Origin of the sequence: Butyrivibrio sp. YAB3001 (genome assembly GCF_900112195.1) — a bacterium.
Taxonomy (GTDB): Bacteria; Bacillota; Clostridia; order Lachnospirales; family Lachnospiraceae; genus Butyrivibrio.
In genome coordinates, this window is sequence record NZ_FOKR01000024.1 from 1 (window position 1) to 54767 (window position 54767).

Here is a 54767-nt window from a genome sequence, read left to right on the forward strand (position 1 = left end):
GGTGGTGCCTTGGGTGCAGTAGCGCGATATGCAATAAGTCTGATTCCTGTTAAGACTTATTTTCCGATATTAACTCTGATTACAAATATCCTCGGTGCCATACTAATTGGATTCGTTGTTGGAATTACCAGTAACCGAGAAAGTGTATCTGATAATACCATTCTTTTCTGGAAGACAGGGGTGTGTGGAGGTTTTACCACATTCTCTACATTTTCCCTTGAAGCTTTTAATTTGTTTGAGAAGAAACAATATATGAATGGCGGATTATATGTGGCACTGAGTTGTTGTTGCTGCATATTTGGAATTCTATGCGGAAAGAAACTTGCGACGATAATAAAACTTTGAATTTCAGTATTACGCACAATAGAAAAACGGGATTGAATGGGGGATGATTATGAAAATACTTGTTGTTGGTGGAACGAGATATTTTGGGATACCTATGGTTAATACCTTGCTCAAAAAAGGGCATGAAATCACAATCGCAACAAGAGGCAATTCAAAGCCGGTATTTGATGGCCCTGTAGACTATGTTGTTATGGATAGGATGGATCCTGCCAATATTTCTTTTGTCAGATATCCAATAGTCATGGGTGAAAATGATTATACAGGTAGACTGGATTTCTATATTGAGCATATTAGAGATCAGAAACCGATGAATATTGATGATATTGATACTAAGATGGCATTCATATACGAGAAAGATGCTGGTGATTTTATTGCATATCTTGCGGAACACTTTGTTCCAGGACCAATAAATGGATGTTCAAAAGAAGCGGTCAAGATATCAGATATAATTGAGTACATAGAAAAACGTCTTGGGAAGAAAGCTGTGATTAGTCAGACGGGGAATAATGCCCCATATAATGGAATTGAAGATACACTCAGTTTTAGCACTGAAAAGGCTGAATCAATTGGTTATAGATTCCGTGAGCTTAAAGAATGGCTGTACCCGTTGATTGACTTCAGGACGGCAACATCAAATTAGTTTTATATTCCAGGATAACGCTCCACCTTCTAGGGACTTAGAGCGGAAAATCGGAAGATAAATTGCCCCGTAGGAGACAGAGTTTTAAAAGCTCTGTCTCCTTTTTGAAATAATACATTGACGAATATCTATGTATATGCTTTATCAACACATAGATAAACATCTATATAAGGAGAAGATTATGGCCAAATTAGACGAAGTGCTGATATGTAAGGCTCTTGGAGATCCCAACAGAATGGAAATAGTTAAGATGCTTTCTGATCAGGAGAAATGCGGATGTAAGCTTCTTGAAAAGTTTGATATTACACAGCCGACTCTTTCTCATCACATGAAGATACTGGTAGATTCGGGACTGGTTAACGACAGAAAAGAAGGCAAGTGGCACTACTATTCAATAAACACGGACATCATGAAAGAATTCTGTGGATTTATTAAAACTCTCTGTAATGAAACTACCGGCAAATGCTGTAAGGGGAAAGCATGATGTGGGACTTTATTCAGACACAGATCCTGGGAATGAAGTGGCTGAACAATTTGGTCGGGGAACTCCTGTCTGCATTAGGATTGGATATAGATAGCAGGATAGGCTCCGGCATACACTTTTTTATCTATGATGTTATAAAGATCACGATCCTTCTTTGTTTGCTGATCTTTGTGATCTCATATATCCAGAGTTTCTTTCCACCGGAGCGTAGCAGGAAGATAATGGGCAGATTTCACGGAATCGGAGCAAATATCGTAGGAGCCTTGCTTGGAACCGTGACACCATTCTGCTCGTGCTCATCCATCCCGATATTTATGGGATTTACGAGTGCCGGATTACCGATTGGAGTAACATTCTCTTTTTTGATCTCATCACCGATGGTGGATCTGGGGAGCCTCGTACTGCTTATGAGCATCTTTGGGGCAAGGATAGCTATCGTTTATGTTGTGATGGGACTTATGATCGCTGTTGCAGGTGGTACATTGATCGAGAGACTTCATATGGAAGATCAGGTCGCGGATTTTATCAGGAATGCAAACAGCAGCGTTGAAATAGAAACTCCGAGCCTCCCTGTTAAAGAGCGTTTAATATACGCAAAGGACCAAGTAGTATCTACATTTTAGAAAGTGTTTCCATACATTCTGATAGGAGTCGGGATTGGGGCTGTGATACATAACTGGATTCCGGAAAGCTGGATCAGGGCAGTGCTTGGGGGAAGAAATCCCTTTGGAGTGATACTTGCAACAATCCTGGGTATTCCGATGTATGCTGATATCTTTGGTGTGATCCCTATAGCCGAGGCACTCTTGTACAAAGGAGCTTTGCTCGGTACGATCTTAAGCTTTATGATGGCAGTGACTACACTCAGTCTTCCGTCGCTCATTATGCTGAAGAAAGCTATCAAGCCAAAACTGTTAGGAACATTTATAGCCATCTGTACAGTGGGCATCATCATTGTCGGGTATGGTTTCAACTTATTTCAATATTTATTCATCTGAAGGAGGATATGGTCATGAATATCAAGGTATTAGGCGGAGGATGCAAAAGCTGTGAGGCTCTCCTTGCATCTGCAAAAGAAGCAGTAGCGAAAAAAGGGATCGATGCGGAGATAGAGTATATCACGGATATGGAAAAGATCATGGGTTTCGGAGTGATGAGTATGCCGGCTCTTATGATCGACGGAAAAGTTGTTTCAGCCGGAAAGGTTCTTAAGGCTAAGGAAGTTGAAAAATTCTTATAGGAGATGTCAGGGATATGGAGGAGAATATTATGCTTTTTGAAACGAAAAAGTGTACTAATCCTGATATTGTGAAAGAGCTTTTTGTTGAGTATTCGCATATCAAAGGGGCAGAAAGCTGTTTTGTTTCCTTTGATAAGGAATTGAATGATTTGCCTGGGTATTATTCAGGTGGAGCGATAATAGTAGGATATGAAGAAGATAAAACCATTGCCTGTGTTGCCATAAAGAAAATAAGCGACGAAACCTGTGAAGGAAAGCGTCTGTTTATCAGACCGGAATACAGAGGAAAAGGATATGCAAGGATAATGCTCAAAGCAATGACGGATAAGGCTTTTGAACTTGGGTTTAAGGAATTGATTTTCACAACGAAACCGGAAGTTATGAGAATTGGATATAGCCTATATAAACGTTTGGGATACGAAGAATTATCAGAGGAAAATGGTATTGTATCAATGAGGATAGATCTTAGCAAGGAATATCCATATAGGTGATTACTAATTGTCTTTGGAGGTAATATGGAAAGAGAACTGTTTATAAGGGACGCTGATCCCGAAGATGCTAATAGACTGGTGGAGATATATTCATATTATGTTCTGAATACCGCTGTTTCTTTTGAATATGAAGTTCCGTCAGTTGCAGATTTTGAAAACAGGATCAAGACAACAAAAGAAAAATATCCATATATGGTGTGCTTATTAAAAGACAGGATCGTCGGCTATGCGTATGCGGGACCATATAGTTCTAGAGAAGCTTATAACTGGACAGCAACAACATCTATCTATGTTGATAAGGATTATCGCAGACAGGGTATCGGTTCGTTGTTGTACAAAGAGCTGGAAAAAGGCTTAAAGAAGCTCACATGAAGACTATAGGTAAGAAATTTGACAGATGGTATGATCTGTTATGGATGCAGAAAAAACTATAGTAAGAGGAGTCAAGATCTATGACACACAAAGAAAAAGCAATGAAGATATTTTATGAAAAATTCAATTGCTCGCAGGCAGTTCTTGGAGCATACGCGGATGATTATGGGCTGACGGTAGCTCAGGCTATGAAAGTGGCAGCATGTTTCAGCGGGGGCGTGAGAAAAGGTGAAGTGTGTGGTGCTGTATCCGGGGCAATCATGGTGATTGGGTTGAAATACGGAGACGGACCCGACTATAAAGCAACTGCTTATCCCAAGGCTGCTGAATTTATGGAAAGATTCAAAGAAAAGAATGCTTCATATATCTGCAAGGATATACTTGGCTGTGACATATCCTCCGAAGCGGGGATGCTCTATGCCCGGGAGAATGGACTTTTTAAGGATATTTGTCCGAGAATGGTAGAATCCGCGGTTGATATTCTGGAAGATATGGAAATATAAGCAATTGGTACAGAGGAGAAATACGGAATTTTGATGGAGGAAAAGCAAGGTGAATGAATTTAATGAATGTGTTCATGAAGTTTTTTCTGCAGCCGGTGATATTATCATAAAATCAATGATGGGCGGATATCTTGTATACCTCAATGGTAAACTGATAGGTGATATTTGCGCTAACGAACTGTTTTAAAGAGCTCCCTTTTTCATTGGTGTTGCTCATGATAGAATAATTCAAATCAAAATTTGGTAATGGGGTGGCAAAATGATCAGAGTTATGGAGAACATTGACTTAGCACAATGTGGCATGATTTATTCAAAAGCATTCCCTATGGAGCATTGGGGAATAGATTGGACAGCAGAAAATGCAACAGAATATCTTCAGGATTTTTTTGAGCAGAAAAGATTTGTTGGGTATGTATATGAAGAAAATAGCGAAGTATTAGGATGTATATTTGCACTTTGTAAGATTTCCGGGAGCAAAGAAGAGATTTACATTAATGAGATGGCCGTACTTCCCGAACGACAAGGTCATGGAATAGGTAAACAGCTATTAAATGCGGTTAAAGATTACAGTAAGGAAAAAGAACTTGCGGGAATTGTTCTTTATACAAGCGAGTATGCGCCAGCGGCTAAGTTTTACGAAAAGAATGGATTTAAGTTATCAAATGGAACTATATGTATGTATTGCGAATAATTGAAAGGTAGTTTACAGAACCACTTTTAGCTTGCCATAGCGACAAATTCCGGTTGAACAAAATCACTGCACACAGCCTAGGCAGGCCATCGCGCAGCGATTTTGTTCAATTCAAATTTGACAAGATAATTTATATTACACTTTATACTTGAAATAACTAACATTGTTAGTATAATATTAACTAACAATGTTAGTTGTTTTTTATTAGGAGATGTTATGCCAAGAACAGGATTATCTAAAGAAGAAATAGTAGAAAAAGCTGCAGAACTGGCCAACGAAAAGGGGCTGTCTTACTTGTCGGTTACTACACTGTCAGAATATTTAGGGATCAGGAAGCCGTCATTGTACAACCACATGAAGACCATAGAAGATATGCACAGAAGTCTTATGATATATGGGTGGCAAACTGTATCGGAAGATGTTGTCAGAGGAATTGATTCTTCAGATGAAAAAGCAAATCTATTTGAGTACGGAAAAAAGTTCTATAAGTTTGCAATGGAGAATCCTGGCGTATTTGAAGCGATGCTCTGGTATAACAAATACTCAGATGACACGCTGCTTTCTGCCACAGAAGGATTATATTCTTTTTTCTTCAAGCAGACAGATGGCTTAGGGATAGATCGTGAGATCGCTAATCACTTGCTTCGAACATACAGGGCTTTTCTTGAAGGTTTTATTATGCTTCAGATTCATAATTCCTTTGGAAATCCAATATCATTGAAAGAGAGCTTTGAGATATCACTGAATGTGATGATATCCGGGATGGATGGGTATAGAAATAAGAGGGGTAATAAAAAATGATTGAGTTCAGAAATGCTGACGTGTCTGATATGATGATAAAAGAAATATTTGGAAAAGTAAAAATATATAGGCTCCATTCGCGTGTTGATAACCGTGGATCTCTGGAATATGTTTTTGATGAAAACACTGCCTGTTTCAATGCCCGGGAGACAAGAATCTATAGCATGCCCAAAGAAGGAACTTTTTTTGGAATTCACTACAGAGAAGAGAGTAGCCCAATGACGAAGTTTGTGACAGTCATAAAAGGCAGAGGTATGGATTACGTTATTGATTTGAGAAAAGACTCCTCAACCTATTTTCAATGGGAGTCATTTGAACTGTCAGAAGAAAATGCACTGGCAGTACTGATTCCTGCAGGTTTTGGGCATGATTTTATTTCATTGCAAAATGATACGATACAGCTTTATTCTGTGGACAGAAGTGGCAACGATGCTTATTCAAAACATATTAATTACATGGATTCCAAAATCGGTCTTAAACTGCCTGTACCCATTTCCGAAATCTCGGATTATGATTTAAGCGCTCCTTTTGTTTCAGAAAGGGGAGTTGTAGGAGAGTGATATGTTAATAGAAACTGATAGATTGATAATCAGAGATATAGCACTGACGGACGGAGAGACGTTCATTCATATGGCTTCTGATGGGAGCCTTAATGATATAGGCTTTGACAAAGATTCTAGTTCCTGGATGGATGACTGGATTATAGAAGCGCAAAATCTGGCGCGAGAGGACAATCCTCGAAAATCTTATCTTGCTTATGTGATTGAAGATAAAAGAACAGGCTCGACTATCGGATCTGTCGGATGTTCATATTATGAGGATTTGCAGAAAGTGGGCATTACTTATTTTATCGGAGCAGATTTTCGAAATAATGGATACGCTTCAGAAGCAACAAAGGCGTATATTTCTTATTTCTTCGAGCATTATGATGAAAATGAGATAATTGCCACTATACGTGAGGATAATGTCCCATCTTGGAAAACGATAGAAAGTGTAGGCTTTTCATTTACAGAGAAAAAAATGTACAAAGATCTCAACGATGCGAACGAAGAACTATATCGATTTTATTTGGCGCAAAGAAACCAACAAATATAAATCCGGGAGAGTGACTAATGAAAATAGAGCATGTAGCCCTGTATGTAAATGATCTAGAAGAAGCCAGAGAATTCTTTATTAAATATTTAGATGGTAGTTCTAATGCCGGTTATCACAATAAGAATACAGGAATTATGGTATCGGTAAGCAGCTGATGAAGTTTTTTGAGGATAATGCTTCCGATTCTTCTTCAGCAAAATATTTCTTAACTGTAGATGATTTTAACCCGGGAGCGAAGATATTATATGAAAATCTGGGGTATAAGTGTGTTGGAGAACTACCTGATTTTTATAAAAATGGGATTAACTGCTATTTGATGATGAAAAGAAGAGGGTAAAGATATGAGCCTACAATTTGTAAAAGCAAGCACTTCTGATGCTTTGACACTTAATGGAATATCTAAAAGAGCCTTTGATAGCGATGTTCAGGTTGGAGCACCTTCAGCTGGTGGGCCACCTGGATATATGTCTGTTTCTTATCACACAAAGATGGCCAGAACAAATCATTTGTATAAGCTCACGGACAATGGACTAATTGTTGGTGGTGCGATTCTATTTTTGGAAAAAGACAAGTTGAACATCGGAAGGATCTTTGTAAGCCCGGAGCATTTTCGCAAAGGTTATGGAGTCTACATGATGCAGGAAATTGAGACAATGTTTTCAAATGTAAAGGAATTTGTATTAGATACACCCATTTGGAATGTCAGAACAAACGCCTTTTATACCAAGTTGGGATATGTGGAAGTGAGTCGGGATAATGAATTCATTTATTATATTAAGAAATGTGAGTGATGAAAGGGGAATTATCATTTGATAAAAATCGAATTATTATCAGAGACAAATTTCTGTTTAGAATCATTAGATTCATATAACAGAAAACAGAATGTAAATAAAGTATATCGAAGAATAGACGGAGAATATGCATTAGTAGAATGCAAATATACCGAAGATTGGGACTTAAGCCAAAAGCGTTCTGTGGCAAAGCAAATAAGCAGTGATGACTATATTACATACATCGCATTAGAAAATGATAAAGTTGTTGGCTTTATTGGGCTATTAAAGAAACTAAACGGTCCTTACATGATTCTTGATATGATGCAGGTATCTTCTGAACGCAGAGGCCAAGGTGTTGGCAGACGATTATTTGAATTTGGAAAAGCGGAAGCAATAAAAGCTGGTGCACAGGCTCTGTACATATCTGCCTGTTCTTCTGAGGAGACGATTGCATTTTACAGAGCAATGGGAAGTGGTCTGGCAAGCATTCCTATAAAAGAACTTGCTGAAAAGGAACCATATGACCTTCAGATGATATGTCCTGTAATAGACTGCGACAGATAATCGGAGATGAAACTGACAGAGAAGATGATCCGCTTTGCTGAATGCAAACTTGGCAGCACGGAGTATGCAGGCTGGTGTCTTGCGTTTATCGAGGATGCACTTGAAATCAGCAATCATATCGAAATATTTGGTGGAGATTCTGCAAAGGAATCCTGCGAGATGTACAAGGACGCGCTGCGAGGCGGAGTTCCGGAGCGAGGTGCTTTCGTATTCTATGACTGCCTGTGTCAAAGCGAAAACGGCCCAGTCAACTGGGGACATTGCGGCGTTAGTTTCGGGGACGGTCGTGTGAACCATGCGTGGGACGTGGTCCGAATTGACGACTATCTGGCAATAGAAAAGCTGACGGCGCTGACCGGAGATCATCCGAAATACCTGGTGATATTTCTTTTACATGCAGACTCAATATCACGACTTGAATAGATTCTGTTCATTGCTTAGTGCGACAGCCCCTTATTAAAATTAGCACTAAATGCGTAGATAACAGCCATATAAACTGATAAAATATTGAACTGTATTATAAAAAATTGTTACGGGGATGGGGTAGTGCATGAAAAATGAGAATTTAAGCAAGAAAAAGGTAGCTGTTATTTTCGTTATAGTTACACTTTTATTAACGTGGCTCTTTCAATTTACGCCAATAGTATTACAAATGAATGTAGAAGAGACTTCGGTATCTTCATTTGACTTTGCATCTATCTTTTTTGTTATCGGGGGTATGCTTCCATCACTTTTAGGAGGCATTTTTGTCGCTGTTTTATACAAAAAAGAGAATATTAAAGATTTCTTCAAAAGATGTCTTGTACCGGATAAAAGAAGTATTTTAGCTATATTTATCAGCTTGCTTCTCATATGTATTGAGTGCTTTGTCACACAGACAATATCCAAGATGAATGGAGGAGAAAATCTTGGATTTGAGGGGCTAAAACTTATTGCGGGAAATCCATTAATGTTTTTCTATTTCCTGTTTTGGGGGCTGATATCAGGACCGTTATCTGAAGAGTTTGGCTGGAGAGGCTTTCTCTCAGATATGGTAATCAATAAAAAGAATGTTGTAAAAGGTTCGATAATTATTGGATTAATCTGGGGAATATGGCATTTACCACTGTTCTTTTATCCTGCTCAGATTCAGTATGAATGGGCTCATTCAAACATGCTTTTAGCGGTATGCTTTGTACTTATGTGTGTAACAAATTCCCTTGTATATAGTTCAATATATGTTATTTCACACAGAAAAGTCTTTCCAATATTCTTTTTACATATGTTTGAAAATATCGTTCTTACAGGAGCAATGATCTATCCATTCAGTGATGTTTACAAAACACTGGTTAATCCGGTTTCAATTGTACTTGATATAGTATTTTTTGTAATCATTACCAGAACAAGATTATATAAAGATAGTCTTGAAGCCATGAATTAAATTACAATAAATGCGCCCTCGCAGTAATGCGGGGGCGTACCTGTGTATTCCAGCGGTTCGTAGAGACTAGGAAGGCTACAAAGAGTTACAATGCAACTTTTATTTATATTTGATTTATCTCGAAAGTTATTGCAATTGAGCATACCAATGACAAATTCAATTCAGTAAGAGACGAGTATTCCGGTGTTATCTTTGAACAGATGCAGGCAGGTAATAACGGCCTATATAAGGTAAAGTACCTGACTTTCGGAATCCATTCGGACTCCCTTAAGACAGCAAGACCAAGACTTATCCACCTTGAGATGGATATCCTCAATAACTTTAAGAGAATAGGCGTAGTTGCCAGAACTCTTAATGGAAAAGAGAGACTTGGTATCATGCACAGCATCTTCCACATCGGCGAGGATGAGAGATTCCACTTTGATTGGAACTGGCTCACATCATCAGGACTTTCGGTAAAAGACTTTATCGCTCACAGTTCATTTTATTTCAAGAATGGAAGGACATTTAAGATTGGTAACACTTACGGAGCAATGTCGCTTCTGGCTATCACTGCTTCTGACATCAGCGATCAGCTCCTGTCAGATATCCTCAAGATGGAATCCAGCCAGATTGTAACAATGCATATTCAGACCATTGATCAGAATGAGGCTATCTACAGCGTAGGCTGGATGAAATATGGGAGCTCATGAAAGAAATGTTGGACAAGCTTTCAAAAATTCAGTAGTATTTGACATGTATATTGGTGAAGTGGTTGATATTATTAAGTGATTAAGGTAAGGGGAACGAGAATGGTTAAGAAGATAGTCAGAGACCAGTTCTTTTTACAACAGAAGTCAGAGCCTGCAACAGAGGCAGACAGGCAGGTTGTAGAAGATCTTTTGGATACATTAAGAGCAAATCAGGACAGATGTGTGGGCATGGCTGCGAATATGCGCGAGTAGCGATGAAAATGCCGAGCTTGCTCGAGCATTTGAGGAGCACCGCGGTCAACGAGGCGACAGCCGAGTGGATCGGTGTAAAGAAGCAGATTATTGTTGTGGCTATGGGACCATTCATTTTTCCTATGATCAATCCTGTTATTACAAAGAAGACCGGAGAGTATCAGACGGAAGAAAGCTGCCTTTCTCTGGATGGGGTAAGGCCCTGCACAAGATATAAAGAGATTGAGGTTGATTACCTAGATCAGGACTTCTAGCCAAAGCATGGGAAATACAGTGGTTTTACGGCTCAAATAATCTGCCATGAGTGCGATCACCTAGCCGGACGATTGATATGATGAGGGTTAAAGAAAATGGAACTGTTTGATGGAAGACCAGTAAGCTGTGAAGGCCGTTTGCCCAGAGAGGTCAAGGTATATGACTATTTGGATAAGATTGGGATAGAGTATAAACGAGTTGATCATGATCCTGCTACAACTATGGAAGCCTGTGAAGAGGTGGATAAGGCACTGGGCACATTGATGTGCAAGAATCTTTTTCTTTGTAACAGACAGAAGACCAGGTTTTATCTGCTGCTCATGCCGGGGGATAAGAAATTTAAGACAAAAGAGCTCTCGAATCAGATAAACTCAGCCAGGCTTTCTTTTGCCGAAGCAGAGGACATGCTGAAATATCTGGATATCGAGCCCGGAGCAGTAAGCGTGATGGGGCTTATGAATGATAAGAACCATGAAGTGCAGCTCCTTGTGGATGAGGATCTTAAAACATCAGAGTTTTTTGGTTGTCATCCATGTGTATGTACATCAAGCTTGAAAATCATGACGGCTGATATTTTTGAGAAGTTTTTGCCAGCTGTGGGACATGAACCACAGACAGTGCATCTTGTGGGAGAGGATTGATTATGAGATTTCTTGGTAATTTGATTTGGATTTTGTGCGGAGGGCTGCTTAGTGCCCTGGGATGGTGGATTGTAGGACTTCTCTGGTGCTGCACAGTTGTAGGCATTCCTGTAGGGCTCCAGTGCTTTAAGCTTTCTTCAATTTCACTGAATCCTTTTGGAAAAGAGATTGTGGATGAAGGCGGGGCTGTATCCTTGCTTCTTAACATCCTTTGGATTTGTCTTTCCGGGATTGAACTTGCGATCGCAAACGCAGTGATTGGCTGCATTTTTTGCATCACCATTATAGGAATACCTTTCGGTAAGCAGTTCTTCAAGATTGCAAGAGTGGCTCTTTTACCATTTGGAGCAAGGGTTGTGAGATTACATTACTAAGAATGGAGCGAAGAAGTAGATGTTTTTTATCATGGGAATTACAGATGGCAGGAAGGATTTTGAGTTCAATCAGCTGATAACCTGCGCAATCTGCGGAAAATATGGGCGCTTTAACGTGTTCATGACATATACGGTGCTGTCTCTTTTCTTTATACCGACTTTTAAGTGGAACAGGCATTACTACGTGCAGACCAGTTGCTGCGGAACTGTTTATGAGCTTGATCCGGAGATTGGTAAGATGATAGCCAGAGGCGAAGAAGTTGAGATCCTGCCAAGTCATCTGAAACAGGTAAGCGGCGGAAGAGGATTCACGACCGGTTATAAGAGATGCAGACAGTGTGGATACGAGACAACAGAGGACTTTGATTTTTGTCCTAAGTGCGGAACGAGGTTTTGAGGAGCTGGGATTATGCTGAGGCTTAGACCATATAAGAGCTGCGATGCTGAAAAGATAAGTGAATGGATAAAAGACGAGGATGTATTTGTTAAGTGGGGCGGAGATCATTTTGGAGAGTTCCCGATTACCGCAGGCATTATTGATGACAAGTACAGACAGAGTAATGGCGACTACAAAGAGTTAGACAACTTTTATCCCTGGATCGCAATAGATGATGAGAACAGAGTGGTAGGGCATTTCATTATCCGCTACATCCATGACGATAACAGGATCCTTAGATTCGGCTGGGTAATTGTAGATAGTACCATCAGAGGAAAGGGCTACGGGGCAGAAATGCTTCGCCTGGGCCTTAAGTACGCTTTTGAACTTATGGATGCTAAGGTTGTTACCATAGGTGTGTTTGAGAACAATGACATTGCTCATGAATGCTACAAGAAGATTGGATTCAAGGATAAAGAGATAACGGAAAAAGAGCCTTTTAATATTATTGAGATGGAACTGAAGAGGGAAGATTATATCGCGTGAGGTTTTGATTATTGAATAAGCAGGATATTATCAGCAGATTAAAAGATTTTCCATATAGTTGTGAAGAATACTGGGTAATAACCGGAAGTGCGATGGTTCTATATGGGATACGAGAGCAGACCCACGATATTGATAAGGGCTGCACTTCTGCTATGGCAGATCCTCGCTTTGTGGATATATTCCGTATGGTTGATTATAGTATCTGCAGTATAGAAGTGGATAATGACAGGCCTTATGGCAAGTCGTTAATAATAAGAAAAGATGCAAATGGGAATGAAATCCGTAGGGAACTTCAGCAGGATTCAACCGGTGTAAGGGAGTTCTTTGCTTGGGCTGTGCAAATATTCAGAGTGGTATACGAGAACAGGGTTGTATTTGCGGATGAGATGGACAGAGTTCTCAATCCTATTTTGTCAGACAGAGTTGTAGCGTTTGTTAACGGTGAGGAACATAAGGGACAGTTCATCTTCTCTACACACAACGTGCTTCATTTGAATCTTAAGACCTATATGAAAGAACAGATTTATTTCGTAACAAAGAGTAAGGACAGTCTTACTTCTGAGTTGTATTCGCTTGCAGATTTCCCTGAGGTAAGGTACGAGACGGCCAAGGTCTATGAGTTTTACATGAAGGGCATTTTGGGAGGTACAGCTTTTGAGTAGAAAAGAGAGGATAAGCTGGTCTCCAACAAGTATGAGATCAAGAAAAAGACTTTTGATATCATCATCAAACAGACTGATTATGATCAGAATGCATTGGATAAGAAAAACACCAATATTGAAGAGTTCTTCGATGTTATTGATTGGTAAAACAAGGCGCTGTTTAGCAGTATTAATTGCTGTTAAGCGGCGTCTCTTTTTGATATATTAGAAATAGTTTGTTGGAAATAGTTAAGGGGAATAATTGGATATGAGTAAAGACATGACAGTGCAGTGCGACAATGGATTTATTAACATCAGAGTAGGTGCAATAATTCTGAAGGATGGAAAGTTCCTTATGGTTGGGAACCATATCAGACCAGAGTATTTATATTCTGTAGGGGGTAGGATCAAGTTCGGAGAGACTGCCGAGGAAGCAGTAATACGTGAGGTGTATGAAGAGACTGGCATAAGAATGGAAGTAGACAGGCTGGGGTTCGTTCATGAGAATTATTTTTATGGGGATGCGGAGTCTAACCTTGCTCACAATAAAGAACTGCATGATACTGGTCAAAAGTTTATGTCTGGTAAACGGAACGGAAATAAGGGTTTATGGAGATGTTATTAATGAAGATGCATATATATGCCTGACTGATATAGCCAAAAAGAAGAATCCTACAGAAGCTGCTCTTGTTATCAGCCATTGGCTAAGAAATCGGTCTACTATAGATTTTTTGGGATTATGGGAGCAGTTGCATAATCCAAATTTTAAACCTACCGAATTCGGTAGGTTTAAATATGAGTCGGGAGAAGCTGCATTTACGCTTACCACCAAACAGTGGGTAGAAGCAACAAATGCTATAGGAATAATATCAAAGGCAGGCAAGAATGGTGGAACCTATGCACATTCTGATATTGCCTTTGAGTTTGCGTCGTGGATATCACCAGAGTTCAAGCTCTACATTATTACCGACTATCAGCGGCTTAAAAAAGATGAATCAGAGCGTTTGTCCATCGGATGGGACGTAAAAAGAGAGTTGGACCGTATAAAGAGCTTTCTATAATTGATAAAAGAGCCGTTTGCGCACAATTTGCATTATCATTTATGTTGGATAATTCAGATATTGTGCAGCTTAGAAGGCACCACGATAGAATAGTACAGCTAGATTTTGCAGATGCATTCGAAATGAACGGCATGTTTCTGAATATGTTCTATGCAACAGGACATGTCGATGAAGCTAAGAAGATGATTGATAACTATAGCACTGCATTCGCTAGACATCTTGATGAGCTGGACTTCGGGATTTCTATTCTTTCAAAGGAGCTTGATATGGAACTAGCTGATGTGAGTGATGTAATGCTTAAAACAGCGAAGAAGGTTCTGGAAATCACAGAAGAAGATATTGATTACGTGAGAAAAGAACTGCTTAATATCTATCCTGAAGAGATTGCAGAGTACTATATCAATTCAATAAGGCTTCTACAGAAAAAGGTTGCAAGTATGTAAAAGAGATTGCGGGGGCAATAGCGTGGTTAAGACAGTTAAAGATTACAGAGTTGGTATAAACAAGATATTTTCAAGATATACGAGACACGGCTTTGTTGAGTACAGGGATTGCAACGGCCTTGAATGTGATATGGTCGACCTTATGCTTGAAGCGACAGAAGAGCTTGGCGGACGCGGAGAGTATAAAGAACTGTTTGAGATTGCCTGCAAGGGCTTTCTTAAATGGGGCAATACTGATAAGGACGATGATGGGCAGACTCAGTATTTTGCTAGCATTATTGAGGATACCTGGGATGTAGTCTATAAGGCTAATGATCCTAAGATGCCCCACAAGAAGATGTACGAGTGGTTTGTTGGGCATATAGATGGCTCTGTCATCGACTATATGGAAGACTACTTATATGATTATTTGCTTGAGCATTTTAAAGAACCTGAGCTCTTGCAGAAGAAGATTGATTTTTACAATGCAAAGATAGAAGAGGGCGAGGCGAAGAAGGACGATTCCTATCGTGATTTTCAGGCTGAGCGTTGTGGTTTATATGTTCTGAGGACCATGGCGGATATGAAAAGACCTATCGAAGAGATCCGCCAATACTCCAAGGGCGTTAAAATGTACAGCCTTAAGGAGACTATGGCTCAGATTGAGCGCATTGAAGGAATCCCGGTTCTTTCACTTGATGGACTGATTGAAATGAAACAGGAACTTGGCCGGGAGAAAGATATTAGAGATAAAGCCTTGATTAAGGCATTCAAAGAAAAACTATAGTGAGGTGAGTTATGCCTTTTCAGATTATCAGGAATGATATTACAAAAGTAAAAGCAGATGCTATTGTTAATACAGCCAACCCAAAGGTGACTGTTGGAAGTGGCGTGGACACTGCTATATACAATGCTGCAGGATGGGATAAGCTTTTTGCGGAGCGTGAGAAGATTGGTCCGATAGAGCGAGGAGATGTGGCTATTACTCCAGCTTTTGATCTTGATGCAAAATACATTATTCATGCAGTTGGCTGCTGGTGGGAAGGTGGAGATCAGGGCGAATCAGAACTTCTTCGTCAGTGCTATGACAAAGCTCTTGCTTTGGCCGCCAAGAAAAAGTGTAAATCCATAGCTTTTCCTGTTATGGCTACCGGATGCTACGGCTTCCCGGCAGATGTGGGAATGGAAATAGCTGTTGATGCTTTTACCGAATTCCTTGAAGAGCATGACATGGAAATATATCTGGTAGTATTCGATCAGGGAACAGTAAAGGTATCAGGTGAGCTTGGAGAAGAAGTACGCTGCTTCATCGATGATGAGTATGTTTCCGGTGCCTTTGATAATGAGTACTTTGCAAAAGGAGTTCCTGAAGGACTGCTGAATTCAACCGTTTCCGCAGTTATGCTCCCAGACGAGGATTTTGATGAGGACTCAAGGTCCAAACAGGACAACTCTATACTGAGGCGCATACTGCATCCCGGACTATTATGGCAAACCATCCCTGTTGAATTCCCCTGGTGTTGGACTGTACATCAAAAACATCTATAGTTATAAACTCCGGATACTTTTTTTCTAAAGGCGTACGATTATCTTCAAAAAAAGGCAGTCTGCAGCTACATAAAGTGCAGACCACCATTATAAATGACAAAATAACAGTTGTTTTTCTTTTTATTCTCCCCATTACTTCTTCCCCCATCAAAAAAAATTTATAGGAGAAACATAATAATGGCAAGTTTAAAACTAACAGAATAATGAAAAAATATTGCTCTGATATTATTTATATCTTTGTGAAGATAGCTGTTTCGTCATCAAGCTCACTTACAATTCGCTGATTCTCATCCATTCTCTTTGTAATATTGTCCATATCACTTACCAAAGTCTGAGTACTTTCAGCTGCTGAGGAAACTCCCTTTACACCTTCATCGATAGCATTTGTTATGCTTCCTATTGACTCTGCAATTTCGTCAAAGGTTTCCTTGAAGCCATCTGTCTTTTCTGTAAAGTCAGCCATTACAGATTCAATATAGTTAGCATTATCTCTATATTTTTCGCCATCCTCTACAAACTTGGAAAATTCTGGAAGAATGGAATTCTGCATATATGCAACAAGGTCATTTGCACTGTCCGAAAGATTATGAACAGCACTTACTACAACAGAGTTTATTTTCTGGATATTTCCTGCTGTCTGGCGGCTATTTTCTGCAAGACTACCTATTTCTCCGGCTACAACTGCAAAGCCCTTTCCTGCTTCTCCTGCCCTCGCAGCTTCTATAGAGGCATTAAGAGAAAGAAGGTTAGTCTGACTTGCAATACTCATAATCTCATCCGTCAGAGAATTAACCTGGTCTACACTCTGGCTATCGGCAATGGCCTGATTCAGAGCTAACAGGATTTCATTAACCTTAGCATTGGTCTCATCCATATTCGCTTTGGCATTATGCTCCATCTCGTCCGCATGCTCTTTCATCGTCTTGGAATATTCATTGATCTTGCGGCTCTTTTCTGCCATTTCATCGACCTCTGCCCTGACAGCCTCTGTATTACTGTTGATCGTCGAAGCGTTATTGGCAACTTCTTGCATTGTCGCAGAGAGTTCTTCTGTTAAAGCAGAAAGATCTGAAGCACTGCTATTTGAAGTCTGTACACTTCCAAGAACATCACTGACCACTTTATCCATTGATTCTGAATTACTGGTAATAGTAGTAAATATATTCTGAAGAAGTTCTATAAAGGAATTGATTCCCTGCGTTAATGTTCCTATCTCATCGTGAGAGCTTATAGATACTCGCTTTGTAAGATCTCCTTCACGATTGTTTATTCCGTCTATAATTTCTCTAAGCTCTGCTTCCGCCTTTATTACAGGTCTGATAACATGTTTGGCTACCATGTATATAGCTATTGCAAGTGCTATCACACTAATTATCATGACTGCTAATCCTGATACAATAGCCATATTAAATCCCATTGTCAAAAGATGTCTTTCGCTGGAAGCATATTCTTTATATGAAGTAATGATCGTGTTAATATCATCATTTAACTTCTTTGAACTGTCTGCAACCAGTCCATTGGCAGTGCTATAAGCATCTTTTGTTTTCTGATTTGCGCTCTGCGCAAGAAGAATCATTACCGACTCTTTAAAGCTTTGGTAATCTGTTATCATATTCTGATAAGCATCAGCTGTATTTGTATCTATATACTTCTGATAACTCTTAATGTACTCATCAAGAGCCTCCTCCTGCTCATCAATCTGAGCTACAACACCAGTCATAGTCTCAAAGTCCGTTGCAACTATGTGCGAAAGAGCAAGGGTGTGGATATTCTTGGTAGTCTGCCCTATAGTATCTAACTCCGTTATTGCTCCAAGATAATTATCTGCGATCACAGAAGCCATATCATTAACTTTTCTAAGGTTATTGATAGCAAGAACGTTTGACATTACCGAGATCACAAAAAGAAGTAGAACCGGAACCAATATTTTTACTCTTATACTCGTTTTTTTCATTGCTTCAACCTCCTGCTTAATTCACACTTGAACCTGAATTGGCTTCTGATGCAGCCTCAGAGGTTTCTTCAGATGCAGCATCCGTAGTGATGTCTTCTGATGAAGCATCTGTAGCAATGTCTTCTGATGAAGCATCTGTAACAGCATCTTCTCCTGATGAAGCTTCTGTAGAAGCCTCAACTACTTCTTCAACGGCTTCACTCTCATCAAGGCTGCCGTTTGATTCCTCGCCTGTAATTTCTGTAACCATTTCATTTAGAAGTACCTGAAGACTCTTACCGGAAGGGTTTCCTGCAATCATAGCTTCTCCAAAAGTAGTTGCCGCGCCCCAATAGGTTCCACCAACACGCTGAAGACTTGAATACGGAGCCTGCTCCTGAAGCGCCTTGATTGCTTTTGACTCTCCCACTTCTCCTGAGGAAGAGGCATTAGTATTGGAAGGTCCCTGGCCTCTCATTGTAAATCTCAGTGTCTGATTCTGTTCATTTGTCATCCAGTCTGCAAATTTAGCTGCCCAGGCTGCATTTTCCGAATAAGAGTTAACGCCAACAAGCTTGTACCCGGCATAGCTGGACATCTGTAACTGCTGGCCCTTTACAGTATAAGTCGGAAGCTTGGTAGCAGCATAATCATCGCCCCAGGCCTCTTTAATAGCGTTTTCATCCCACACGCCGCTTACTCCGGCCACAAAAGTCCCATTCGCAGCTCCGGCAGTAAAGCCATCATTACTGGTCGCTGCAAATGCCGGATTCGTGCCTATCTTTATCATTGCTTCGGCAACATCAACACCGGTAATGTCTGTATAGGTTGCATTCCAGTTACAGTAAGTAGAGATTCCATCGTCATTAAGACCTATTTCCATATCAGTATTGCCGAAGAATGAATACATATACCATCCGGAAGTCATCTCCATGAAAACCTGTTTTCCTGCCTTATTTGCTGCCGCCAACAGGCTATCCATGGTCTGAACGTCCTCTTCACTTAGATATTTTTTATTATAAAAAAGGAAATAACCATTATCTGCAGTTAGTGGATAAGCATATAAACTTCCATTAATGGAAGCGGCTTCACTTGCTGCAGTAAGATTTCTTGAAGAAATCTCGGAGTCGTTCGACACCTTTTTTAGCACACCTGATGCCACAAACGCCATCAGCTGATCATCTGCGAAAGTAAAGACATCAGGAGCATTTATAACATCCCCCAAAATATCATCCTTACAATTAGCTTCACTGTGAGCCTCAAAGGTAATATTAAAGGTGGCTTGCCCTGCATATTGAGATGTAAAGCTGCTTATAATTTGATTAATAAGATCTGCATCCTCATCTGCTCCCCATACTCTAAGACTTACATTGCCATTAGGGAGTTCATTAGAGGCTTCAGTAATAGATGTGTCATTCTCATTTTTAATGCTTTTCCCACATCCTGTAACGGAGACTATGACTAAAATAGCTGAAAGAAGAACTGATAGTATATATTTATGCATAAAAACCTCCTTGCAATCTAATGCAAATACAGAATAGCAAGGAATTTTAAATGATTCAATATAACGTATATTTATTTATTATAATTTAAGATTGTTCCAGATTTGTTTATGCAAATGATACTTTATCCTAAACCTATGATTGCCCTTATCTGGATTTGCAAAAGCTATATTCTCATCTATAGTAAAAGAAAAAAGCTTAAAATCCTGAAATACCGGCGCAAACTGCTGCATATACTGCCTGTAATCGTAATCTCTTATATCTACTCCATCAAGTAAAATCTGACCTTCCGTTGGGTCATAAAGCCTGCAGAGGAGCTTAATAGCCTTTCTCCCTACAACAACCCGATTTCATGGGGATTTATATAGATGGTACTTCTTTGTCACATATAGCGTCGAAGTACTTTTTTGCATATAATTAGGGGAGTTAAAAGTATATGAAGAAAGTATTGATTTTTATTGGGGTATATTTACAATGACATTATGGAGGGAGAACAATGATCAAAATTTACGGAATGCCTACATGTCCCTACTGCGATTACATTCATGAGCAGATAAGAGGGCGTGAGAATGAATTTGAGTATATTAACATTGGCGAAAATATCAGGAATATGGGGGCTTTTACCAGACTTCGTGATACCAATCCGGCATTCGATCATTCCAAGGAAATTGGAGATGTTGGTATACCGGCCTTTGTTCTTGAAGACGGAAGCATTACTCTTGATCCTGCGGTTGTGGGCCTAATTGAATATGGAACACCTGATGCCTGCTCTATAGAAGATCATAAAAGTGGAAGGAAAGGGTGTTAAGAGTGATACATGAGAATAGATAAAAGAGTAATGACTGAGGAGACCATTAAGTGAAAAGAAGATATTTAGCCCTGGGGATGCTTGCGCTAGCTATGGTATTAACGGGCTGCGGATCTAAAACTGAATCAGATGTAACAATCATCGGTGGGGCTGATGGACCGACATCTGTTTTTCTTGCGTCCAAGAACGATAAAGACAGTTACACGCAGATTGATCAGGAAACAGCAAAGCTGATGATGGATCTTGATGATGGTCATGTGGTTGTGGATGTCAGGCGCCAGGATGAGTATGATGAAGTGCATATTCCAGGAGCTATATGTATCCCGAATGAAAGCATTACTGATTCTATGCCATCGGAACTTCCTGATCTTGAACAGATAATTCTTGTTTATTGCAGGAGTGGAAGGCGCAGCAAAGAGGCAGCACAGAAGCTTTTTGATATGGGATATACCAATGTCTTTGAGTTTGGTGGAATTATCGACTGGACCGGAGAGCTTGTTACAGAGGAGGCAAAAGAGACAGCTATGACACTTTCTATTGATGGAAAAGAAATGCCGGTTACATGGGAAGATAATGCTTCGGTAAATGAGCTGAAGGAAATCTTGCCTCTCAAAGTAAACATGTCAATGTATGGCGGCTTTGAGCAGGTTGGATCAATAGGTCAGAGCATAAGCCGGGATGATAAGCAGATCACAACAGAGTTTGGGGATATAGTTCTTTATTCAGGAAATCAGATTGTGGTTTTCTATGGATCAAATTCCTGGGCATATACTAAGCTTGGGCATATTGATCTATCTGAGGAAGAGCTGACACAGCTTCTTGGTAATGGTGATGTTGCTTTAGAGATAAAGTAAGGGGTAAATTCGCACTTTTATGGAGAGTGAATCTGATGAAAATAGAGCAGATGGCTATGAAGTTGTCAGCGGGCCGCGTGCTACAGGAGATGGATATTATGAGAGCTGTATCGTGGCTGTTGAAGGAAATCAGATAGAGATTACGGTTTGAGGAGATTTGGAGAGGGATGAAATATCTAAAATGGTTGAATCTGATACCGCTTATTATGTTCTTCATAGTAGATAAGCTGAGAGGAACATTGATCAGCAGGTATTTACTGATCATAATTGTGGTACTTGGAGTTATAAATATGCTTATTGCAAAAGGAGTGAAAGAGTATTGTATTTCATCTCTGATGCTTGTAGTATCGACTGCCGCTGGAATGATTCTCTACACGTATTATTACTACTATTTTGTCAGTGCCGGTCCTGAGACTCCGATTTTTGGTGCGGCTATCATGATGGTTTATGGATTTATTGCATTGGCTGTTGCCGCAGTTGGAACTGTTGTAGTGGTGATAAAGGATAAGAAGGATGGAAAACAGTAATGGTCATAGCTGTTAGCGCATCTGAGGTGCATAAGAAGTGGAAGGATACTTATGGAGACAGACTTGAGAGCAAGGCAATAATTGACTGTGATTGAGCACTGGAGGAGCAGTATGAAAAGATTATGCGTCGCCATGTTAATACTTATGACGATTGTTGCTGTAGGTTGTGGAAACAATAAAGTGGCAGATAGCGGAGCTGCTTCCAGCACAGTGAGTGAACCGGAAGCGGTTGAAGCCAGCACTCTTGGTGTGCCTGCGGTGAAAGACGGAGTTTTGAGACCGGGAGAAGACTGCGCTGAGGTTTATTTCGAATGGGATCCGGTTGAAGGTGCTGATGGATACGAAGTCTCTGAGGAGAATAAGTACTATTCAGAAAAAGAGTACAGAGAACCTGAAAAAGTTGAGGTCGTCGATAATTCTTATGTTACCGGTGCCCAGGATTATTTTGATTTCAGAATAAGAGTAAGGTATCAGTATTTTAGGCCACTTGATGATCCGGAGACAGTTCTTTTGATAGACAGCTGGACAGATCAGGAAGCTATTGATGCTCATCATGCTAGTCCAATGATGAAGCAGCTTGCAGAGCTTCGTGAGAAGTACGATCTGCATATGACTGTGGAGAGATTCGTGAGCGATGAGCTTGGCGATGACGAGAAGTTTATTAGAAAGTGACAGGAGTCGCTATGAAGAAAGTAAGAATCACTGTTAAGAAGATTGCCATATACGAGGATCTTATGGCAGAGTATGAAAATCTAATAGAGCATGCCTGTTCCATGGAGCTTGGACAGACATTTATATGCAATGGTTGGGAAAAACCGGCAGGATTCTGCGATAGTGCCTGGGAGACAGTTTCGCCTTTTGTGATGACCTTGGCACATGGCGGAGAGAACTTTTATGACGGTTGGATGAAGAATCCCAAGTCTGCAATGATTTCCTGTAACGATGGATTCAGACCGGTGAGTTTTTTGATTGAGACGATGGATGAGGATAGTGACTAATGGTAAAAAAGATTGTTAGAGATCCAATGTTTCTGCAACAGAAGTCAGAGCCAGCAACAGAGGCGGACAAGCAGGTAATTCAGGATCTTCTTGATACTTTAAGAGCCAACCAGGATAGATGCGTTGGTATGGCAGCCAACATGATTGGCGTTAAGAAAAGAATAATCGTAGTGGCTATGGGACCATTCCATTTTGCGATGGTTAATCCGGTGATTACCAAGAAAACAGGAGAGTATCAGACAGAAGAGAGCTGCCTTTCTCTCGATGGAGTGAGAACCTGCACCAGATATAAGGAGATTGAGGTGGATTATCTTGATCAGGACTTCAAGCCTCAGCATGGGAAGTACAAGGACTTCACAGCTCAGATAATCCAGCATGAAATCGACCATTTTGAGGGAATACTAATTTGAGCGTTTACATAGGATAGAGATGCCTTTGTTTTGCATAGATAGTAAATTAGCCGTCTAATAATCACCGATATAGTTATATATGGGCCTTCCGACCTAGGATATAATGATTTCAACATCAAAAATGTTGGAGGGATTAAAATAATGACTGCACAGATTTTATTGATTTTTGTTTTGGTTGCTACGATAATACCGGTATGTTTACTGTTCGGTATTCCTGCATCAAAATATAACAAAAAGGTACAGAAGGAAAAAACGGAGGAAAGACAATGAGCAAATATGTTTCACTGGACAAACGAAGTAAGAAACAGCAAAAAGAGTACCATTCCAAACAGAGACGCACCTGGGGAGATTTTAATCCAGTAACAAGGAGCGTTCCAAGTGGAAAGGCCTACAACCGCAAGAAGGAAAAAGAGAGGATCAGCAAAGAATTCAGAGATGGATTTGGAGCAGGTCCTTTTTATTTGCTGTATTCTCTTAGACCATAGTAGTAGAACTTCTTGATTTTTTCCTTGAGAGATTCTGGTTCAATAACTATTGCATCCCTTCCAAAGCGCTTGAAGTATTCTTCCAATTGAAGCTCAAGCCAGTCAAAGTAGTAAAGGTCGCCTTCAATCTTCGATACTATAGGTCTGTTCTTGGTGATTGCCTTGAACTTTCTAACTCCATATTTGTTAAGGCGTACAACTGCCTGTACAGTCAAAGATACTGAATGAGGGCTCCGGATAGCTTTTTCCTGGAGTTCTTTTTGCGTCTCCGGATTTATGGGAAAAGAATCTGCTGTTACAAAGACACTTCGTAACCTGGAAATTCTGAATGTCCTTGGCCTTCTGGAATTTCTATCCATGCAAAGCAGGTAGTTGCACTGTTCTTCCTTGGATGGCGCAATTACGTATGGCTCCACTAAAAAGGCATGCTCATCACCTGAGGTTGCCATTCAGGTAGCTTTTCTCTGAATAGTTTCCAGTCTTGCTTGGATATATCAATCATAGGAACCGTGCCCTTTCTAATTGTCGTAGATTTATTCACATGGTTTTAGTATAAGGCAATATAAAGGCTGATGCTATACTTCAAATGATATATATTCTATCTTGATTTTTCATTTAGTATAAGATATTATGTTGCAAACAATACAATCAAACAAAACTAAAATGTCAATAGTTCAAGGGAGGAACATTGCCATGGCAACACTTGTAACATACTTCAGTGCTGAAGGCACAACAGCAGCAGTAGCAAAAGAATTCGCAGCTAAGATTGGAGCAGATCTTTTTGAAATAGTTCCAGAGCAGCCTTATACAGCTGCAGATATTAAGTGGACTAATCCACTAGCCCGTTGCAACAGAGAGCAGATTGGTGGAAAGGACGTTCCTGTTAGTGGGAAGATTGATGGATTTGAGAAATACGATACAGTCTATATTGGCTTTCCAATCTGGTATGGCCAGGCACCAAGAGTTGTTCATACTTTCGCTAAGGGTTATAACTGGACAGGCAAGACAGTACATGCTTTTGCTACATCCGGTGGTAGTGGAATCGGTAAGACAGCTGAAAAGCTTGCACCATCTTTGTCTGGAGTAGAGTCTGTTGATGCGAAGCTGGTGCACAGTTCAGCAGAATTATAAGAAGATATATCATCTTTATCCTGAAAATGGCGGTAAAATGAGTTACGGCTTACCTCTGCATTTTCTATGATGGCACAAATGGATATATTGCCTAGAGATGTTTCCCTCATTAGCTCAATGAGGGAACAGGTGATTTTATCCATAACATATTTGGTTGATTCTCTCATGGTACAAATAGTCCTCCTTTGTACCTTTTTTATTGGGATATTGACCGAATAAAAACATGAGGTACAATTGTACCAATAAAGTAACATGGTTGTTATCAAAAGTCAAAGAGGTGATACAAGTGGACGATTCAATGAAGATAAAAAAGAAGCATAAAGGTATTAAGATATTGATGACAGTTATTGTTGTTATTGCGATTATTATCGTAGGAGGAGCATTTTATCTTGCTACACATACACAGATAGTCATTGATATTATTCAGAAGGGGGCTATGGTTAATGGCAAACCTCTCAATTCTTATGAACCCTTGTACGATCCGGTCAATGGGGAAAAGGAAAATGGGCAGTATCTTATCAGTGAGATCAATTATGGAAGCGATTACCCTAACAGCTTTTTAGATATAACTTATCCGGATGATGATCTTGAAGCGGACAGACCAACGTTGTTTTACTTTCATGGTGGAGGTTTTTTTGCAGGGAGCAAGAATATGGGTGATCCACTTGCAGTCAGCGAAGCAACATATCTGATTGATGACCTTTGTGCAAAGGGGTATAACATAGTAAATGTGGATTATGTGCTGGTTCCCGAAGGACATTTTCCGGATCCTCTGATTCAGGCAAATCAGGCATTTGTATATATCATGGAGCATGGTAAAGAGTATCATTTGAATACAGATAAAATTGTTCTGATGGGATCTTCGGCAGGAGCAATCATGGTTTCTCAGATAGGAACTGTGGTAAGCAATTCTGAATATGCAAAACTCCTTGGAATAGAGCCTGTTCTGAAAAAAGAGCAGATCAGTGCAATAGTTGTAGATGATGCACCACTTGTATACGAAGATTTTTCACTTGCGTGTAAGATCCTGGTTGGAAATTATGTTAAAGGATCAATTTTCTTGAGTAAAAGTGAGTTGGAACGATATGACTGCATCCCATATATGACAGCAGATTATCCTCCAGCTATTATGCTTGGAAGTGAGTATCGTCACGATATGAATGTGATGCATAAGCAGCTAGATGCAGTTACTGTCGAAAATGATTTGATAGATCCTTTGGCAGAAAAAGGTGAAGAAAAGCAGCACTGCTTCGTTGCAGCTGAACGAGTGGATTCGACTGCCAAAGAAGCTTTTGATCGAGTGATTGCCTTTCTTGATAATAAGATAAAATAAATATAGAATGGACGGAATGGACAGTATGAGTGACCGGTAGGAATATATTCCAGAATAATTTACTTATAGATTTTTAACAATCTGTATATTTCATGTATTATGATGCATAACGTGAATAGAAACAGAAAGGCATTGGCGTTTGTACCAATGCCTTTTATAGGGGCAAAGATTTACGCCTGTGCGAGCTGTCTTCCAAGATCCTCACATTGTGAAACGGCATCATCATCCGGAGCATTGTTCGCAATTACGCCTTCACCACCAATGATGGATGCACCTGCTGCAACCAGCCTGTCCTGCCAGTCTCTCATCCATTGGCCATCTCCCCAACCGTAGGAACCAAAAAGGGCAACTTTTTTACCGCTACATTTTGTTTCATAATCAGCCATGAAGGGCTCAACGGTTCCTTCTTCAAGTACTTCTGCTCCCATCGCTGGGCATCCAAAAGCAATCACTGATTCATTAGCTGCATCTGATGGACTAAGGGAATCAAATGTAGTTACCTCAGCTTCAACACCGGCACTTTTTATGCCATTCGCAACAGCGTCTGCCATTGCCTGTGTATTTCCACTTCCACTCCAAAAAACAACTTTAACTTTACTCATACTTTTCTCATCCTTTCTAGGAAAATAATGTGATTCCTACAATGCTTACAAAAAAGAAGTTAGCATAAGCTAACTTCTTTTTCAAGGCTTATCATTGATAAGATTTCTCACGTTTGATAAGGATAAATAACCGATACAGATATTTATTGATTTTAACAGAACTGTGCCATGTGCTTTTTTATGGCTTTAAAAGATTCATCGCTTATATAATGTTCGATGCGACATGCATCGTCGGAAGCAGTTTTTTCATTTACCCCGAGATTGATGAAAAGACGAGTGAGGACAGCATTAAGCTGATATTGAAGTTCCTTGATGAATGGGGCAATAGATCCTGCTGAATAAGAATAGGAGATGAGACAGAAAAAATATGGCAGCATTATTGAAAATAGAGTTAGCATATGCTAACATTTGAGATAACTGATAATGACGGAGCCAGCTGCAAGGATATCTGCTGTATTGTACGAAGCAAAGATTCTTCTGTGGGAGTAGCTACGGTATACCGCATGATAAATGTGCTGGAAGATATCGGAGTAATTGAGAGGATAGATATGATCAAACATAGGAGGGATGGCGATGAAGGCTGATTACAAGAATTGGATGCCAAAAGGGATGGCTCTTGCAGGTTCTGCGATTCTTATGGGGAGGAAATGATTTATGGGACTTTTTAAAATCTTTGTAAGTCAGACAAGAAAGCCGGAAGGCTTCCTGGGACAGATGATGGTCAATGGCATGAACAGTGGGCACGCGAAGATGGCCGACTGGGGAATGGCGCATTTAAAAACCATTGCACCGGAAGAAATCCTTGAAGTTGGTTGCGGAGGCGGAAGAAATGCACATGAGCTGTTACAGAAGTATCCATCTTCTAAGGTTACGGCGATTGATTATTCAGATGTTTCGGTTGCAAAAGCAGCAGCTTACAACACAGACATGATACAGAAGGGACGCTGCAAGGTTCAGCAGGGCGACGTTTCTAATCTGAACATGAATGGGCAGTATGATCTTGCAACAGCTTTTGAGACCATTTATTTCTGGCCGGGACTTGAGAAATGCTTTTCAGAGGTAAACAGGGCACTTAAGCCTGGTGGAGTCTTCATGATTGTAAATGAGTCTGATGGAACTGATAAGGCGAGTCTCCAGTTTGAGAGCATCATTGATGGCATGAAGTGTCATACAGTAGAAGAAATCGAAGGGGCTCTGAAAGTAGCGGGTTTTTCAAAGGTTAAATCAGATCATCATGAGAGTAAACCGTGGATTACAGTCATTGCAAAGAAATAAGGAGTAGATGACGAGGTGATCAGAAAATGTTAAAGAACTACATGAAGGAAGGGCAGAAACTCCCTCTCTTTGGAGTCGGGCCATATATTGTTTATGGAATTGCTATGGTCAATGTAATAGGAATTATCTTGTTTGGCTATGTGCTTAAGATAGGAATTCTGTATGATTCATGGATACTTATTTTCCGAGTGGTTGGTACATTACTCATAATAATGGGAATCGGTGTATGGTATATAGGAGCTGTCCGGTCAGATATGGATGATTCTATAACAGAGAACAGGCTTCAGACCAATGGCATTTATTCATGGGTACGGAACCCGATGTACAGCGGCTGGTGGTTTGCGCTATCTGGGATTACCCTTATGTGGCATAATGCATGGCTGCTACTTTTTCCGATTGTTGACTGGATTATTATGACAGTTGCACTTATAAAAACGGAAGAGAAGTGGCTTTTGGATTTATATGGTGAGGAGTACGCTGAGTATAAGAAAAACGTAAACAGATGCATCCCGTGGAAACCTGGCATTGGGATATATAGAACGGAGATATCCACAGCTAAGTGGATGATATATGATTTGCCGGGGAATGCAGGTTGGATAATATGGATCGTTTGTACAGTGAAATGTTTGAGGCAAGAGGCGAATATGTATGCCGTACTTTCTGTCATAGTAGCAATCTTCATGATGATTGGCGTGTTGGAACTAATTAGTGAGAGGGCGGCAGGGCTTAACCGCATCCTTACAGCGACAAGGCTGCACAGGGGCTTTGGAGCATTGTCGCTGGGCGGACTAGTTGGAATCCCTATTTCAATATATGGAATCCTTTCAAATACAGATTATGGATTATCTCTATGGATGCTGACAGGAGCAGTATTATGTGCTCTGTTTGCAGGGCTCATCTTTGTGACCTTTAAAAGAGAGGAATGATATGAGAATACTTGTTTATGGAGCAGGAGTGTTGGGTGGAAATCTTGCAAGCAACTTGTACAGGCAGGGAAAAGATGTCACACTTCTTGCACGTGGAAAATGGTATGAAGAGATAAAAAGAAATGGGCTTAGTATTCATCATTATTTCGGCAGAAAGACCAATGTGAAGATACCTGTGATTGATGGGTTGAGATCGGATGATAGATACGACGTTATATTTGTGGTGGTCAGATATACCCAGATAGATAGTGTTGTTCAACCTCTTAAAGATAATGCTTCCAGGAACATTGTATTTGTCGGCAACAATCTTAAGACAGACGAGCTTACATCCGCACTATCAGAAAAAACTGTGCTGTTTGCATTTGCAATGTCTGCCGGGCACAGGGAAAAGAGCTATATCAGATCAGTGTCACTGAATAAGATAACAGTTGGAAATACTAAGGGGACTCCCTTGCAGGAGAATTTTGTAAGAAATGTATTCTCCGGAACAAACTTTAAAGTTGTGTATGAATCTAACATGGCAGACTGGCTTTTATGCCATGCAGCATCAGTAATACCAATAGCTTTTGCCTGTTATTATGCAAATGGTGATATAAAAAAGCTTAAGCGTGACAAAGCCTACATCAATAGGATCATGGATGCAACTATTGCGGCGTATACAGTTTTGGAAGACAACGGGCATGAAATTATGCCTGATTCTGATAAAGACTTTAGAAATCCAAAATTCAAGAAGAAATATACCCCATTTTACCAATTCATTTTCGCAACAAAACTTGGAAAACTCTGCACCTCTGACCACGCAATGAATGCAATTGATGAGATGAGTGCGCTCAACAGAGATTTCAAGGAATACATTAGGAAATACGGCGATATCCCAAAGCCGTGGACAGAACTTGAGAGGGATACTAACGGATATCTGGAGTGAAGTTTGTGAGGGGGATCAATAGCGTTATATGGAAAAGTACGATATCACAAGACCGGTAATCCTTAAAAAGGGTGTATATAAGCTCAATGATGAAGCAAATTTCAATTATCAGCTGAACCGTGTTATCAACTGGGATGGTGGCAGACTGGAAGATGTCCAAAAAGTTTCCGGCAAGATCCACAACAGTGACGATTGGAAAAGAGAACTTATTTCGCCTGTTTACTGACAAGGAAGAAGCGGAAAATCATTGTAATGTGGGTAATGGGAAATTGGCTATAGATGAAATACTTAGTTGGATTACACGGATTGGGAGTGAGGGATAAATATGATTTTAACTATTTTTCTGGCATTGGTTTTTTGCGTGGCGATTACACTTATGATGTTCTCAGCTGTGGCGTTTATTCAGGATAAGAAGTTCTTTTCTTCAGCACCGAAGGAGGCGCAGGAAGCTCTTTTACCCAGGGAAAAAGAACTGTTTTACGGCGCCAGGACAATCGGTTGGACGCTTATGACTTTCAGCTTTTTGATGATACTGGGGGTAGGTGTTATCTCAATTTGGGATGGCTTTAGGAGCGGTTTCACGCTTTGGCAGTTCTTTTTCAGATTTGTCTTTATTTTCACGGTCTACAAACTTTATGACATGATATGCTTTGACTACTTCCTGCTCATGAAATTCCAGTTCTTTCAGTTCTATTTTCCGGAAGTTGAAAGCGTTTATAAGAACAGAAAGTATGGCTATAACATCAAGAGTCAGCTTTTAAAGCTGTTGATCATATTCCCGGCAGCATCAGCACTTGCAGCCTGGATATGTACATTGTTTTGAAAAATAAGATTTTTTATGTGGGGAACGAAGTAATGAGCGTTAAATACGAAATTCTTAAACGGGTAGTAAAAACTGCAGGACTCAAAAAGATGTGGGAGGGAAAATCTGCCGCAGAAATCGTTGCTGAGAAGAAAAAAACAAATGCCAAAAACTATATTCCTGAACTGAAAGATTCTGATTTTGATATAGATAAGATCCAAGTAATGGGTTTCACAGTTATCAGAATGAAGCACAAAGCTAAGGCAGTTCATGCAAATCTTTTTATCATTGGCGGTGGAATGGTAATGGCGCCAAGACCTGACGCTGTCAAGAAAGCACTGCGCTTTGCCAGGGAAACAGGCGTAGATGTGTATGTGCCATATTATCCACTTTGTACCGATTATCCTCTGACAAAAGCATACGCCATGATTCATGAGACATATAAAGAGATGCTAAGGGATTATGATGCTGAGAACATCTCAGTTTTAGGCACATCATCAGGCGGGAATCTTGCGCTTGGAATAGTCCCATACATCAATGATGGACATGATGACACCCCAATGCCGGGATATATCCTCGCAATTTCGCCCGGAACCTGTGTTGAAACGGACGAAGAGTGGCAGAGAATGCTTGAAATGGATAAAAAGGATGTGGCAATTCCGGCAAGCTATATGAGAACCGCTGTGGATATCATGAGACATGGCGATTTGTCAGTTCCTGAATACATGATATGGCTTCAAAAGGCCGATTTTACCAATTGTCCGCAAGTGACTTTTGTTTATGGCTCCGAAGAAACGTTGTATGCCTGCGCCCCATCTTTCGAAAAAGTCATGCAAAAATATGGAGTGGATTATGAGATGATCGTAGGCGAAGGCATGTTCCACTGCTATCCGGCATTCCCAATAGTGAAAGAGGCCAAGGAAGGCTGGGATAAGATGGTGGATTTAATCAGAAATAATACAAAACAGGGGAGTATGAAAAATGCAATTTGAAGAAATTGGGAATATGTCAGGAAAGACGCTTATGCTGCTTCCTGGGACGTGCTGTGACTGGCAGACAAACTTTGGAACAGTAATCGATAGGTTATCAGAGAAATATCATCTTATATGCGTGAACTATGATGGCTTTGATGGAAGTGATGGTATCTTTCCGGATATGATTACGGTAACAGAGAAAATCGAGAAATATATCTGTGAGAAGCATAATGGCAGGCTTGATGGAGCTATTGGATCTTCTCTTGGTTCAAGTTTTGTGGGTCAGCTTGTTATGAGAAAGAACGTGCATGTAGATCATGCTATCTTTGGCAGTCCTGACCTTGATCAGAGCGGGCCGGTATCAGCAAAACTCCAGTCAATGCTTGTTGTGCCTCTTTTAACAAGCTTTACAGGCAGTGAAAAGAAACGGAATAAATCCAAAGAAAAGCTGAAAAAAATCTTTGAAATGGATGATGAAAATGCTGAGAAATTTATGAACTGTTTTTCCAAGTTTAATCCCCAGTCCATAAAGAATGAGTATTACACAGACCTCCTGACCCATCTTAGGGATGATATCAATGTTGAACATACAAGAGCTCATTTTATCTATGCCAACAAAATGGGTGAGAAGTATCTTGAACGCTATAAGAAGTATTTCCATGATCCTGACATCAGAGAGTTCAACATGCAGCATGAGCAGTGGCTGTTCGGCGGGAAAGAATACGCAGAACCTGTGCTGAAAGCTATAGATGAATTTATGGTAATGACAGTTTGAGGGTAATATGGGGTGACTATGGTTCTAATATTAGAGATTACGATTGTAGGCAATCCTATTATTGCAGCTGTACTGGCAGGGATTATGATGGTCGTATTATGAGGGAGGGAAGCAGGTAACATGGTTTGGTATGTATTGGTAATTGAAGCGATAGTATTTGCAGTATTATTTACAACAATTCTTTTTGTGTCTTTTCATGGGGAAAAAATGTACAGTCCGGCATGTATCCATAATTACCCGCCTGATATTCAAGAAGAATACTTCAAAACACATGAAAGAGTGGATGTTTCATATAAATCAAAAAAGGTAGTACTGGCGAAGTCCTGTGGAATAATCATGTTTACAGTTATTCTTACCATATGCGCGAAGCTTGCCGGGGCAGTTACATTTTGGCAGGGATTCGCAATCGCTTTTGGACTCATGGTATGGATTGGAGCCTATGACACACTTTTTCTGGACTGGGTGCTATTTGCAAATATGAAAATGTTCAGGCTGGAAGGAACAGAGCACATGGACAAGGCTTACCATCAGAAGTGGTTTCATTTAAAAGGTGCTATATTCCCAGGGCTGTTGTTTGCACTGATTCCGGCAGCAATTGTAGGACTGTTCATAAGTTTGATGGGTTGAATAAGAAAAGAGCTTTGAGTAAGTGGTAAGTCAGGAACATAGCATATTCAAGATCTGCTCAATCAGAGAGTCAACCATTACGTTGTAATTTTCTTTGATGAAGACCTTTTTTGTAGCAAGGCTGATGGCGATGAGCTTCATGTTATTGCAGGCAAGCTTCCAGTCGGGCTCCGTTGCCGGTGATTCAAGAAGTGAGATCAGCATATGCATGGTCTTACTGTCGTTACTTTTGTCTTCTATATATTTGTCTGACCAGGATGCTATGAGGCGCTTTTTTTCGGCATCGGTTAGAAAAGCAAACACATTGGGATTTTCTGCTGACAACCATTAAGAGAAAAATGAAATGATAAATTTTCGAGAAAAGTTAGCAAGAACTAACAATAAGTAGTATCATGAAGTATAGTAAGTAACAGATTGGGGATGAAGAAGCAACGGAGAGCAGTCTGTATGAGCAATACTCTTAAAAAATCTTCTATATTTAAACGGACTAAATCAGTGGCTGAAGGTGATGACTGTTGTGACTACAGGCTCACAAAGTCGTTGTAAGGGGGGAGAAAATGAAGAATCTTACATCAAGACAGAAGATCATGTTCGGGGTATATTCGATGATATTGGCGATTATAGGAGATTATCTCCTTGGCTACGGTACATTTAGCACGTCCAGTTCTCCGGATGCATATATGGGAGTTGAGTGGAGCGTTGCTCCCGATTGGAGATATGCAGTATCGTCCATTCTCGGGTTTGCGTGTGCTGCGCTGTTTGCTGTGGCGGCTGTTGAGCTTCTTAGGGTTATGGAAAAGAAATATCACCTTAATGATTCTAAGCTGTTTGGCCTTTTCAAGATTGCAAACTGGAGCGGAATACTTTATTTTGCTTTTATCCACATAGGTATATGCATGCTCCCTGTTGTGTTTAATGCAGGAATGGCTGCTACAGGCGATGTGAAAACTTCTGTTGATATGGTGTTCAGAGTATTGAAAAGTATTGCAGTTCCCATGGTCATCGGATTTGTAGTATGCGATGTTTTCGTTACAATTGCCTGGATCGGAATGGTGTTTAAGAAAATGATTCCTGTGAAAAAGGCTGCATTTATTTGTTGCCCGGTGATTACCTCAATATTAGGGCAGCTCATGAATTACATTTCTGAAGGTCTAGATTCCGGTTTCGAGTCTTTTGGATGGCTGCTCATGTATCTGGTCTGTGCGTTAAGCCTGGTAGACAAGGATGAGAGGGAATGGATATAAGAAGTAACAGCAGAAACTAAAGGACATGCCCTATAGACAGAAGGGAAAGAGAATATTATAATTTTAAGTTAGCATAGACTAACATATATAAAGGAGGAGTGAACAATGGAACTTACTTTTGGTGATGTACAGAAAACAGCTCTTATTCCACTTGCGATAAAGGCAAGTGAGACAGCAAGGTCTAATGCCAGGATTATCGACCTTAAGGCAAAAGAGATAATTGATGCTCTTGGAGTTGATGTTAGTAAATACGATCCCTTTTTATCACATGAGGGAGTTGTAGCCAGAACAATACTGTATAGGAATGAGTTAAAACGACTTATCAGCAAGTACCCTGATGCTCTCTGCATTAATCTTGGATGTGGCTTTGATGATAAGTTCTTGCAGGTAGACAATGGCAAGATCACGTGGTTTGATGTGGATCTTCCGGATCAGATAGAGAAGAGACGTAAAGTGTACTCTGACAGGGACAGGTGCACAATGCTCGATGGGAGTGCGCTTGACGGAGAATGGACAAGGAAACTTCCTAAGCGAGACATGACCATCGTGGTTATGGAAGGAGTCCTTGAATACTTTTCCAAAGACCAGGTAAAGACATGCAGCAACATGCTCTGTGACAGTTTCGAACATGGATATCTTCTTGCAGAACTTCATTCACCGTTCCTTGAAAAGAATGGTAGCCATCACGATGCTGTGAAACATACTAATGCTTCTTTCGGATGGGGAACAAAGTCAGGCCGTGAATATCTGGATCTTGAACCAAGGATGAGCCTTGTGTCTGAAACGAGCTATAACGAAGAAATGAAGAAGTATTCATTGCGCGGAAAACTCTTTGCTATCGTTGGAAAGAACATCAACAACAGGCTTGCTGTATTTAAATGGTAAAGCATTAAGGGAGGAATGTATGGATAAGTTTAATGACATCGGAATTGATGACAAGTTAGACTGGAACAGGATAGAGAAGCTTATGCGGATAGGCATATTTGCCGCATGCATGGTGCTTGTGGGAGATGTGCTTATAGGCTATGGGATGCATGATTCTTCTAAAACAGGTATGGAATGGTTCTTGTCAGCATATTTGCAATTATCAGATACCAGAATGTTTTGGTCAGCATTTCTGGGATTTATAGGTATTCCACTTGAGGCACTTTGTTACTTTGGTGTATATAGGCTGATTGTTCCTAAATCACAGAAATACGCTCATTTGTACAGGACAGGAATACTTGGTGTGTTGGCCTATGCGGGGTGTGGAGTGCATGTCCCGTGTTTGTCCACATGCTTCTTTTACAAGTATATGAACGATGCTGCCCCGGAGATTGCAGTAGATGCAGCAGTGAAATTTGGTAAATACTTTCTTTTGCCGGGAATGATAGTGTTCTTTCTATTCTGGATCATCCAACATGTGGCACATATTGCAGCATTCACAAAAGGGCTGACTCCATATCCTAAATGGTGCTGGATATTCTGTCCTGCGGTAGGAATGGCCGCAGTCATGCTGTTTAAGTTCCTTCCTGAATCAGAAGTTCGCAATGCTATTACTGCTGCTTGGATCAGTATAGGGAATTTGTGGATGTTCGTTGGACTTTTGGTTATGGCGAAGAAAGTCAAGGTTGGTGACAGATGATTATTCTGATACAGATGGTTTTATTCTGCCTGCTTTTTACTGCGATGGTCATGTACGCGGTAAGAGGCGGTGCTATTGATGGATTGTATTTTTATCCGAAACCAGTACAGGAAAGGGCTATAGTTGCAGGGATTGTGGTGTTTTTGTTTTGAAGGGGAAATGAGATGTATATCAACGAGTATGGAAATCCTAATAATCCAAAGCTCATATTGCTGGCGCCAATGATGATATCCGGTGCAAATCTGTATGATCTGATGAGTCCGTATCTTAAGGGAGATTACTTTATCATCGCTCCCGATCAGGGAGGCCATGGTAAAGCCGGGGCATATATCAGCGCTGATGATGAGTACAGACAGCTTAAATCGTATCTGACTGATAAAGACTATAAGGATATCAAGCTTGTATACGGAGCTTCACTTGGCGTAGCAGTTGCATGGCGGCTATTCTGGGATTCCGATTTTAATTTAGAACGTGCCTGGTTTGACGGTGTTATAATTTTTTTGGGGGACATTACTATCAGAAAGATGATGGTGTCCCTTCTTTTTTTGTGCCTTTAGCTCTCGAAGAGAGCTTAGTCAGATTGAAAATCTGATGCGAGGGGATTGGGGATACGCCCCAACAAGTGAGTACGACGGAGCATTTATGCGCAGGAATACACCACTTGCCACTTTATTTACTACCGTTAGGACACGGCTCAGCCACGGGTCGGCGCGCCGGAACGTGGTCCGAGGATATACCACTTACTGGGTACTTAAGCTATAATATTTTCATAATGTTTTGATGAAGAGGTTTTTATGGATAAGATTACTGAAGTTGTAAAACGTGTGACTGAGATGGAGGGAATCTATGATCAGGCACTTAAGATAATTGATAATGCAGAGAACAGTCCGGAGGAGTTTCTTGGATTTCAGAAGGAGCTAATGAGACTTGCAGATTATTATTCCAGCCAGGATTGGAAAGATGACTTTGCTCTGGATGAAGAAGGAAAGCTTCCCCAGGATCTTAAGCGCGGAGTCCTGTCAGAGGATGGAGTTTACAATTTGTTGGAGCAAAACAAGGAGCTTCTTAAAGAACGTGGAAATGAGGGATTAGAGGAAGCGGACGAGACACTTGATCAGATCTTTGAGATGGTAAAAGATTATCCGGATCTGCTGCAGAAGTTGGTGGATGCACAAAATGATTATGCGAATAAACTGGAGTGCATGGTTGAAGCTACCAAGCAGCAACTAGCCGAAAGTGGAGAAGATATACTTTCTGATAAGGACTCTGTTGCTTTAGAGACTCTTCAATACAAAGCTAAGGGTGAGCTTTGTGAAATAGCAGAGCAGCTACTGAGAGAAGCATTCTTAAGAAAACAGGAAACTTATGAAGCTCAAGAGAAGAAGTACAAGGAACTGGAGAGTGAGTATCGCAGACTGAAAAAGATGGAGACTCGTTATGAGGTCGGCCATAAGGTTTATTCCAATGATCCATGTCCATGTGGCAGTGGAAAGAAATATAAGAAGTGCTGCGGGAAAGCGTGAGTACAAATCGAGGGTGGATGCCAATGAAATTACCACCTGACTGGGATGAGCCATCCAAGGAGAACAAAGGCCTTATATAAACAGTTTAGGAGAATCTGGGAATGATATCTAAATCAAAAGAAAAACCATTAGGAATGAGAATAGGCGAGAATGTTTTCTGCATCGGATACCTGGTGTTTGCACTCATCGCCGGAATTATTTTCGTTACCCGCACTCTAAGCACAGGCAATCTGTTCTTCAGAAACTGTGCCGGGATGACTCTACTCCTTGGTGGAGGAGATGCATTTCATCTGATTCCAAGAATAGTAATCAATTTTAAGGAAGAGGCATCTGATAAAGAAGTACAGAGAAAAAGAGAATTCTGGCTTGGCCTTGGCAATCTGATCTCATCAATTACCATGACAGTTTTCTACATTTTCTTCTTTGCAGCACTATCAGTAAAGCATGGGAAGTATGATGCCAGTTCAGTAATGCCGGAGAAGTTTACTCTGTATCTTGTGCTGAATGTGCTAGCATTAATCCGTATCATCCTATGTCTGTTCCCTCAGAATCACTGGTTTTCGAAGGACAATGAGACTAGATGGGGGCTTTATAGAAATATCCCATTCGTAATCATGGGCGTGATCACAGTCCTGTACCTAATCTTATGGTATCAGGAGTGGCTGTTGGCAGTTCTTGTAACAATAAGTTTTGTCTGCTACATGATAGTAGTGCTTGGAGCAAAGAAAAAGCCGATGCTTGGAATGATGATGATACCAAAGACAATCTGTTATATCTGGATGATTGCTTTGTTTTTATAAAATTGCTTTCGGCTGAAAACCCATTAGCTTCAGCTGATGGGATGAAAGCCATTTTACTTAATTAACATCTCGCCTAAGCGAGATAAACAAGATATAATTCTATCCCATGAATAAAGAATATAAACATGGAAATCGAAATAAATATCTACTTCGTTACCACTTAATTTTAGTATGTAAATATCGCAGGCATTTGTTAAGTGCTAATAATATCTCTTCAGATATGAAGACTCTTGCTAAAACTATCTCTAACAAACATGATGTTCGGATACATTACATGGAAGTTGATAAAGATCACTTACATATGATGATAGAAACAACACCTAATATCAATTTGTCAGATTATGTAAGAGCTCTAAAATCGTACACTACATTTCACATTTGGAAGAAATATTCTTCCTATCTCAGTAAATGCTTTTGGAAAGAGAAAACATTTTGGTCAGATGGATATTTCATAAGCAGTATTGGTGAAGTGAGTAGTGATACCCTTAAGCATTACATAGAGAACCAAGGAAAAAACACTTGATAATATACAACAGTGTTGTATAATAATCTCAAGAGGTAATACTTATGACAATTTTAGAGTTACGTCAAAAAACAGGACTTTCACAAAGTCAATTTGCCAAACGTTTCCATCTTAATGTGCGTACAGTACAAACATGGGAACAAGGTACTCGCAAAACGCCTGATTATGTAATATGGCTAATAACTAGAGTAATTGAATTGGAGGAAATAATCAATGTTAGGGATGGAATTTAGAATCTATCCAAACAGAATGCAGGAAACCATCATTCAAAAAACATTTGGATGTTCAAGAGTTGTATATAACTCAGGTCTTGCTCTTCGCATAGAAGAATACAAGAATGGTAATTCTATTGGATATAAAGAAACTAATTCCATGCTCACTAACATGAAGAGAACTGAAGAGTATTCATGGCTCAAAGAAGTTGATTCTATTGCCTTGCAGCAATCTCTTAGAGATTTAGATAAGGCATACAAGAACTTCTTTGTAAAGAGAGCTTCATTTCCTAAATTCAAATCAAAGCATAATCATAACAAAAGCTATCGCACACAAAATGTTGGCGGTAATATTTCAGTTGCAGGAAAATATATCAAACTTCCTAAACTTGGATATGTAAAAGCTAAGATTTCAATGTCTGTTAATGGTAAAATCAACAACGCTACCATCAAACAATCTCCAAGTGGGAAATATTTCTGTGTCCTTAATGTTGAAGTACCTGATGTATTCTATCCCAATGATGGTTGTATGATCGGATTGGATGTTGGTATTAAAACTTTCTATACAGATAGCAATGATAATTCAATTCCTAATCCTAAAACAATAAGCAAATCTGAAAAGAAATTTGTTAAGGAACAACGTAAGCTTTCCAGAATGATTAAAGGTTCATCTAATTGGAATAAACAGCGTATAAAAGTTGCAAAGATACATGAAAAAATTACAAATCAGAGGAATGACTTTCTACATAAAGAGTCAACAAAGTTGGTGAAAGAAAACCAAATCATCTGCATTGAAAACCTTAATGTGAAAGGAATGGTTCGTAATCATAAGCTCGCCAAGTCAATTAGTGACGTATCATGGTCTAAGTTCTTTGATATGCTTGAATACAAAGCATCTTTCTATGGTTCTGAGATAATTAAGGTTCCGAGATTCTATCCAAGTAGTCAGACTTGTAACTGTTGCGGATATCAGAATCCTCATATCAAAAATCTCAGTATCCGAGAGTGGAAATGTCCTGTTTGTGGCACATATCATGATCGTGATGGTAATGCTGCTAAAAACATACTAAAAATAGGTCTGTCACTTCGCATGACAGCTTAACGAATGACAAGGTAGGCATGGGCTGTGCCGAACCAAACGCTTGTGGACATCGTTGGGAAAACTACTCTCTACGGAGAGCGTGACAATAACCGTGGTGGTTGAAGCAAGAATCCCATCAAGCTTTAGCTTGTGGGAGTGTCAAAAAGGTCGAGGAAAAAGATATGTCAGTAGAAAATGGTGTATGAAGAGGCGGATGATTCTGCGATTATAAAACTTATTGGCAAGAAGCCGGTGGGATAAAAGAAAGTGACACTAAAGGAAGCATACAAGATACTTGGCGTATCTAAAGAGAATACCGACAGGGAAATCAAGGCGAAGTACAAGAAGCTTCTCATCATGTATCACCCGGACTCTGATCCCACCAGGAAAAGAGATCCTGAAGACGATGAAAAGATCCGTCAGGTCATCGAGGCCTACAAGAAGATCCGGAAATCTGAGGGCGAGCCTTACTTTGAGCCTTATGAATTTACCTGGGATGCCTTTGAGAACAAAAGTGCTTTCTCGGAGCGGAACATCTTCTTCCAGTTCAAGATCTACGACGAAGCCCTGCCACCATCCAAGATGGCCAGAGGCAGATTTGTCTGGGATCCTGACATGGAGGAGTTCCATCTTTTTGCAAAGAGCGTTCTTGAGGCCTGCAAAGATGTGATGACAGATCATGATGTTACTCCTGCTCCTGATAAGGTAAAAGACATTTTCCATCTCATGATGCAGGAATATATTCTTCCAGCTGACGCAGCCCGGAAGATTGGAAAGAAGATCCGTGGAGATGGAGACAAGGAAGTATATTCATTTAGTGGCTTCATTAAAGATGAGCTCGGAAGCAGCCGTGAATCTAAGATAAAATGCGGTGAACCGCTTAATATTTATCTTCGTGAAGACAGAGCTGTTGTTGAGGAGATTGTCACAGGCAGGATGCTTGGCAGTATCTCATTCGATGAGGATGAGTTGTATTATGTGGTGCTTCCGCTTCTTGAGGATCCTAAGGTGGATGCTCATGCAATTATAACGAAGGTGGACAGCAGTCGAAGGAGCAAAGAGCGAGTCCATGTGGCGATTGAACTGACTATTCCCAAAGATCTTACAGATACTCCGGTATCAAATGAGAAGTTAATAAAAGAGCTGTTGATGAAGTGAATCACATCCACAATATGATATAATGTTCAGAGGGGAGCAATGCGCTCCCCTTTAATGTTTTAAAACGTGGTATTCCTATAAAAAGCAAAATGTTATATGAGGGATTAATATGTTAGAACCCGGATTATATGAACAGGTAATAAATATTGATTTACACTTAAAATTGACCCGCCCCAGATGGTGAGCAGTCAGTATAAACCATTTCGATAATACACTGTACCTTGAAAATTTAATACTTAGAATTGACCCACCTCTTTGAGGTTTTATAGAATTCTTTCCGTATGTAAAAACATATGGAAGGAGGAAAAGAGGTGAAAGATTTGGAAGACTGGGCGGCAGTACACAAGGTGTACAAACAGACAGGTTCCAAAAGAGCTACAGCAGATATCCTTGGGATAGCCAGAAATACGGTCAGACGTCTATTGGAAAAGACTGAACCTCCTGTCTATAAACGGACAGAATACAGCTCCAAGATTGATCCGTTCAAAGAACAGATCATCACCTGGAGATGTGACCCATTTAACTTCAATGGCACCAGGATATTCGGTGAATTACAGAAACGTGGCTACAAAGGCAGCATAGGACCTGTCTACTACTTTTTAAGAAGAGTGGATGAAGATGTCGGCGACAGTATCAGCAGCAAGGCAACGACAAGGCATGAAAGTCCTCCGGGTGACCAGGCTCAGTTTGATTGGAGTGAGTATCAGGTGCTTATAGCAGACAGATACATGACAGTATACTGCTTTTCCATGATACTGGCTGCATCAAGAAAGAAGGCGATATGTTTTTCTTTACGCGAAGATGCTGATGCTATTTACGAAGCTGTGCAGGAATTGTTTGATGACCTGGGAGGAGTGACGCTGGAGCTTCTTATCGATAATCCCAAAGCGTTTGTTATAAAAAACAATCCAAAGTCAGAGGAAGAAATAAAGTACAATCCTCATGCATTGGCCATGGCTCTACATCTCGGTGTTGAGCTAAACGCATGCCCATGCTACTGGCCACGTAAAAAAGGGAAAATCGAGAGGCCATTCAACTATATCGAAGAACAGTTCATAAAAGGCAACACTTTTGCAAGTATGGAGGATTTGAATTCCCGGGGAAAGGCTTTTATAAATGAGTGGTGCGATAAGAAACATTCCACCACAAAAAGAATTCCAAACCAGCATTACCTGTTGGAAGAAAAAGCGCTATTACAGCCGCTTCCTAAGGAACACTACTATGCAAACAGCAAGCTTAAGCGGAAAGTCAGTCCTGACAGTTATCTCAGTATTGGCGGTAATAAATATAGTGTTCATGTCAGATATGTTGGAAAAACACTTTTCTACAGGCTGAATTATGGATTCAGGATCATGCTGTATGACTCGCAGGGACATTTCATAGAGCATCAGGAAATATCTTATGGCAAACATGAGATCCGTACTAACCCCGATCACTATGAGTCTATAGCAAAAAAGGTCTCAACTTCTGTTCCGCAGATAAGACGAGACTTCACTAACCGCTTCAGTAATGGTGCACGTTATCTTGAAGCAGCCGGTCGTAAGTTTGACCAGCCTACATTCCATGCCAGAAGAATAATGGAATTGCAGGATCTCTACGATGATGATACTCTGGACAGATTTATCGGTATAGCTGTTGATGAAGGAAAGATGGATATCAAGTCATTTAAGAAGATGCTCCGTGAGTACAACTCAGGAGAACGAAAAATCCCAAAGGATAACAATGCTGAATCCACAACCCTGATAATCGATGCAGCGCCTTCTTCTGAACTTACAAGAAACTGCAGCTACTATGAGAACTATGCGAAGGAGGTCCTGAATGCTTAATGACACAGAACACAAAAACGCATATATAGAAGCAAAGATGAAGCAGTTCAAGCTCGTAGATATGCGCACCCAATACAGAGACATCATCCAAGAAGCAGAACAGGAATCACTGGGATATATGGATTTTCTTTTAAGACTATTGGAACTTGAAGATAGTGGAAAGACAAGCCGTAGGACAGAGAAGCTTCTTGTTAAAGCCGGTTTTGATAGTGCATCTTCTCTTGAGGACATTGATTACAGTTTTAATCCGTCTCTTGATAAGGATAAGATTGATGAACTCGGAAGACTTACATTCCTGGATAACCGTGAAAACATCATAATCATAGGACCACCCGGAGTTGGTAAGAGCATGATTGCTACAGGGATAGGTCGTAATGCCTGCAGAAAAGGAAGGAAAGTCCTTTTTGTTAATGCAAAAGAGCTTGTCGACAGGCTTTATGGCGAGATGCTTGCCGGGAATCTACAGCAGATGCTTGATAAACTGAACCGCATTGAACTTCTGATTGTAGATGAACTTTCATACATAAAAATGGACAAAGAAAGAGAGAGCCTGTTTTTCCAGATCATCCGTCAACGATACGAAAAAAGCTCCCTCATTATCACCACTAATCTACCAATGGGCAGATGGGATGAAGTATTTACCGGACAGCTTGCGGCAACTGCAATACTTGACCGCCTGCTGCATCACTGCCATGTGCTTAGTATAACGGGAGACAGTTACCGTGTCAAAGGGTCAAAAATAAGTGTTAAAAAACAGAAAGGTACAGAAAAATGAACTTAACAAGCGATAGGCAGCGATTCCTGCAGGATGAGCTGAATACATATGAAAAAACAACACAGATGAATGAAACGGAAAGAAACGCTCTTCATGAATGGGTTGCAGCTGGTAACAGTGTTCATGAGAATACATGTAATGCTGAAGATGGTCATGGAAACTACATTGATTTCCTTGACGTATACAGAGAAGAACAGGATATCCGTGATACTCTGAGCGCACTGAGCGATGAGGAAAAGGAAGAATATCTTGCTGAACTAAGAGGCGAAGACACTATTAAAAGCCTGAAAAAGCGTCTCGATGAACTACTTTACAAAACCGATGTATATGAAAAGGTCCTCCAGAGACATAACCTCATTGAAGAGGCTGAAACTCTGATGGAAGAAGGGCATGCTCTGTCCAGAGCGTTTGATGAATGGACTGAAGCGGAAATGGGTAAGCTGCCGGAAGGAGAATTGTCATGGTTAAAATAAAAGATAAAAATCTCCCGGAACTTGCAGAAATATACAATAGTGGCGGCAAAGATGTTCTTTATCAAAAGCTCCGAGAGTCATTTGGAATAAAGTATCCGTGGTCAACTCTGGACAGGATGAAAAACATAGATTATCTGGGATATAACGAAGCTACAGACAGATTTACTGCCACACGATGTGAGAAAGCTGGCGAAAGCCTATTTATGTCGATTGATGAGCTTTGTTCACCAGTAAAGCCACAGCATATATGCGAAGATAAAACAGAAAGGAACGCCCCTAAAGCAGAAGCAATGGAAAAGCTTGTTAAAGAGCTTATTGGGGACAGGCTTCTAGAACTTAGCAGATACGTTGTCATGGATACAATAAACAAGACAATGATCATAGACAAAACAGCACTTACCGATGCTGGATACACACTGGTAACTCATTAAAAGGTGGGTCAATTCACAGTGTAAAAATCGAGATTTATAAACAAAACTGACCCGCCTCCAAAATCACAATGACGGATCCAAGGGTGGGTCAGATTTAAGTATAAAAGTGGGTCAATTTTACTTGACAATCAACAATTATTTATATTCCGAGCAAGAAAGCCGGTCAAGCTGTTCCATCAGCTTAAAAAATCAGGAATAGTAATAGAATCAAATCTTCCAGGGGTCTATAACATAAAAGGAATAATAAATATCCCGGTAAATATAATTGCAATAAATGAACTGGAAGATTCAGAGCTTAATGCAATCTCGATTATGACATATAATGCCAGGGAAGAGATTGTGAGACAGTTCCTGAAAGAAGCAAATAGTTTTACTGAATCGGGAGACAAGCGAAGTGCAGATGCTGTTCTTCAGATAAGTGTTGGAATAAATAGAGAAATATTTGAAAGACTGAAAGGGGAAAGTAAAATGTGTGAAGCACTTAGAGAATTAATGGCTGATGAATTGCAAGAAGCTGAGACTACAGGCATACAAAAGGGTGAAAGAATTGGCATACAGAAAGGCGAAAGGATTGGCATAGAAAAACGCGACAGAGATAAGATATCAGAAATGCTCGCCCTGGGAAGAAAACCAGAGGATATTTCGGCGTTCTGTAATTATCCGCTTGATCAAGTAATGAAGATATATAATGATATGTTCGCAAATAAGAAGTAAATAGAAGAAAAATAAAAAGCTGTGAGCTTTTCATGTTGTGGAAAGCCCGCAGCTTTATTTTAATCTGGTAATAATAGTATGTAATGCATTAATCTGATCATCTTTTAAAAGTCTTAAAATCTGTGTAATTTCCACAATAGCTTTAGAACGGGTATCATCACATAAATATTCAAAGAAATCCTTTGGAGAAATCTTCAAAAAATCGCAAATCAAGAAAAACATCACCATAGAAGGAAGTGCTTTGCCTTTTCGATATTGTTGATGTATCCGGGGTTCTGTCCCAATGAAAGACTCATATCTCTGGCTGAGACACCGGCATTAATTCTAAGTGCTGAAAGACCTGCTGCAAATTTCTTTTCGAGTTCATGTTCGGTTCTTTTCATGAAAAAACTCCATTCTTAACTATGCTGTGAGAATCATAAAAAGATTCTAAAACACTCAATTTATTGTTACTGTTCACTCGCTGCAGCTCGCTCCAGTAACGAATTCGCGCATTCATTCCAATTTGCCTACGGCGAGGAATGCGCTCACTCCTGAATCATATTCTTACGCAGTCAGCGGCGTGGCGCTTCCTGCTACCTCTGCACAGTAACAATTTATTCTATGCATCACATTGTAAATGATAAAACATTTGAAATGTGTGATTATTAATGTTATTATCTTTGGGATGTAGGATTGAAAGCGATATTTTTCTGATTTGTGTCAGATGTATGTAGTACATGTGGGGATTTTGATCAGTTAAGAATGCTTTTATTCCAATAATTCAAATGATAGTCATGGTTTTATAGGGGTGAGAGAGTAAATGGAAGTTTGTGCTGTAGTAGTTACATATAACAGGAAAGATTTGTTGCTTCAGTGTATTGATGCAATATTATCGCAGACATATCCGGTAAAGAAGATAATTCTAGTGGATAATGCCAGTACTGATGGTACAGGGGAACTTCTTAGACAAAAAGGATATTTGGAAAAAGAAAACATTATCTATTCACTATTATCTAGTAATACTGGTGGCGCAGGCGGATTTCATGAAGGAATTAAGATTGCACATTCATTAAAACCAGATTGGGTATGGATTATGGATGATGATGTGATTCCTGATGAAACTTGTTTGGAAGAACTACTAAATGCAGACAAATTAGTAAAAGAAGATGTTAGTTTTTACGCAAGTTCTATTAGAAATGCTGATGGAATGGCAATGAATGTTCCTAAATTAGACAGGAGACAGTTCACCAAATATACAGACTGGTATCAATATTTGGATGAAGGGATTGTCAATATCGTAAAAGCGACATTCGTTTCATTGCTTATTAATAGAAAAGCAATCGATAAATGTGGGCTTCCATGGGCTCCATTCTTTATATGGGGGGATGATTCTGAATATACCCAAAGAATAATTAGAGATTATGGTCCGGCTTTCATGGTTGGAAAAAGTAAGGCGATTCACTTAAGAGGTAGCGCTGAAGAATTATCAATAGTGAAAGAGACTAACGTAAATAGGATTCCCTTGTATTTCTATCTTTATAGAAATAACCTTATCGGTTTTTGGGAATATGAAAACGCTTTGTATAAGTTTTTATGCATGGGAAAGCTTTTCTGGGATGCATTAGGAGTGCTGATAAAGGGAAAGTACAAGACAAAGAAGATAAAAGCAATTTTTGGTGCGTTCTTTAGTTTTGTATTTGGAACATATGGTAAAGAAAGTTTTAGGGCGAGAGCGAATTTTTTATGATGCTAGATAAAATTAAACAATTCTATGCGAAATATTCAACTTCGGTGTGTCTGCTGTTTATATTATTAGTGAATATATTGGTATGGGGAAAATATCTTAATTTATCCAACATTACAAATGGTGATGAATATGAATCATTGGCAATTCCTTTCCAGTTGTTGGGATATAGATGGGCACATATTACTACATTTCATGGATTTGGAGCAACAGTTTTGCTGACACCATTTATATATTTGTTCAAAGGTATTGGCGCGCCGTATCTTTTATTTCTTGTTGAAGCTCTGTTTTTCCGAGTTATTACTGCTACAGTTACTTTCTATTTGTTTAAAAAGTTTGAATTGTCTAATTTATATTCACTAGTTATGACCTTAGTTGTTGAGTTTGGGATGCTGGGATCGACTAGTGAAAGTGGTTTATCTGCGATGACTGAAATACCTTTGACATTGGTGACGGTTTCATCTTTGTTAATTATTTATAAGATATTTTTGCACAAAAATAGTCAGCAGGCATTATGGATATTATTATTAGGCGCTATGCTTGGATATAGCATGACAATTCATACGCGTGGAATTGTTCTATTCTTTGGAACTGCATTTGTGCTTATTGCAGAAAGTGTAAGGAAAAAATTTTTTTTTAAAAGCAATTTGATCTTATTTATTTGGCCTCTTTTTTATTTTGCTGCAGAAATACTTATAAGTTTGGTAAGAAATAACTTTTATAGTAGTGAATCTGATAGTAATACAGTGAGTGGTTTTGTTAAGTATGCAGTAGGAACGAATGCAATTGATATTGTAAAAGTAAAACAGGTTTTTATTAATTTTTTTTCTATTTTAGGAGCATATATATATTGGTCATTTGGGGTGATTACATTATTTGTAGTTGCTGAAATTATATATTTACTAAAAAAAAGAAATGAAACAAATGATATTTTATGGATACTGACTTTATACGGGTTAGTACTGTTTTTTACAATGAATTTTTTGATTTCGTATGTATCATACGATGTTGTTAGAAAAGGTCAATTTAGGTGGTTAGTTTACGTAAGATATTCGTTGCCATTTGCTATTGTTATCGTCACCAATGGGATAGTGATCTTAACAAGGGTTAGTTTTAGAAAAAAAATTTGGTTGGGCATTGCTGGCATAAATGTTTTATGCGGAAAATTATTCCTAAATTATGTACCCGAAATGTTAGATAAAGGTGGAAATGGACTAAATAACACTTCTTTCAATATGTTTAGCGTATTACCATTGACTGATAATACGGCAAATGAGTATTTTTCAAAATTATTTTTGGTTGTCACGTTTGTATCTTTGCTTATGATTATTTCTAGAAAATGCAATTTGATCTATTTTGTTTACGTTTTTTTATCGATGTTGGTTATTTTTCAGCAAAGAGACATAACCTTTCAAAGGGATATACAAAGAACAAAATATTATTATTCTTCATTAAATGCATATAGAGCAATTGATACTTCTACTTTAGATAGCGTTTACGTACACGGGAATAATTGGAGATACTATTATAATTTAGAATTCCAGATGGCGTATATCAAGGATTTGGGTTACAAAGAAGGGGAAGATTTGAGTAATAGTGTTTTGTTTTCAAACGAAAAGATGGATGTAGAAAAATCAATATATGAAGTTGTTTTGGACACACAACAATATGCATATACAGGTAACATAGAAGTTTATGAAAAATTATTAGAATTTGAACAACAGGGAGCAAGTAAAAATGAATAAGGTGGTTTCGATAATTGTGCCAGTTTATAATGTGGAAGTTTATTTGCATAAATGTATCGAAAGCATTTTAGCTCAAACATATATAAATTTGGATATCATTTTGATTGATGATGGATCTACAGATGATTCAGCGGCTATTTGTGATTACTATGCGGGTCTCGATTCAAGAATAAGGGTTTTTCATCAATGTAATGGTGGTTTATCTTGCGCAAGAAACAGGGGGAATGTAGAGGCAAAAGGGAACTATATAGCCTATATTGATTCAGATGATTATATTCATGAGAAGTATATAGAAAAATTAGTTGATGCAATAATATCAACTGGTAGTGATTTTTCAATGTGTTCGTATAAAAAAATATATTCTAATAACACTTTAAATAATGAAATGCCTGAAAAAAATGAAGAAATTAGTGTTTATGATTCAAAGTCAATCAAGGAACTGATTCTTTCTAGACAATTACCTATTTATGCACATGGGAAACTATTTGATGCAAAGTTGATTCCATTTTTAAAATTTCCTGATGGAAGAATATATGAAGATGTGCCTACTATTTGGAAGGTTTTATGTAATGTTAAAAAAGTTTGCTACATTGGTGATGAATTATATTTTTATCGCCAACGCAATAATAGTATCGTAAATATGAATTTTACCCATGCTAGAATGGACCAGTTATTCTTTGCAGAAGATATCTTTAATGAAATAGATAATAATGAATTTTTGCATTCGCTTGCTGGAAGCAGATGCTTTTTTGCTGCATTAGATAATTTTACAATGGCAACAAGACGAGATGAAGATTGGGATTATTTAAAAAATGCAGTTTCATATTATGCACGATATGTTTTGAAGGATTCATATGCAAGTAAAAGCTATTTGTGGGTTTCGGTGCTAGCATCAAAGATGCCACTGTTAGCTAGGAGAATAGGGCGGATATATAAGAAAGTGAGTTGGCGAAAAATTAAGGATAAATAGCATAAAGGAACAGAAAAAATAATTGTGATGGAAGATAGATATTTGGTAAGCGTGATTATTCCAACGTATAAAGGGACGGATAATCTTGAAAGAGCCATAACAAGTATTACAAATAATGAATATAGAAATATAGAGATTATAGTAGTGGATGACAATGGGAAAAATACAACTGAATCATATGCTACTAAAGATATCATAAAAAAAATAAATGATCCAAGAATAAAATATGTATGCCATGAAAAAAATAAAAATGGAGCTGTGGCAAGAAACACAGGAGTGAACAATTCAAAAGGGGATTATATAACGTTTTTAGATGATGACGATTATATGTTGCCTAAGCGTATACTGAATTCTTTGAACATGATAGAAAAAGCAGAATTATTATTTTGTGACGTATGTGATGTTAGGTATGGAGTCGACTATAGAATCTGTCGTGTTAATGATAATCTTAGTCCGGAGTATATGTTGTTAAATGAGATGGCAATTGGGACTGGGAGCAATATTTTTATAACAAGAAGACTATATAAGGAATTGGATGGTTTTAATGAGACCTATACAAGATTCCAAGATAGAGAATTTATAATAAGGGCGTTACAAAAATCAAAGCCTAAGATTATTCATGAAGTTTTATTGATAAAAAGTAAGAATAAGCAAAACAATCAACCAAGCTTTGCTAAAAGGTTAGAAATAGAAAATATTTTTCATTCAGATTTTGACAATCTGTTTGAAAAACTAACTAAAGAGCAAATTTGTGGATATAGAAATGCAGTGGAGCATAAACACTTAGAAATTCTTATTTTATCAGGGAATAAAGATAAAGCATATGAAGTGGCAAATATAATAAAATATGATGATAGTTTGAAAGCATATGAGTTTTTGTCGTTATGTTTGTTTAAACTTGGGTTCAAAATAAATGGTTCTGTGATGTCAATGATTAGATACTCATTTGCAAGAATTAGAAATATAAAAGAAAAAAGAAGGATAAAAAAAGATAGATTTTTATGGGAATTTATAAAATCAAACGAGGAGAAAAATTATGGTTCGTCCAGAAATTATACTTCATGATATAAGCGCATATGGCGTTAAGATGGCATTTTATCATGTACAAAATAGACTCAATTATACAGATGAGAATATGACAAAGCTTTTAGAAGAAAAAGACAAGCAAATAAAAAGGATGTCAATAGATGAAAAAGTAAAGTGCGTAATGGCGCAGTATAAGTTTGAAATGGGGGAAAAGCTGGATATATATAATCCGAGTAGTTTTACTGAAAAAATACAATATATTAAGTTATTTGGCATCGATACGGATATGGTTTTGCTTGCAGATAAGTTTAAAGCAAAAGAAAAGGTCGCAAAAGCAATAGGAAATGATCATGTAGTTAAGTTGATTGGCGTGTATGATAATTTTTCTGAAATTGATTTTGGAATGTTACCTAAGGCTTTTTGCATGAAAGTAAACCATGGATCTGGAATGAATTGCGTAATAAAAAATAAAGAGAAAATAGATATAAAGGCGCTCAATAATAAATTTGATTTATGGGTTGGTAGAAAATCATATGCAGAGACTTTTGAACAGCAGTATAGAGATATGCCACCTAAAATACTAGTTGAGGAATATATTGAGGGACTCGATGGGAATCTAAATGATTATAAGATTCATTGCTTTGATGGTGAACCTTTATTTATTCAGTGTATTGGAGAAAGAAATTTAAAGAATCATGAAGGATTTCAAAGAAATTATGACTTGGATTGGAATGTATTGGATTGGACCTTTGAAACATACCCGTTGTTTAAGCATGAAGTAACCAAACCAAAGCATTTGGAGGAAATGCTTGAAATAGCAAGATTGTTAGCTAAAGGTTTTAACTATGTGAGAGTGGATTTATATGATACAGAGGATGAAGTGTATTTTGGAGAAATGACATTTACACCAGCGAGTGGATTGTATCCGTATAAAAGAACTTGGACGCATAAAAAGGATCTTTGGCTGGGGGAAAGAATAAGGCTAGATAAAAAGCAATTCGGTAAAAAGCTTTATATAGAATGAAAGATATGGGAAGTTGGATAAACGGTGATAAGAAATATGAATAATATTAGTGATAAAAGGTTAGTATACATGCTTTTTTCTGGGGGATATGATTCTACATTTAGGTTGCTTCAATTAGCTTCGATAGACAATGTTACTATTCAGCCAATATATTTTATAGATAAAAAAAGACCTGGTAGAAAATATGAAATTAAAGCAATGAATGAAATTATTGATGAAATAAATCATTGTGAGGATACGTTTCCTGCTAATGTTAAAAATCTTGTTATGATTGATGCAGACAATTTGATAAAGAATAGTGACCGAATCGATATTACTAATTCATTTAATAATTTGAGGGAAAAATATAATATTGGAATTCAGTATTTATGGTTTGCTCTATATGCGGAACTACAAAATATCATTTTTGAAACAGGGATTTTATGTGATAGTGATAGAAGTAAAGTAGGTAATGCTATTTATGGAGAAGGGGAGAATATCACGAAGTGTGAAGAGGCACTTGTTTCAGATAGACGGATGCTATCAAATAAAGATAAAAATTCTGACGTATATAAGGTTTTTGGAAGACTTGCCCTGAGTGTTTCTGGATTATCCAAAATTGACGAAATGAATATAGCTCAAGAAAAAGGGTGGTCTTCTATTATGGCAAAGACTTGGTTCTGTCATTCACCAATTAATGGCAAGCCTTGTGGGTTTTGTAATCCTTGTAAAGATGCAATAAATGAGGGAATGGAGTGGAGATTACCGAAACAAGCACTATGGAGATATCATCATAGGAAGAATGTTTTTGTGAGAGGAAGAAGTTATATTCATACGAAATTTTATATCTAAAAAATAAATGATAGCAGATTGGATGATTATAGTAGCAAGAAATTGGGCATTCTTGCGAATGTAAAAGATGAGCACAAAAGAAAAAGTACTAAGTAACTTAATATGGAGATTTGCTGAAAGAATCGGGGCACAAGCAATAAGCTTTATTGTGTCTATTGTTCTAGCAAGAATTTTGGGACCATCTGAATATGGCAGAGTGGCTATGATAACAGTATTTACAGCAATACTGCAGGTATTTGTTGACGGTGGATTTGGGAACGCACTTATTCAAAAGAAAGATGCAGATGATATTGATTTTTCCTCAGTTTTTTATTTTAACGTATTATTATGTTTGGTATTGTATTTGATTATTTTTTTATGTGCACCACTAATTGCTGAGTTATATTGTGATGATAAATTAATTAATCTTGTTAAAGCATCAGGCTTAATTATTGTCATTTCTGGAATAAAAAATGTTCAGCAGGCATACATTTCAAGGACCTTGCAATTCAAACGTTTTTTTTATGCGACACTAATTGGAACAATAGTATCAGCAATTATGGGGATTTTATTAGCATGTATTGGATTTGGGGCTTGGGCTCTTGTGGTTCAGAATCTTACAAATGCGTTGGTTGATACGGTTGTGGTATGGTGGATTGTGAAATGGAGACCTAAAGCAGTTTTTTCTTTTTCTAGACTTATGTCTCTGTTCTCATATGGATGGAAACTTTTGCTTTCAAATTTAATTGACGTATTGTATGGAAACATTAGACAGCTAGTAATTGGAAAGGTATATTCGCCGAGTGATCTTGCATATTATAACAGAGGAAGACAGATACCTAATCTGGTTGTGACGAATGTTAATACTTCAATTGATAGTGTGCTTTTTCCAGTGTTATCAATGGAGCAGGATAATATGGAATATGAAAAAAGAATAGCTCAAAAGTCTATTATGATAAGTAATTATATAATGGCACCTATAATGATGGGAATTGCTGCTGCTGGAGAAACTTTGATAAAGATAATATTAACTGAAAAATGGATTTCATGTGTTCCATTTTTGCGAATTTTCTGCATTTTATATATGTTTCAGCCTGTTCATACAGCAAATATAAATGTAATAAAAGCTTTAGGACGTAGTGATATTAGATTAAAACAGGAAGTTATTACTAAGGGAGTAGGTATTATTTTGTTAGTTGCAGCAATTCCATATGGAACATTGATGATAGCATATGCGTATCTGATTGGAAATTTTTTTAATCAGATTGTAAATAGTTGGCCTAATAAAAAATTAATAAACTACTCATATTTAGAGCAATTAAAAGATATTTCTATTAGCACTTTGCTTGCAATTTTTATGGGAATCTGTTTGTATGGTATTGCACAAATTAATCTGCCATCTATAATAATTCTTTTAATTCAGACATGTGTTGGGGCGTTTATATATATTGGTGGATCAATTGTTTTAAAGATTGAATCATTTCAATATCTTTTATCTATGTTTAATTCTCGAAAATTTTTTCAATTCAAGTAGGAGTAAATATAAAATATGACTGAACATTTTCAGTTTTATAAAAAAATTCAAAGAAATGTTATTCGGAAAACAAGACCGGTGATAGTAAATTTCCGGTGGCAATTATATTCTAGAGTTTTGAATTGGAAAGGTATTAGTGCATCATGTAGTTCGAGAGAAGAAATCAATAAAAAAAGACCTCATGAAATCATTGTATCATTAACAACATTCCCTGCTAGAGTAGGCACAGTAAATGAAACAATTAAATCGTTATTGCTTCAAAGTATAAAACCTGACAGGGTTATATTATGGTTGGCTGCAACTCAATTTCCGGATTCTGAGAAATCATTGCCAATAAAATTGTTAAGCTTAAAGAAATATGGATTAGAGATTAAATGGTGTGAAGATATTAGGTCATATAAAAAATTGATACCGAGTTTACGCGAGTTTCCAAA

The 54767-nt window shown here is 38.8% G+C and carries 80 protein-coding genes and 4 pseudogenes (1 of these 84 running past the window's edge); 75 read left to right on the forward strand and 9 right to left on the reverse strand.

All coding sequences use genetic code 11. The features are described from left to right. The 31 genes and pseudogenes from crcB to BM086_RS17970 form a co-directional block, all read left to right on the forward strand. The coding region (crcB, locus tag BM086_RS17820) for a fluoride efflux transporter CrcB (protein WP_141107783.1) at positions 1–345 on the forward strand (345 nt) is incomplete at its 5' end. A 49-nt stretch (positions 346–394) separates the two neighbouring features. Beyond that, a complete protein-coding gene (locus BM086_RS17825) occupies positions 395–985 on the forward strand; it encodes a hypothetical protein (RefSeq protein ID WP_092330516.1) in 591 nt (196 codons plus the stop codon). Positions 986–1166: 181 nt separating this feature from the next. Beyond that, entirely contained in the window at positions 1167–1469 is a 303-nt protein-coding gene (locus BM086_RS17830; RefSeq protein WP_026499325.1) for an ArsR/SmtB family transcription factor, read from the forward strand. Continuing rightward, positions 1466–2467: pseudogene (locus BM086_RS17835) on the forward strand (permease). Before BM086_RS17830 ends, BM086_RS17835 begins: the two are co-directional and overlap by 4 nt. Before the next feature lie 14 nt (positions 2468–2481). Beyond that, positions 2482–2709 carry a thioredoxin family protein gene (locus BM086_RS17840; RefSeq protein ID WP_026499327.1) on the forward strand — a complete coding sequence of 76 codons (228 nt, stop codon included), beginning with the start codon at positions 2482–2484 and terminating at the stop codon, positions 2707–2709. Positions 2710–2723: 14 nt separating this feature from the next. Then, positions 2724–3200 carry a GNAT family N-acetyltransferase gene (locus BM086_RS17845; RefSeq protein WP_092330520.1) on the forward strand — a complete coding sequence of 159 codons (477 nt, stop codon included), beginning with the start codon at positions 2724–2726 and terminating at the stop codon, positions 3198–3200. A gap of 24 nt (positions 3201–3224) precedes the next feature. Then, complete coding sequence (locus BM086_RS17850) at positions 3225–3572, forward strand: GNAT family N-acetyltransferase (RefSeq protein ID WP_242952256.1); 348 nt, start codon at positions 3225–3227, stop codon at positions 3570–3572. An 80-nt stretch (positions 3573–3652) separates the two neighbouring features. Continuing rightward, the gene (locus BM086_RS17855; RefSeq protein WP_026525377.1) at positions 3653–4075 is read left to right on the forward strand and encodes a C-GCAxxG-C-C family protein; all 423 of its coding nucleotides are present in this window, start codon (positions 3653–3655) and stop codon (positions 4073–4075) included. 49 nt (positions 4076–4124) lie between these two features. Then, complete coding sequence (locus tag BM086_RS17860) at positions 4125–4262, forward strand: hypothetical protein (protein WP_242952257.1); 138 nt, start codon at positions 4125–4127, stop codon at positions 4260–4262. A gap of 72 nt (positions 4263–4334) precedes the next feature. Beyond that, on the forward strand, positions 4335–4766 hold the full coding sequence (locus BM086_RS17865; RefSeq protein WP_092330523.1) for a GNAT family N-acetyltransferase: 432 nt from the start codon (positions 4335–4337) through the stop codon (positions 4764–4766). 216 nt (positions 4767–4982) lie between these two features. After that, on the forward strand, positions 4983–5567 hold the full coding sequence (locus tag BM086_RS17870) for a TetR/AcrR family transcriptional regulator (protein ID WP_092330527.1): 585 nt from the start codon (positions 4983–4985) through the stop codon (positions 5565–5567). Beyond that, positions 5564–6127: a dTDP-4-dehydrorhamnose 3,5-epimerase family protein gene (locus BM086_RS17875; protein WP_092330531.1), complete on the forward strand. Its 564-nt coding sequence runs from the start codon at positions 5564–5566 to the stop codon at positions 6125–6127. The genes BM086_RS17870 and BM086_RS17875 overlap by 4 nt, the downstream gene beginning before the upstream one ends. Before the next feature lies 1 nt (position 6128). Then, a complete protein-coding gene (locus tag BM086_RS17880) occupies positions 6129–6662 on the forward strand; it encodes a GNAT family N-acetyltransferase (RefSeq protein WP_092330535.1) in 534 nt (177 codons plus the stop codon). Between the two features lie 17 nt (positions 6663–6679). Then, positions 6680–6817: a hypothetical protein gene (locus tag BM086_RS17885; RefSeq protein WP_330391634.1), complete on the forward strand. Its 138-nt coding sequence runs from the start codon at positions 6680–6682 to the stop codon at positions 6815–6817. Beyond that, on the forward strand, positions 6817–6999 hold the full coding sequence (locus tag BM086_RS17890) for a hypothetical protein (protein ID WP_092330538.1): 183 nt from the start codon (positions 6817–6819) through the stop codon (positions 6997–6999). Before BM086_RS17885 ends, BM086_RS17890 begins: the two co-directional genes overlap by 1 nt. Before the next feature lie 4 nt (positions 7000–7003). Next, positions 7004–7453, forward strand: coding sequence for a GNAT family N-acetyltransferase (locus tag BM086_RS17895; RefSeq protein ID WP_026518339.1), 450 nt, complete (start codon positions 7004–7006; stop codon positions 7451–7453). 18 nt (positions 7454–7471) lie between these two features. Further along, positions 7472–7999, forward strand: coding sequence for a GNAT family N-acetyltransferase (locus tag BM086_RS17900; protein ID WP_092330542.1), 528 nt, complete (start codon positions 7472–7474; stop codon positions 7997–7999). Between the two features lie 6 nt (positions 8000–8005). After that, positions 8006–8422 (forward strand): hypothetical protein, encoded by a 417-nt coding sequence (locus tag BM086_RS17905; RefSeq protein WP_092330547.1) that lies wholly within the window; start codon positions 8006–8008, stop codon positions 8420–8422. A gap of 127 nt (positions 8423–8549) precedes the next feature. Next, the gene (locus BM086_RS17910) at positions 8550–9419 is read left to right on the forward strand and encodes a CPBP family glutamic-type intramembrane protease (RefSeq protein WP_092330551.1); all 870 of its coding nucleotides are present in this window, start codon (positions 8550–8552) and stop codon (positions 9417–9419) included. Between the two features lie 200 nt (positions 9420–9619). Then, positions 9620–10111 carry a hypothetical protein gene (locus BM086_RS17915; RefSeq protein ID WP_092330554.1) on the forward strand — a complete coding sequence of 164 codons (492 nt, stop codon included), beginning with the start codon at positions 9620–9622 and terminating at the stop codon, positions 10109–10111. A 99-nt stretch (positions 10112–10210) separates the two neighbouring features. Continuing rightward, positions 10211–10698 (forward strand): annotated as a pseudogene (locus BM086_RS21975) (peptide deformylase). A gap of 15 nt (positions 10699–10713) precedes the next feature. After that, complete coding sequence (locus BM086_RS17925) at positions 10714–11259, forward strand: prolyl-tRNA synthetase associated domain-containing protein (protein WP_092330559.1); 546 nt, start codon at positions 10714–10716, stop codon at positions 11257–11259. Positions 11260–11261: 2 nt separating this feature from the next. Then, positions 11262–11633, forward strand: coding sequence for a YccF domain-containing protein (locus BM086_RS17930; protein ID WP_092330563.1), 372 nt, complete (start codon positions 11262–11264; stop codon positions 11631–11633). Between the two features lie 19 nt (positions 11634–11652). After that, entirely contained in the window at positions 11653–12030 is a 378-nt protein-coding gene (locus BM086_RS17935; RefSeq protein ID WP_092330568.1) for a zinc ribbon domain-containing protein, read from the forward strand. 12 nt (positions 12031–12042) lie between these two features. Further along, complete coding sequence (locus BM086_RS17940; RefSeq protein WP_092330571.1) at positions 12043–12555, forward strand: GNAT family N-acetyltransferase; 513 nt, start codon at positions 12043–12045, stop codon at positions 12553–12555. A gap of 11 nt (positions 12556–12566) precedes the next feature. After that, the gene (locus BM086_RS17945) at positions 12567–13217 is read left to right on the forward strand and encodes an AAA family ATPase (RefSeq protein WP_242952258.1); all 651 of its coding nucleotides are present in this window, start codon (positions 12567–12569) and stop codon (positions 13215–13217) included. Positions 13218–13464: 247 nt separating this feature from the next. Further along, the gene (locus BM086_RS17950; protein WP_242952259.1) at positions 13465–13821 is read left to right on the forward strand and encodes an NUDIX domain-containing protein; all 357 of its coding nucleotides are present in this window, start codon (positions 13465–13467) and stop codon (positions 13819–13821) included. After that, on the forward strand, positions 13754–14257 hold the full coding sequence (locus BM086_RS17955; protein WP_092330576.1) for a KilA-N domain-containing protein: 504 nt from the start codon (positions 13754–13756) through the stop codon (positions 14255–14257). The genes BM086_RS17950 and BM086_RS17955 overlap by 68 nt, the downstream gene beginning before the upstream one ends. Continuing rightward, entirely contained in the window at positions 14212–14700 is a 489-nt protein-coding gene (locus tag BM086_RS17960; protein ID WP_141107784.1) for a hypothetical protein, read from the forward strand. Before BM086_RS17955 ends, BM086_RS17960 begins: the two co-directional genes overlap by 46 nt. 22 nt (positions 14701–14722) lie before the next feature. Beyond that, complete coding sequence (locus tag BM086_RS17965) at positions 14723–15466, forward strand: hypothetical protein (RefSeq protein ID WP_092330587.1); 744 nt, start codon at positions 14723–14725, stop codon at positions 15464–15466. Between the two features lie 11 nt (positions 15467–15477). Further along, positions 15478–16227 carry a macro domain-containing protein gene (locus BM086_RS17970; protein WP_092330592.1) on the forward strand — a complete coding sequence of 250 codons (750 nt, stop codon included), beginning with the start codon at positions 15478–15480 and terminating at the stop codon, positions 16225–16227. Between the two features lie 229 nt (positions 16228–16456). Here BM086_RS17970 and BM086_RS17975 read toward each other — a convergent pair whose 3' ends face one another. The 3 genes from BM086_RS17975 to BM086_RS21980 all read right to left on the reverse strand — a co-directional run bounded on the left by BM086_RS17975 (position 16457) and on the right by BM086_RS21980 (position 19985). Beyond that, the gene (locus BM086_RS17975; protein ID WP_092330597.1) at positions 16457–18181 is read right to left on the reverse strand and encodes a methyl-accepting chemotaxis protein; all 1725 of its coding nucleotides are present in this window, start codon (positions 18179–18181) and stop codon (positions 16457–16459) included. 16 nt (positions 18182–18197) lie between these two features. Then, positions 18198–19664, reverse strand: a complete 1467-nt coding sequence (locus BM086_RS17980) for an extracellular solute-binding protein (protein ID WP_092330601.1) — start codon at positions 19662–19664, stop codon at positions 18198–18200. Positions 19665–19742: 78 nt separating this feature from the next. Beyond that, a complete protein-coding gene (locus BM086_RS21980) occupies positions 19743–19985 on the reverse strand; it encodes an ATP-binding cassette domain-containing protein (protein WP_092330605.1) in 243 nt (80 codons plus the stop codon). A gap of 173 nt (positions 19986–20158) precedes the next feature. Between BM086_RS21980 and BM086_RS17990 the strand changes: the two genes are divergently transcribed. The 9 genes and pseudogenes from BM086_RS17990 to BM086_RS18025 all read left to right on the forward strand — a co-directional run bounded on the left by BM086_RS17990 (position 20159) and on the right by BM086_RS18025 (position 23744). Then, positions 20159–20470, forward strand: a complete 312-nt coding sequence (locus BM086_RS17990; RefSeq protein WP_026492913.1) for a hypothetical protein — start codon at positions 20159–20161, stop codon at positions 20468–20470. A gap of 50 nt (positions 20471–20520) precedes the next feature. After that, on the forward strand, positions 20521–21324 hold the full coding sequence (locus tag BM086_RS22120) for a cyclophilin-like fold protein (RefSeq protein ID WP_330391638.1): 804 nt from the start codon (positions 20521–20523) through the stop codon (positions 21322–21324). A 43-nt stretch (positions 21325–21367) separates the two neighbouring features. Beyond that, positions 21368–21475, forward strand: a pseudogene (locus BM086_RS18000) (VOC family protein); the annotation flags it as partial. Between the two features lie 16 nt (positions 21476–21491). After that, the gene (locus BM086_RS18005; protein ID WP_092330609.1) at positions 21492–21851 is read left to right on the forward strand and encodes a hypothetical protein; all 360 of its coding nucleotides are present in this window, start codon (positions 21492–21494) and stop codon (positions 21849–21851) included. 111 nt (positions 21852–21962) lie between these two features. Then, positions 21963–22523, forward strand: a complete 561-nt coding sequence (locus tag BM086_RS22125; protein ID WP_330391641.1) for a putative quinol monooxygenase — start codon at positions 21963–21965, stop codon at positions 22521–22523. An 11-nt stretch (positions 22524–22534) separates the two neighbouring features. After that, complete coding sequence (locus tag BM086_RS18015) at positions 22535–22849, forward strand: TIGR04076 family protein (protein ID WP_092330613.1); 315 nt, start codon at positions 22535–22537, stop codon at positions 22847–22849. Next, a complete protein-coding gene (locus BM086_RS18020) occupies positions 22849–23259 on the forward strand; it encodes a peptide deformylase (RefSeq protein ID WP_092330618.1) in 411 nt (136 codons plus the stop codon). Before BM086_RS18015 ends, BM086_RS18020 begins: the two co-directional genes overlap by 1 nt. Before the next feature lie 141 nt (positions 23260–23400). After that, positions 23401–23529, forward strand: coding sequence for a hypothetical protein (locus tag BM086_RS21690; RefSeq protein ID WP_255367872.1), 129 nt, complete (start codon positions 23401–23403; stop codon positions 23527–23529). Further along, on the forward strand, positions 23526–23744 hold the full coding sequence (locus tag BM086_RS18025) for a hypothetical protein (RefSeq protein ID WP_092330623.1): 219 nt from the start codon (positions 23526–23528) through the stop codon (positions 23742–23744). Before BM086_RS21690 ends, BM086_RS18025 begins: the two co-directional genes overlap by 4 nt. Here the strand turns inward: BM086_RS18025 and BM086_RS18030 are convergent. Further along, on the reverse strand, positions 23717–24193 hold the full coding sequence (locus tag BM086_RS18030) for a WYL domain-containing protein (protein WP_092330628.1): 477 nt from the start codon (positions 24191–24193) through the stop codon (positions 23717–23719). The genes BM086_RS18025 and BM086_RS18030 overlap by 28 nt on opposite strands. A gap of 244 nt (positions 24194–24437) precedes the next feature. On the opposite strand from BM086_RS18030, the gene BM086_RS18035 reads away from it, so the two are divergent. Then, complete coding sequence (locus BM086_RS18035; protein WP_092330633.1) at positions 24438–24875, forward strand: flavodoxin; 438 nt, start codon at positions 24438–24440, stop codon at positions 24873–24875. Positions 24876–24892: 17 nt separating this feature from the next. On the opposite strand, the pseudogene BM086_RS22130 reads toward BM086_RS18035, so the two are convergent. After that, positions 24893–25129, reverse strand: a pseudogene (locus BM086_RS22130) (TetR/AcrR family transcriptional regulator); the annotation flags it as partial. Between the two features lie 32 nt (positions 25130–25161). Between BM086_RS22130 and BM086_RS18045 the strand changes: the two are divergent. After that, positions 25162–26208: an alpha/beta hydrolase gene (locus tag BM086_RS18045; protein WP_207651003.1), complete on the forward strand. Its 1047-nt coding sequence runs from the start codon at positions 25162–25164 to the stop codon at positions 26206–26208. Positions 26209–26378: 170 nt separating this feature from the next. Here the strand turns inward: BM086_RS18045 and BM086_RS18050 are convergent, their stop codons facing one another. Together BM086_RS18050 and BM086_RS18055 are read right to left on the reverse strand one after the other, a co-directional pair. Continuing rightward, positions 26379–26810 carry a flavodoxin gene (locus BM086_RS18050; RefSeq protein ID WP_092330644.1) on the reverse strand — a complete coding sequence of 144 codons (432 nt, stop codon included), beginning with the start codon at positions 26808–26810 and terminating at the stop codon, positions 26379–26381. Positions 26811–26962: 152 nt separating this feature from the next. Then, positions 26963–27208, reverse strand: a complete 246-nt coding sequence (locus BM086_RS18055) for an iron dependent repressor, metal binding and dimerization domain protein (RefSeq protein WP_092330648.1) — start codon at positions 27206–27208, stop codon at positions 26963–26965. Here BM086_RS18055 and BM086_RS18060 point away from each other — a divergent pair, their 5' ends adjacent. From BM086_RS18060 to BM086_RS18100, 9 genes are all read left to right on the forward strand, one after another. Then, a complete protein-coding gene (locus tag BM086_RS18060) occupies positions 27209–27394 on the forward strand; it encodes a transcriptional repressor (RefSeq protein ID WP_092330652.1) in 186 nt (61 codons plus the stop codon). A gap of 70 nt (positions 27395–27464) precedes the next feature. Then, the gene (locus tag BM086_RS18065) at positions 27465–28085 is read left to right on the forward strand and encodes a class I SAM-dependent methyltransferase (RefSeq protein WP_092330657.1); all 621 of its coding nucleotides are present in this window, start codon (positions 27465–27467) and stop codon (positions 28083–28085) included. Positions 28086–28111: 26 nt separating this feature from the next. Further along, a complete protein-coding gene (locus BM086_RS18070; protein ID WP_081647900.1) occupies positions 28112–29011 on the forward strand; it encodes a methyltransferase family protein in 900 nt (299 codons plus the stop codon). A 1-nt stretch (position 29012) separates the two neighbouring features. Then, positions 29013–29936 carry a ketopantoate reductase family protein gene (locus BM086_RS18075; protein ID WP_092330661.1) on the forward strand — a complete coding sequence of 308 codons (924 nt, stop codon included), beginning with the start codon at positions 29013–29015 and terminating at the stop codon, positions 29934–29936. A 28-nt stretch (positions 29937–29964) separates the two neighbouring features. Beyond that, positions 29965–30162, forward strand: coding sequence for a hypothetical protein (locus BM086_RS18080; protein ID WP_092330664.1), 198 nt, complete (start codon positions 29965–29967; stop codon positions 30160–30162). A gap of 99 nt (positions 30163–30261) precedes the next feature. Next, complete coding sequence (locus BM086_RS18085) at positions 30262–30759, forward strand: hypothetical protein (RefSeq protein WP_092330669.1); 498 nt, start codon at positions 30262–30264, stop codon at positions 30757–30759. Positions 30760–30791: 32 nt separating this feature from the next. Further along, on the forward strand, positions 30792–31730 hold the full coding sequence (locus BM086_RS18090) for an alpha/beta hydrolase (protein WP_175560361.1): 939 nt from the start codon (positions 30792–30794) through the stop codon (positions 31728–31730). Then, positions 31720–32487, forward strand: coding sequence for an alpha/beta fold hydrolase (locus BM086_RS18095; protein WP_242952260.1), 768 nt, complete (start codon positions 31720–31722; stop codon positions 32485–32487). Before BM086_RS18090 ends, BM086_RS18095 begins: the two co-directional genes overlap by 11 nt. A 120-nt stretch (positions 32488–32607) precedes the next feature. Then, a complete protein-coding gene (locus BM086_RS18100) occupies positions 32608–33114 on the forward strand; it encodes a hypothetical protein (RefSeq protein ID WP_074759093.1) in 507 nt (168 codons plus the stop codon). Between the two features lie 30 nt (positions 33115–33144). Here the strand turns inward: BM086_RS18100 and BM086_RS18105 are convergent, their stop codons facing one another. Continuing rightward, complete coding sequence (locus BM086_RS18105) at positions 33145–33417, reverse strand: hypothetical protein (protein ID WP_092330677.1); 273 nt, start codon at positions 33415–33417, stop codon at positions 33145–33147. Positions 33418–33671: 254 nt separating this feature from the next. On the opposite strand from BM086_RS18105, the gene BM086_RS18110 reads away from it, so the two are divergent. The 16 genes from BM086_RS18110 (at position 33672) to BM086_RS18180 (ending at position 45498) form a co-directional block, all read left to right on the forward strand. After that, positions 33672–34358, forward strand: a complete 687-nt coding sequence (locus tag BM086_RS18110; RefSeq protein ID WP_092330682.1) for a DUF6796 family protein — start codon at positions 33672–33674, stop codon at positions 34356–34358. A 105-nt stretch (positions 34359–34463) separates the two neighbouring features. Then, positions 34464–35243 (forward strand): class I SAM-dependent methyltransferase, encoded by a 780-nt coding sequence (locus tag BM086_RS18115; RefSeq protein ID WP_092330686.1) that lies wholly within the window; start codon positions 34464–34466, stop codon positions 35241–35243. 19 nt (positions 35244–35262) lie between these two features. Further along, the gene (locus BM086_RS18120) at positions 35263–35982 is read left to right on the forward strand and encodes a DUF6796 family protein (protein WP_092330692.1); all 720 of its coding nucleotides are present in this window, start codon (positions 35263–35265) and stop codon (positions 35980–35982) included. Next, positions 35979–36134 (forward strand): hypothetical protein, encoded by a 156-nt coding sequence (locus BM086_RS21105; protein ID WP_175560360.1) that lies wholly within the window; start codon positions 35979–35981, stop codon positions 36132–36134. The genes BM086_RS18120 and BM086_RS21105 overlap by 4 nt, the downstream gene beginning before the upstream one ends. A gap of 12 nt (positions 36135–36146) precedes the next feature. Next, positions 36147–36539: an alpha/beta fold hydrolase gene (locus BM086_RS18125; protein ID WP_092330696.1), complete on the forward strand. Its 393-nt coding sequence runs from the start codon at positions 36147–36149 to the stop codon at positions 36537–36539. A gap of 237 nt (positions 36540–36776) precedes the next feature. Then, positions 36777–37505 carry a DUF4298 domain-containing protein gene (locus BM086_RS21290; protein ID WP_092330700.1) on the forward strand — a complete coding sequence of 243 codons (729 nt, stop codon included), beginning with the start codon at positions 36777–36779 and terminating at the stop codon, positions 37503–37505. A gap of 101 nt (positions 37506–37606) precedes the next feature. Next, positions 37607–38305: a hypothetical protein gene (locus tag BM086_RS18135; protein ID WP_092330705.1), complete on the forward strand. Its 699-nt coding sequence runs from the start codon at positions 37607–37609 to the stop codon at positions 38303–38305. A 106-nt stretch (positions 38306–38411) separates the two neighbouring features. Then, positions 38412–38828, forward strand: coding sequence for an IS200/IS605 family transposase (gene tnpA, locus BM086_RS22000; protein WP_092330708.1), 417 nt, complete (start codon positions 38412–38414; stop codon positions 38826–38828). A 44-nt stretch (positions 38829–38872) separates the two neighbouring features. After that, positions 38873–39061 carry a helix-turn-helix domain-containing protein gene (locus BM086_RS18145; RefSeq protein WP_092330712.1) on the forward strand — a complete coding sequence of 63 codons (189 nt, stop codon included), beginning with the start codon at positions 38873–38875 and terminating at the stop codon, positions 39059–39061. Next, the gene (gene tnpB, locus BM086_RS18150; protein ID WP_092330716.1) at positions 39042–40142 is read left to right on the forward strand and encodes an IS200/IS605 family element RNA-guided endonuclease TnpB; all 1101 of its coding nucleotides are present in this window, start codon (positions 39042–39044) and stop codon (positions 40140–40142) included. Before BM086_RS18145 ends, tnpB begins: the two co-directional genes overlap by 20 nt. Before the next feature lie 246 nt (positions 40143–40388). Next, on the forward strand, positions 40389–41279 hold the full coding sequence (locus BM086_RS18155; RefSeq protein WP_092330721.1) for a J domain-containing protein: 891 nt from the start codon (positions 40389–40391) through the stop codon (positions 41277–41279). A 311-nt stretch (positions 41280–41590) separates the two neighbouring features. Continuing rightward, a complete protein-coding gene (istA, locus tag BM086_RS18160; RefSeq protein WP_175560362.1) occupies positions 41591–43105 on the forward strand; it encodes an IS21 family transposase in 1515 nt (504 codons plus the stop codon). Then, positions 43098–43880, forward strand: coding sequence for an IS21-like element helper ATPase IstB (gene istB, locus BM086_RS18165; RefSeq protein ID WP_092330729.1), 783 nt, complete (start codon positions 43098–43100; stop codon positions 43878–43880). The genes istA and istB overlap by 8 nt, the downstream gene beginning before the upstream one ends. Continuing rightward, entirely contained in the window at positions 43877–44353 is a 477-nt protein-coding gene (locus BM086_RS18170) for a hypothetical protein (protein WP_092330734.1), read from the forward strand. Before istB ends, BM086_RS18170 begins: the two co-directional genes overlap by 4 nt. Beyond that, positions 44341–44784, forward strand: coding sequence for a hypothetical protein (locus BM086_RS18175; RefSeq protein WP_092330738.1), 444 nt, complete (start codon positions 44341–44343; stop codon positions 44782–44784). Before BM086_RS18170 ends, BM086_RS18175 begins: the two co-directional genes overlap by 13 nt. Positions 44785–45123: 339 nt before the next feature. Continuing rightward, entirely contained in the window at positions 45124–45498 is a 375-nt protein-coding gene (locus BM086_RS18180) for a hypothetical protein (protein WP_141107785.1), read from the forward strand. A 221-nt stretch (positions 45499–45719) separates the two neighbouring features. Here the strand turns inward: BM086_RS18180 and BM086_RS22135 are convergent, their stop codons facing one another. Continuing rightward, positions 45720–45881 (reverse strand): hypothetical protein, encoded by a 162-nt coding sequence (locus tag BM086_RS22135; RefSeq protein ID WP_330391644.1) that lies wholly within the window; start codon positions 45879–45881, stop codon positions 45720–45722. Positions 45882–46300: 419 nt separating this feature from the next. Here BM086_RS22135 and BM086_RS18190 point away from each other — a divergent pair, with 419 nt between their 5' ends. The 8 genes from BM086_RS18190 to BM086_RS18225 form a co-directional block, all read left to right on the forward strand. Further along, the gene (locus tag BM086_RS18190) at positions 46301–47227 is read left to right on the forward strand and encodes a glycosyltransferase family 2 protein (protein ID WP_092330748.1); all 927 of its coding nucleotides are present in this window, start codon (positions 46301–46303) and stop codon (positions 47225–47227) included. Further along, entirely contained in the window at positions 47224–48969 is a 1746-nt protein-coding gene (locus BM086_RS18195; protein ID WP_092330753.1) for a hypothetical protein, read from the forward strand. The genes BM086_RS18190 and BM086_RS18195 overlap by 4 nt, the downstream gene beginning before the upstream one ends. Continuing rightward, positions 48962–49939, forward strand: a complete 978-nt coding sequence (locus tag BM086_RS18200; protein ID WP_092330757.1) for a glycosyltransferase family 2 protein — start codon at positions 48962–48964, stop codon at positions 49937–49939. The genes BM086_RS18195 and BM086_RS18200 overlap by 8 nt, the downstream gene beginning before the upstream one ends. A gap of 27 nt (positions 49940–49966) precedes the next feature. Then, complete coding sequence (locus BM086_RS18205) at positions 49967–51004, forward strand: glycosyltransferase family 2 protein (protein ID WP_092330762.1); 1038 nt, start codon at positions 49967–49969, stop codon at positions 51002–51004. Next, positions 50976–51989, forward strand: coding sequence for an ATP-grasp fold amidoligase family protein (locus BM086_RS18210; RefSeq protein ID WP_092330767.1), 1014 nt, complete (start codon positions 50976–50978; stop codon positions 51987–51989). Before BM086_RS18205 ends, BM086_RS18210 begins: the two co-directional genes overlap by 29 nt. Before the next feature lie 36 nt (positions 51990–52025). Next, the gene (locus tag BM086_RS18215; protein WP_092330772.1) at positions 52026–52820 is read left to right on the forward strand and encodes a hypothetical protein; all 795 of its coding nucleotides are present in this window, start codon (positions 52026–52028) and stop codon (positions 52818–52820) included. A 67-nt stretch (positions 52821–52887) separates the two neighbouring features. Next, the gene (locus BM086_RS18220; protein WP_092330777.1) at positions 52888–54333 is read left to right on the forward strand and encodes a lipopolysaccharide biosynthesis protein; all 1446 of its coding nucleotides are present in this window, start codon (positions 52888–52890) and stop codon (positions 54331–54333) included. 15 nt (positions 54334–54348) lie between these two features. Continuing rightward, positions 54349–54767, forward strand: the 5' portion of a protein-coding gene (locus BM086_RS18225; protein ID WP_092330781.1) for a hypothetical protein. Its footprint extends 517 nt past the window's final position; only the first 419 of its 936 coding nucleotides appear in the window; the start codon lies at positions 54349–54351; its stop codon lies beyond the right edge, outside the window.

Coding starts and splice junctions, on each gene's coding strand:
- BM086_RS17825 (WP_092330516.1), top strand. CDS start 395: ATGAAAATACTTGTTGTTGGTGGAACGAGATATTTTGGGATACCTATG.
- BM086_RS17830 (WP_026499325.1), top strand. CDS start 1,167: ATGGCCAAATTAGACGAAGTGCTGATATGTAAGGCTCTTGGAGATCCC.
- BM086_RS17840 (WP_026499327.1), top strand. CDS start 2,482: ATGAATATCAAGGTATTAGGCGGAGGATGCAAAAGCTGTGAGGCTCTC.
- BM086_RS17845 (WP_092330520.1), top strand. CDS start 2,724: ATGGAGGAGAATATTATGCTTTTTGAAACGAAAAAGTGTACTAATCCT.
- BM086_RS17850 (WP_242952256.1), top strand. CDS start 3,225: ATGGAAAGAGAACTGTTTATAAGGGACGCTGATCCCGAAGATGCTAAT.
- BM086_RS17855 (WP_026525377.1), top strand. CDS start 3,653: ATGACACACAAAGAAAAAGCAATGAAGATATTTTATGAAAAATTCAAT.
- BM086_RS17865 (WP_092330523.1), top strand. CDS start 4,335: ATGATCAGAGTTATGGAGAACATTGACTTAGCACAATGTGGCATGATT.
- BM086_RS17870 (WP_092330527.1), top strand. CDS start 4,983: ATGCCAAGAACAGGATTATCTAAAGAAGAAATAGTAGAAAAAGCTGCA.
- BM086_RS17875 (WP_092330531.1), top strand. CDS start 5,564: ATGATTGAGTTCAGAAATGCTGACGTGTCTGATATGATGATAAAAGAA.
- BM086_RS17880 (WP_092330535.1), top strand. CDS start 6,129: ATGTTAATAGAAACTGATAGATTGATAATCAGAGATATAGCACTGACG.
- BM086_RS17885 (WP_330391634.1), top strand. CDS start 6,680: ATGAAAATAGAGCATGTAGCCCTGTATGTAAATGATCTAGAAGAAGCC.
- BM086_RS17890 (WP_092330538.1), top strand. CDS start 6,817: ATGAAGTTTTTTGAGGATAATGCTTCCGATTCTTCTTCAGCAAAATAT.
- BM086_RS17895 (WP_026518339.1), top strand. CDS start 7,004: ATGAGCCTACAATTTGTAAAAGCAAGCACTTCTGATGCTTTGACACTT.
- BM086_RS17905 (WP_092330547.1), top strand. CDS start 8,006: ATGAAACTGACAGAGAAGATGATCCGCTTTGCTGAATGCAAACTTGGC.
- BM086_RS17910 (WP_092330551.1), top strand. CDS start 8,550: ATGAAAAATGAGAATTTAAGCAAGAAAAAGGTAGCTGTTATTTTCGTT.
- BM086_RS17915 (WP_092330554.1), top strand. CDS start 9,620: ATGCAGGCAGGTAATAACGGCCTATATAAGGTAAAGTACCTGACTTTC.
- BM086_RS17925 (WP_092330559.1), top strand. CDS start 10,714: ATGGAACTGTTTGATGGAAGACCAGTAAGCTGTGAAGGCCGTTTGCCC.
- BM086_RS17930 (WP_092330563.1), top strand. CDS start 11,262: ATGAGATTTCTTGGTAATTTGATTTGGATTTTGTGCGGAGGGCTGCTT.
- BM086_RS17935 (WP_092330568.1), top strand. CDS start 11,653: ATGTTTTTTATCATGGGAATTACAGATGGCAGGAAGGATTTTGAGTTC.
- BM086_RS17940 (WP_092330571.1), top strand. CDS start 12,043: ATGCTGAGGCTTAGACCATATAAGAGCTGCGATGCTGAAAAGATAAGT.
- BM086_RS17950 (WP_242952259.1), top strand. CDS start 13,465: ATGAGTAAAGACATGACAGTGCAGTGCGACAATGGATTTATTAACATC.
- BM086_RS17955 (WP_092330576.1), top strand. CDS start 13,754: ATGATACTGGTCAAAAGTTTATGTCTGGTAAACGGAACGGAAATAAGG.
- BM086_RS17960 (WP_141107784.1), top strand. CDS start 14,212: ATGGGACGTAAAAAGAGAGTTGGACCGTATAAAGAGCTTTCTATAATT.
- BM086_RS17970 (WP_092330592.1), top strand. CDS start 15,478: ATGCCTTTTCAGATTATCAGGAATGATATTACAAAAGTAAAAGCAGAT.
- BM086_RS17975 (WP_092330597.1), bottom strand. CDS start 18,181: ATGAAAAAAACGAGTATAAGAGTAAAAATATTGGTTCCGGTTCTACTT.
- BM086_RS17980 (WP_092330601.1), bottom strand. CDS start 19,664: ATGCATAAATATATACTATCAGTTCTTCTTTCAGCTATTTTAGTCATA.
- BM086_RS17990 (WP_026492913.1), top strand. CDS start 20,159: ATGATCAAAATTTACGGAATGCCTACATGTCCCTACTGCGATTACATT.
- BM086_RS18005 (WP_092330609.1), top strand. CDS start 21,492: ATGAAATATCTAAAATGGTTGAATCTGATACCGCTTATTATGTTCTTC.
- BM086_RS22125 (WP_330391641.1), top strand. CDS start 21,963: ATGAAAAGATTATGCGTCGCCATGTTAATACTTATGACGATTGTTGCT.
- BM086_RS18015 (WP_092330613.1), top strand. CDS start 22,535: ATGAAGAAAGTAAGAATCACTGTTAAGAAGATTGCCATATACGAGGAT.
- BM086_RS18020 (WP_092330618.1), top strand. CDS start 22,849: ATGGTAAAAAAGATTGTTAGAGATCCAATGTTTCTGCAACAGAAGTCA.
- BM086_RS21690 (WP_255367872.1), top strand. CDS start 23,401: ATGACTGCACAGATTTTATTGATTTTTGTTTTGGTTGCTACGATAATA.
- BM086_RS18025 (WP_092330623.1), top strand. CDS start 23,526: ATGAGCAAATATGTTTCACTGGACAAACGAAGTAAGAAACAGCAAAAA.
- BM086_RS18030 (WP_092330628.1), bottom strand. CDS start 24,193: ATGGCAACCTCAGGTGATGAGCATGCCTTTTTAGTGGAGCCATACGTA.
- BM086_RS18035 (WP_092330633.1), top strand. CDS start 24,438: ATGGCAACACTTGTAACATACTTCAGTGCTGAAGGCACAACAGCAGCA.
- BM086_RS18050 (WP_092330644.1), bottom strand. CDS start 26,810: ATGAGTAAAGTTAAAGTTGTTTTTTGGAGTGGAAGTGGAAATACACAG.
- BM086_RS18055 (WP_092330648.1), bottom strand. CDS start 27,208: ATGCTAACTCTATTTTCAATAATGCTGCCATATTTTTTCTGTCTCATC.
- BM086_RS18060 (WP_092330652.1), top strand. CDS start 27,209: ATGCTAACATTTGAGATAACTGATAATGACGGAGCCAGCTGCAAGGAT.
- BM086_RS18065 (WP_092330657.1), top strand. CDS start 27,465: ATGGGACTTTTTAAAATCTTTGTAAGTCAGACAAGAAAGCCGGAAGGC.
- BM086_RS18070 (WP_081647900.1), top strand. CDS start 28,112: ATGTTAAAGAACTACATGAAGGAAGGGCAGAAACTCCCTCTCTTTGGA.
- BM086_RS18075 (WP_092330661.1), top strand. CDS start 29,013: ATGAGAATACTTGTTTATGGAGCAGGAGTGTTGGGTGGAAATCTTGCA.
- BM086_RS18080 (WP_092330664.1), top strand. CDS start 29,965: ATGGAAAAGTACGATATCACAAGACCGGTAATCCTTAAAAAGGGTGTA.
- BM086_RS18085 (WP_092330669.1), top strand. CDS start 30,262: ATGATTTTAACTATTTTTCTGGCATTGGTTTTTTGCGTGGCGATTACA.
- BM086_RS18090 (WP_175560361.1), top strand. CDS start 30,792: ATGAGCGTTAAATACGAAATTCTTAAACGGGTAGTAAAAACTGCAGGA.
- BM086_RS18095 (WP_242952260.1), top strand. CDS start 31,720: ATGCAATTTGAAGAAATTGGGAATATGTCAGGAAAGACGCTTATGCTG.
- BM086_RS18100 (WP_074759093.1), top strand. CDS start 32,608: ATGGTTTGGTATGTATTGGTAATTGAAGCGATAGTATTTGCAGTATTA.
- BM086_RS18110 (WP_092330682.1), top strand. CDS start 33,672: ATGAAGAATCTTACATCAAGACAGAAGATCATGTTCGGGGTATATTCG.
- BM086_RS18115 (WP_092330686.1), top strand. CDS start 34,464: ATGGAACTTACTTTTGGTGATGTACAGAAAACAGCTCTTATTCCACTT.
- BM086_RS18120 (WP_092330692.1), top strand. CDS start 35,263: ATGGATAAGTTTAATGACATCGGAATTGATGACAAGTTAGACTGGAAC.
- BM086_RS21105 (WP_175560360.1), top strand. CDS start 35,979: ATGATTATTCTGATACAGATGGTTTTATTCTGCCTGCTTTTTACTGCG.
- BM086_RS18125 (WP_092330696.1), top strand. CDS start 36,147: ATGTATATCAACGAGTATGGAAATCCTAATAATCCAAAGCTCATATTG.
- BM086_RS21290 (WP_092330700.1), top strand. CDS start 36,777: ATGGATAAGATTACTGAAGTTGTAAAACGTGTGACTGAGATGGAGGGA.
- BM086_RS18135 (WP_092330705.1), top strand. CDS start 37,607: ATGATATCTAAATCAAAAGAAAAACCATTAGGAATGAGAATAGGCGAG.
- tnpA (WP_092330708.1), top strand. CDS start 38,412: ATGAATAAAGAATATAAACATGGAAATCGAAATAAATATCTACTTCGT.
- BM086_RS18145 (WP_092330712.1), top strand. CDS start 38,873: ATGACAATTTTAGAGTTACGTCAAAAAACAGGACTTTCACAAAGTCAA.
- tnpB (WP_092330716.1), top strand. CDS start 39,042: ATGTTAGGGATGGAATTTAGAATCTATCCAAACAGAATGCAGGAAACC.
- istB (WP_092330729.1), top strand. CDS start 43,098: ATGCTTAATGACACAGAACACAAAAACGCATATATAGAAGCAAAGATG.
- BM086_RS18170 (WP_092330734.1), top strand. CDS start 43,877: ATGAACTTAACAAGCGATAGGCAGCGATTCCTGCAGGATGAGCTGAAT.
- BM086_RS18175 (WP_092330738.1), top strand. CDS start 44,341: ATGGTTAAAATAAAAGATAAAAATCTCCCGGAACTTGCAGAAATATAC.
- BM086_RS22135 (WP_330391644.1), bottom strand. CDS start 45,881: ATGAAAAGAACCGAACATGAACTCGAAAAGAAATTTGCAGCAGGTCTT.
- BM086_RS18190 (WP_092330748.1), top strand. CDS start 46,301: ATGGAAGTTTGTGCTGTAGTAGTTACATATAACAGGAAAGATTTGTTG.
- BM086_RS18195 (WP_092330753.1), top strand. CDS start 47,224: ATGATGCTAGATAAAATTAAACAATTCTATGCGAAATATTCAACTTCG.
- BM086_RS18200 (WP_092330757.1), top strand. CDS start 48,962: ATGAATAAGGTGGTTTCGATAATTGTGCCAGTTTATAATGTGGAAGTT.
- BM086_RS18205 (WP_092330762.1), top strand. CDS start 49,967: ATGGAAGATAGATATTTGGTAAGCGTGATTATTCCAACGTATAAAGGG.
- BM086_RS18210 (WP_092330767.1), top strand. CDS start 50,976: ATGGTTCGTCCAGAAATTATACTTCATGATATAAGCGCATATGGCGTT.
- BM086_RS18215 (WP_092330772.1), top strand. CDS start 52,026: ATGAATAATATTAGTGATAAAAGGTTAGTATACATGCTTTTTTCTGGG.
- BM086_RS18220 (WP_092330777.1), top strand. CDS start 52,888: ATGAGCACAAAAGAAAAAGTACTAAGTAACTTAATATGGAGATTTGCT.